Annotated in this window: 52 protein-coding genes and 5 pseudogenes (1 of these 57 only partly in view); 27 read left to right on the top strand and 30 right to left on the bottom strand. The window is 73.6% G+C overall.

Annotated elements, in window-relative coordinates; genetic code table 11:
- Positions 1-749 (bottom strand): maltotransferase domain-containing protein (locus ACFC8N_RS12195; RefSeq protein WP_376288046.1); only part of this gene is annotated, 749 nt, incomplete at its 3' end.
- Positions 750-856: 107 nt separating this feature from the next.
- On the bottom strand, positions 857-1,156 hold the full coding sequence (locus ACFC8N_RS12200; protein WP_071376163.1) for a DUF5133 domain-containing protein: 300 nt from the start codon (positions 1,154-1,156) through the stop codon (positions 857-859).
- Positions 1,157-1,459: 303 nt separating this feature from the next.
- Between ACFC8N_RS12200 and ACFC8N_RS12205 the strand changes: the two genes are divergently transcribed.
- Both ACFC8N_RS12205 and glgX read left to right on the top strand, forming a co-directional pair.
- A complete protein-coding gene (locus tag ACFC8N_RS12205) occupies positions 1,460-1,972 on the top strand; it encodes a pep a2 (protein WP_376288047.1) in 513 nt (170 codons plus the stop codon).
- 29 nt (positions 1,973-2,001) lie between these two features.
- On the top strand, positions 2,002-4,122 hold the full coding sequence (gene glgX / locus ACFC8N_RS12210) for a glycogen debranching protein GlgX (protein WP_362822171.1): 2,121 nt from the start codon (positions 2,002-2,004) through the stop codon (positions 4,120-4,122).
- A gap of 5 nt (positions 4,123-4,127) precedes the next feature.
- Here the strand turns inward: glgX and ACFC8N_RS12215 are convergent, their stop codons facing one another.
- Positions 4,128-4,937 carry a VOC family protein gene (locus ACFC8N_RS12215; protein ID WP_356023783.1) on the bottom strand — a complete coding sequence of 270 codons (810 nt, stop codon included), beginning with the start codon at positions 4,935-4,937 and terminating at the stop codon, positions 4,128-4,130.
- 130 nt (positions 4,938-5,067) lie between these two features.
- Between ACFC8N_RS12215 and ACFC8N_RS12220 the strand changes: the two genes are divergently transcribed.
- The 4 genes from ACFC8N_RS12220 to ACFC8N_RS12235 all read left to right on the top strand — a co-directional run bounded on the left by ACFC8N_RS12220 (position 5,068) and on the right by ACFC8N_RS12235 (position 7,985).
- Entirely contained in the window at positions 5,068-5,541 is a 474-nt protein-coding gene (locus ACFC8N_RS12220; protein WP_376288048.1) for a MarR family winged helix-turn-helix transcriptional regulator, read from the top strand.
- Complete coding sequence (locus ACFC8N_RS12225; protein WP_376288049.1) at positions 5,538-6,443, top strand: ABC transporter ATP-binding protein; 906 nt, start codon at positions 5,538-5,540, stop codon at positions 6,441-6,443. The genes ACFC8N_RS12220 and ACFC8N_RS12225 overlap by 4 nt, the downstream gene beginning before the upstream one ends.
- Entirely contained in the window at positions 6,403-7,248 is an 846-nt protein-coding gene (locus ACFC8N_RS12230; RefSeq protein WP_356023789.1) for an ABC transporter permease, read from the top strand. The genes ACFC8N_RS12225 and ACFC8N_RS12230 overlap by 41 nt, the downstream gene beginning before the upstream one ends.
- Positions 7,249-7,460: 212 nt before the next feature.
- Positions 7,461-7,985: a hypothetical protein gene (locus ACFC8N_RS12235; protein ID WP_376288050.1), complete on the top strand. Its 525-nt coding sequence runs from the start codon at positions 7,461-7,463 to the stop codon at positions 7,983-7,985.
- A gap of 27 nt (positions 7,986-8,012) precedes the next feature.
- Here the strand turns inward: ACFC8N_RS12235 and hemC are convergent, their stop codons facing one another.
- The 3 genes and pseudogenes from hemC to ACFC8N_RS12250 form a co-directional block, all read right to left on the bottom strand.
- Positions 8,013-8,954 carry a hydroxymethylbilane synthase gene (gene hemC / locus ACFC8N_RS12240; protein WP_376288051.1) on the bottom strand — a complete coding sequence of 314 codons (942 nt, stop codon included), beginning with the start codon at positions 8,952-8,954 and terminating at the stop codon, positions 8,013-8,015.
- 18 nt (positions 8,955-8,972) lie between these two features.
- Positions 8,973-9,926: an ATP-dependent DNA ligase gene (locus ACFC8N_RS12245; RefSeq protein WP_362822172.1), complete on the bottom strand. Its 954-nt coding sequence runs from the start codon at positions 9,924-9,926 to the stop codon at positions 8,973-8,975.
- Positions 9,927-10,070: 144 nt separating this feature from the next.
- A pseudogene (locus tag ACFC8N_RS12250) lies at positions 10,071-10,709 on the bottom strand (LuxR C-terminal-related transcriptional regulator); the annotation flags it as partial.
- A 545-nt stretch (positions 10,710-11,254) separates the two neighbouring features.
- Between ACFC8N_RS12250 and ACFC8N_RS12255 the strand changes: the two are divergent.
- Together ACFC8N_RS12255 and ACFC8N_RS12260 are read left to right on the top strand one after the other, a co-directional pair.
- A complete protein-coding gene (locus tag ACFC8N_RS12255) occupies positions 11,255-11,908 on the top strand; it encodes a TetR/AcrR family transcriptional regulator (protein WP_376288052.1) in 654 nt (217 codons plus the stop codon).
- A gap of 160 nt (positions 11,909-12,068) precedes the next feature.
- Positions 12,069-12,270: pseudogene (locus ACFC8N_RS12260) on the top strand (NAD(P)/FAD-dependent oxidoreductase); the annotation flags it as partial.
- A 17-nt stretch (positions 12,271-12,287) separates the two neighbouring features.
- Here the strand turns inward: ACFC8N_RS12260 and ACFC8N_RS12265 are convergent.
- Entirely contained in the window at positions 12,288-13,097 is an 810-nt protein-coding gene (locus ACFC8N_RS12265; RefSeq protein ID WP_376288288.1) for a DMT family transporter, read from the bottom strand.
- Between the two features lie 152 nt (positions 13,098-13,249).
- Between ACFC8N_RS12265 and ACFC8N_RS12270 the strand changes: the two genes are divergently transcribed.
- The gene (locus ACFC8N_RS12270; protein ID WP_376288053.1) at positions 13,250-14,107 is read left to right on the top strand and encodes a LysR family transcriptional regulator; all 858 of its coding nucleotides are present in this window, start codon (positions 13,250-13,252) and stop codon (positions 14,105-14,107) included.
- A 46-nt stretch (positions 14,108-14,153) separates the two neighbouring features.
- Positions 14,154-14,261, top strand: a pseudogene (locus ACFC8N_RS12275) (GntR family transcriptional regulator); the annotation flags it as partial.
- 292 nt (positions 14,262-14,553) lie between these two features.
- Here the strand turns inward: ACFC8N_RS12275 and ACFC8N_RS12280 are convergent.
- The 3 genes from ACFC8N_RS12280 to ACFC8N_RS12290 form a co-directional block, all read right to left on the bottom strand.
- Entirely contained in the window at positions 14,554-15,336 is a 783-nt protein-coding gene (locus ACFC8N_RS12280; protein WP_356023803.1) for an XRE family transcriptional regulator, read from the bottom strand.
- Positions 15,337-15,593: 257 nt separating this feature from the next.
- Positions 15,594-16,019 carry an SH3 domain-containing protein gene (locus ACFC8N_RS12285; protein WP_356023805.1) on the bottom strand — a complete coding sequence of 142 codons (426 nt, stop codon included), beginning with the start codon at positions 16,017-16,019 and terminating at the stop codon, positions 15,594-15,596.
- Positions 16,020-16,260: 241 nt separating this feature from the next.
- On the bottom strand, positions 16,261-16,548 hold the full coding sequence (locus tag ACFC8N_RS12290; RefSeq protein ID WP_356023807.1) for a putative quinol monooxygenase: 288 nt from the start codon (positions 16,546-16,548) through the stop codon (positions 16,261-16,263).
- A gap of 165 nt (positions 16,549-16,713) precedes the next feature.
- Between ACFC8N_RS12290 and ACFC8N_RS12295 the strand changes: the two genes are divergently transcribed.
- The 3 genes from ACFC8N_RS12295 to ACFC8N_RS12305 all read left to right on the top strand — a co-directional run bounded on the left by ACFC8N_RS12295 (position 16,714) and on the right by ACFC8N_RS12305 (position 20,254).
- Positions 16,714-17,241, top strand: a complete 528-nt coding sequence (locus tag ACFC8N_RS12295; protein WP_376288054.1) for a MarR family winged helix-turn-helix transcriptional regulator — start codon at positions 16,714-16,716, stop codon at positions 17,239-17,241.
- 146 nt (positions 17,242-17,387) lie between these two features.
- A complete protein-coding gene (locus tag ACFC8N_RS12300) occupies positions 17,388-17,855 on the top strand; it encodes a peroxiredoxin (RefSeq protein ID WP_376288055.1) in 468 nt (155 codons plus the stop codon).
- Between the two features lie 56 nt (positions 17,856-17,911).
- Complete coding sequence (locus ACFC8N_RS12305) at positions 17,912-20,254, top strand: SpoIIE family protein phosphatase (protein WP_376288056.1); 2,343 nt, start codon at positions 17,912-17,914, stop codon at positions 20,252-20,254.
- Positions 20,255-20,278: 24 nt separating this feature from the next.
- On the opposite strand, the gene ACFC8N_RS12310 is transcribed toward ACFC8N_RS12305, so the two are convergent.
- On the bottom strand, positions 20,279-21,409 hold the full coding sequence (locus tag ACFC8N_RS12310) for a diaminopropionate ammonia-lyase (protein WP_376288289.1): 1,131 nt from the start codon (positions 21,407-21,409) through the stop codon (positions 20,279-20,281).
- A gap of 75 nt (positions 21,410-21,484) precedes the next feature.
- On the opposite strand from ACFC8N_RS12310, the pseudogene ACFC8N_RS12315 reads away from it, so the two are divergent.
- A pseudogene (locus tag ACFC8N_RS12315) lies at positions 21,485-22,039 on the top strand (LysR substrate-binding domain-containing protein); the annotation flags it as partial.
- A gap of 156 nt (positions 22,040-22,195) precedes the next feature.
- Here the strand turns inward: ACFC8N_RS12315 and ACFC8N_RS12320 are convergent.
- Positions 22,196-23,059, bottom strand: a complete 864-nt coding sequence (locus tag ACFC8N_RS12320; RefSeq protein ID WP_376288057.1) for an oxidoreductase — start codon at positions 23,057-23,059, stop codon at positions 22,196-22,198.
- A 169-nt stretch (positions 23,060-23,228) separates the two neighbouring features.
- Between ACFC8N_RS12320 and ACFC8N_RS12325 the strand changes: the two genes are divergently transcribed.
- Together ACFC8N_RS12325 and ACFC8N_RS12330 are read left to right on the top strand one after the other, a co-directional pair.
- Positions 23,229-24,092, top strand: coding sequence for a helix-turn-helix domain-containing protein (locus ACFC8N_RS12325; RefSeq protein ID WP_376288058.1), 864 nt, complete (start codon positions 23,229-23,231; stop codon positions 24,090-24,092).
- Between the two features lie 117 nt (positions 24,093-24,209).
- Positions 24,210-25,184, top strand: coding sequence for a TauD/TfdA dioxygenase family protein (locus ACFC8N_RS12330; RefSeq protein ID WP_376288059.1), 975 nt, complete (start codon positions 24,210-24,212; stop codon positions 25,182-25,184).
- Between the two features lie 12 nt (positions 25,185-25,196).
- Here the strand turns inward: ACFC8N_RS12330 and ACFC8N_RS12335 are convergent, their stop codons facing one another.
- The 3 genes from ACFC8N_RS12335 to ACFC8N_RS12345 form a co-directional block, all read right to left on the bottom strand.
- Positions 25,197-26,225, bottom strand: coding sequence for an LLM class flavin-dependent oxidoreductase (locus tag ACFC8N_RS12335; RefSeq protein ID WP_362822117.1), 1,029 nt, complete (start codon positions 26,223-26,225; stop codon positions 25,197-25,199).
- Between the two features lie 67 nt (positions 26,226-26,292).
- On the bottom strand, positions 26,293-27,795 hold the full coding sequence (locus ACFC8N_RS12340; protein WP_376288060.1) for a metallophosphoesterase family protein: 1,503 nt from the start codon (positions 27,793-27,795) through the stop codon (positions 26,293-26,295).
- A gap of 111 nt (positions 27,796-27,906) precedes the next feature.
- Positions 27,907-28,647: an SDR family oxidoreductase gene (locus ACFC8N_RS12345; protein ID WP_356023824.1), complete on the bottom strand. Its 741-nt coding sequence runs from the start codon at positions 28,645-28,647 to the stop codon at positions 27,907-27,909.
- Positions 28,648-28,864: 217 nt separating this feature from the next.
- Between ACFC8N_RS12345 and ACFC8N_RS12350 the strand changes: the two genes are divergently transcribed.
- A complete protein-coding gene (locus ACFC8N_RS12350; protein ID WP_376288061.1) occupies positions 28,865-31,282 on the top strand; it encodes a M4 family metallopeptidase in 2,418 nt (805 codons plus the stop codon).
- A gap of 47 nt (positions 31,283-31,329) precedes the next feature.
- On the opposite strand, the gene ACFC8N_RS12355 is transcribed toward ACFC8N_RS12350, so the two are convergent.
- The 3 genes from ACFC8N_RS12355 to ACFC8N_RS12365 form a co-directional block, all read right to left on the bottom strand.
- Positions 31,330-32,529 carry a glycoside hydrolase family 64 protein gene (locus ACFC8N_RS12355; RefSeq protein WP_376288062.1) on the bottom strand — a complete coding sequence of 400 codons (1,200 nt, stop codon included), beginning with the start codon at positions 32,527-32,529 and terminating at the stop codon, positions 31,330-31,332.
- Between the two features lie 179 nt (positions 32,530-32,708).
- Positions 32,709-33,464, bottom strand: a complete 756-nt coding sequence (locus ACFC8N_RS12360) for a dienelactone hydrolase family protein (protein ID WP_356023830.1) — start codon at positions 33,462-33,464, stop codon at positions 32,709-32,711.
- Between the two features lie 123 nt (positions 33,465-33,587).
- The gene (locus ACFC8N_RS12365; RefSeq protein ID WP_356023832.1) at positions 33,588-34,208 is read right to left on the bottom strand and encodes an L-threonylcarbamoyladenylate synthase; all 621 of its coding nucleotides are present in this window, start codon (positions 34,206-34,208) and stop codon (positions 33,588-33,590) included.
- A gap of 387 nt (positions 34,209-34,595) precedes the next feature.
- On the opposite strand from ACFC8N_RS12365, the gene ACFC8N_RS12370 reads away from it, so the two are divergent.
- Positions 34,596-36,137: a helix-turn-helix domain-containing protein gene (locus tag ACFC8N_RS12370; RefSeq protein ID WP_356023834.1), complete on the top strand. Its 1,542-nt coding sequence runs from the start codon at positions 34,596-34,598 to the stop codon at positions 36,135-36,137.
- A gap of 123 nt (positions 36,138-36,260) precedes the next feature.
- On the opposite strand, the gene ACFC8N_RS12375 is transcribed toward ACFC8N_RS12370, so the two are convergent.
- Positions 36,261-36,383 carry a hypothetical protein gene (locus ACFC8N_RS12375; RefSeq protein ID WP_376288063.1) on the bottom strand — a complete coding sequence of 41 codons (123 nt, stop codon included), beginning with the start codon at positions 36,381-36,383 and terminating at the stop codon, positions 36,261-36,263.
- 274 nt (positions 36,384-36,657) lie between these two features.
- Here ACFC8N_RS12375 and ACFC8N_RS12380 point away from each other — a divergent pair, with 274 nt between their 5' ends.
- On the top strand, positions 36,658-36,921 hold the full coding sequence (locus ACFC8N_RS12380) for a hypothetical protein (protein WP_356023838.1): 264 nt from the start codon (positions 36,658-36,660) through the stop codon (positions 36,919-36,921).
- 4 nt (positions 36,922-36,925) lie between these two features.
- Here the strand turns inward: ACFC8N_RS12380 and ACFC8N_RS12385 are convergent, their stop codons facing one another.
- The 5 genes from ACFC8N_RS12385 to tgmA all read right to left on the bottom strand — a co-directional run bounded on the left by ACFC8N_RS12385 (position 36,926) and on the right by tgmA (position 40,997).
- Positions 36,926-37,393, bottom strand: coding sequence for a hypothetical protein (locus ACFC8N_RS12385; protein ID WP_376288064.1), 468 nt, complete (start codon positions 37,391-37,393; stop codon positions 36,926-36,928).
- 207 nt (positions 37,394-37,600) lie between these two features.
- Positions 37,601-38,758 carry a PP2C family protein-serine/threonine phosphatase gene (locus ACFC8N_RS12390; protein ID WP_376288065.1) on the bottom strand — a complete coding sequence of 386 codons (1,158 nt, stop codon included), beginning with the start codon at positions 38,756-38,758 and terminating at the stop codon, positions 37,601-37,603.
- Between the two features lie 120 nt (positions 38,759-38,878).
- The gene (locus tag ACFC8N_RS12395) at positions 38,879-39,766 is read right to left on the bottom strand and encodes a Gfo/Idh/MocA family oxidoreductase (RefSeq protein WP_356023844.1); all 888 of its coding nucleotides are present in this window, start codon (positions 39,764-39,766) and stop codon (positions 38,879-38,881) included.
- A gap of 38 nt (positions 39,767-39,804) precedes the next feature.
- A complete protein-coding gene (gene tgmB / locus ACFC8N_RS12400) occupies positions 39,805-40,788 on the bottom strand; it encodes an ATP-grasp ribosomal peptide maturase (protein WP_376288066.1) in 984 nt (327 codons plus the stop codon).
- A gap of 17 nt (positions 40,789-40,805) precedes the next feature.
- Positions 40,806-40,997, bottom strand: a complete 192-nt coding sequence (gene tgmA, locus ACFC8N_RS12405) for a putative ATP-grasp-modified RiPP (RefSeq protein WP_071376133.1) — start codon at positions 40,995-40,997, stop codon at positions 40,806-40,808.
- A 467-nt stretch (positions 40,998-41,464) separates the two neighbouring features.
- Here tgmA and tap point away from each other — a divergent pair, with 467 nt between their 5' ends.
- On the top strand, positions 41,465-43,939 hold the full coding sequence (gene tap / locus ACFC8N_RS12410; protein WP_376288067.1) for a telomere-associated protein Tap: 2,475 nt from the start codon (positions 41,465-41,467) through the stop codon (positions 43,937-43,939).
- Positions 43,940-43,972: 33 nt separating this feature from the next.
- Here tap and ACFC8N_RS12415 read toward each other — a convergent pair whose 3' ends face one another.
- Positions 43,973-44,848, bottom strand: coding sequence for a fructosamine kinase family protein (locus tag ACFC8N_RS12415; protein WP_376288068.1), 876 nt, complete (start codon positions 44,846-44,848; stop codon positions 43,973-43,975).
- A gap of 188 nt (positions 44,849-45,036) precedes the next feature.
- Here ACFC8N_RS12415 and ACFC8N_RS12420 point away from each other — a divergent pair, with 188 nt between their 5' ends.
- The gene (locus ACFC8N_RS12420; protein ID WP_356023852.1) at positions 45,037-45,747 is read left to right on the top strand and encodes a tRNA-dependent cyclodipeptide synthase; all 711 of its coding nucleotides are present in this window, start codon (positions 45,037-45,039) and stop codon (positions 45,745-45,747) included.
- Positions 45,744-46,964 (top strand): cytochrome P450, encoded by a 1,221-nt coding sequence (locus ACFC8N_RS12425; protein ID WP_356023854.1) that lies wholly within the window; start codon positions 45,744-45,746, stop codon positions 46,962-46,964. The genes ACFC8N_RS12420 and ACFC8N_RS12425 overlap by 4 nt, the downstream gene beginning before the upstream one ends.
- A 130-nt stretch (positions 46,965-47,094) precedes the next feature.
- Here the strand turns inward: ACFC8N_RS12425 and ACFC8N_RS12430 are convergent, their stop codons facing one another.
- Positions 47,095-47,958: a hypothetical protein gene (locus ACFC8N_RS12430; protein WP_376288069.1), complete on the bottom strand. Its 864-nt coding sequence runs from the start codon at positions 47,956-47,958 to the stop codon at positions 47,095-47,097.
- Between the two features lie 301 nt (positions 47,959-48,259).
- Positions 48,260-49,330 (bottom strand): hypothetical protein, encoded by a 1,071-nt coding sequence (locus ACFC8N_RS12435; protein WP_376288070.1) that lies wholly within the window; start codon positions 49,328-49,330, stop codon positions 48,260-48,262.
- On the opposite strand from ACFC8N_RS12435, the gene ACFC8N_RS12440 reads away from it, so the two are divergent.
- Both ACFC8N_RS12440 and ACFC8N_RS12445 read left to right on the top strand, forming a co-directional pair.
- Positions 49,325-49,447, top strand: coding sequence for a hypothetical protein (locus tag ACFC8N_RS12440; RefSeq protein ID WP_356023860.1), 123 nt, complete (start codon positions 49,325-49,327; stop codon positions 49,445-49,447). The genes ACFC8N_RS12435 and ACFC8N_RS12440 overlap by 6 nt on opposite strands.
- 166 nt (positions 49,448-49,613) lie before the next feature.
- Complete coding sequence (locus ACFC8N_RS12445) at positions 49,614-50,360, top strand: class F sortase (protein ID WP_376288071.1); 747 nt, start codon at positions 49,614-49,616, stop codon at positions 50,358-50,360.
- A 55-nt stretch (positions 50,361-50,415) separates the two neighbouring features.
- On the opposite strand, the gene ACFC8N_RS12450 is transcribed toward ACFC8N_RS12445, so the two are convergent.
- The 3 genes from ACFC8N_RS12450 to ACFC8N_RS12460 form a co-directional block, all read right to left on the bottom strand.
- Entirely contained in the window at positions 50,416-51,582 is a 1,167-nt protein-coding gene (locus tag ACFC8N_RS12450; protein ID WP_376288072.1) for a GDSL-type esterase/lipase family protein, read from the bottom strand.
- Between the two features lie 61 nt (positions 51,583-51,643).
- Positions 51,644-52,213 (bottom strand): WHG domain-containing protein, encoded by a 570-nt coding sequence (locus ACFC8N_RS12455; RefSeq protein WP_356023866.1) that lies wholly within the window; start codon positions 52,211-52,213, stop codon positions 51,644-51,646.
- Between the two features lie 126 nt (positions 52,214-52,339).
- The gene (locus ACFC8N_RS12460) at positions 52,340-52,681 is read right to left on the bottom strand and encodes a substrate-binding domain-containing protein (RefSeq protein ID WP_376288290.1); all 342 of its coding nucleotides are present in this window, start codon (positions 52,679-52,681) and stop codon (positions 52,340-52,342) included.
- A 2-nt stretch (positions 52,682-52,683) separates the two neighbouring features.
- Between ACFC8N_RS12460 and ACFC8N_RS12465 the strand changes: the two are divergent.
- From ACFC8N_RS12465 to ACFC8N_RS12475, 3 genes and pseudogenes are all read left to right on the top strand, one after another.
- Positions 52,684-53,748 (top strand): annotated as a pseudogene (locus ACFC8N_RS12465) (His/Gly/Thr/Pro-type tRNA ligase C-terminal domain-containing protein); the annotation flags it as partial.
- A 162-nt stretch (positions 53,749-53,910) separates the two neighbouring features.
- The gene (locus tag ACFC8N_RS12470; protein ID WP_356023870.1) at positions 53,911-54,864 is read left to right on the top strand and encodes a LysR family transcriptional regulator; all 954 of its coding nucleotides are present in this window, start codon (positions 53,911-53,913) and stop codon (positions 54,862-54,864) included.
- A 147-nt stretch (positions 54,865-55,011) separates the two neighbouring features.
- A protein-coding gene (locus tag ACFC8N_RS12475; RefSeq protein WP_376288073.1) for a collagenase crosses the window boundary here: on the top strand, positions 55,012-55,791 show its 5' end (the start). It continues 1,179 nt past the right edge of the window; only the first 780 of its 1,959 coding nucleotides appear in the window; it begins with the start codon at positions 55,012-55,014; its stop codon lies beyond the right edge, outside the window.

A 55,791-nucleotide genomic window follows, 5' to 3' on the forward strand; every position in this document is an offset into this window, starting at 1 on the left:
GTCGTCCCGATGGGATGGACCGGCGGGAGGTACACCACGTCGAAGCCCATCGCGGCGATCGCCTCCAGCCGGCGGGCCGCCGTACGGAACGTGCCGTGGGGCTGCTCGGCGGTGCCCTCCGACCGCGGGAAGAACTCGTACCACGACCCGAACAGCGCCCGCTCCCGCTCCACCAGCAGCGGCATCGCCTCGGACGCCGTGACCAGCTCCCGCAGCGGATGCCGCTCCAGCACCGCCGCCACCTGCGCGGACAGCGCCGGCGCCAACCGGTCCCCCACCGACAAGGAGTCGTCACCGAGCGTGCGTGCGGCGGCCCGGACGAGGTCGCGCTCCGCACCCTTCGGCGCTCCGGCGGCCGCCCGCTCGAACAGTTCGGCGCCCTCCTCCAGCACCAGCCCGACGTCGACACCGGCCGGGATCTTGACGCTCGCGTGGTGCCGCCAGGTGGCCAGCGGGTCGGACCAGGCCTCCACCCGGTAGGTCCAGCGGCCGGTCGCGTCCGGGGTGATCTCCGCGCCCCAGCGGTCACTGCCGGGGGACAGCTCCCGCATCGGTGTCCACGGGCCGCGCCGGCCCTTCGGATCGCGCAGGACCACATTGGCACCGACGGCATCGTGCCCTTCGCGGAACACGGTGGCCGTGACCTGGAAGGTCTCCCCGGCCACCGCCTTCGCCGGGCGCCTGCCGCACTCCACGGCCGGCCGGACGTCACGTACCGGTACACGGCCGATGACCGGGGTCCTGCGCATGTATCTCACCTCCGCCGTGCGCGAAGCCGGGCACTTGGCCCGGCTTCGCGATCCGATACGGGCCGACTCACGTCGGTCCCGGGGGGAACGCCTTGTACGGTGCCAGCTCAGGGGCTGGACGCCGTGGAACGCCGCTCCGGTGGCGGCGCGCTTCGCGCCGAACGGCGGCGCTTCGGCCGCCCGTTCTGCTCACGCAGGTAGGTGACCAGGTTCGTGCGCAGATAGCGCTCGGCCGCGTCCGCCGCCTCGCGGGCGCAGCGTTTGCCCATCAGCACGCACAGCGTGTAACCCGAGTCCTCGAAGGTGGCCCGGACCGCGCGGTCGTGGGGCGAGGCGAGCATCACGCGCTCCCACGCCCGGTAACGCCGCAACTGCCGGGCCACTTCGGCCTTGGCGGGGAGCAGCATCGCCGTCTTCACCTTTCACGCTCTCGACTGGGCGCGTTCCCGACGGTCGGGTGGCGTCCGCGCGCGGAAGGGCACGGCACCGTTACGGCGATCGAGGCTTTCACTTATGGTGCACGCACGACGACGCAGCGTCTTGTTGGAGCTTCAACCATGCGTGGTGTGTCGGGTGCTCGTGTTGCACGAATGGCGTAGTGCCCGCACCGTGGAGGTGACTCAGAAGCCATCGGCGCTCACGCTGTGTGTCCTGGAGCCTCCCGGACAGGCGAGGGGCGCACGAGCTTCGCCGGTGAGGAGCAAGCGACGATGGAGACCGCAGTGCCCTGCTACTACCACCTCGACGTGGAAGTCAGCCCGGAACGGGTGGGACAGGTCAGCCGCATCCTGGCCGCCCATTTGCGCTACTGGGACCTCGACAACCTCGCGGACCCCGTCCGCCGCGGCGCCGAACTGCTGCTGCGGGCGATCCACCAGCACGCCTCCAACAGGCACACGTCGATCGAGATGTGGTGGAACGGCCAGCACCTGATCACCGCCTTCGGCGACGACGACCCCGATCTGCGCCCCGACCAGGACCTGCGCTCCTGCCTCGCGGACATCGCCGCCATGAGCGACGGCTGGGGCTGCTGCACCTCGGACCGCGGCAGCACCATCATCTGGTTCACCCAGCGGGCCCGCTCCGGCGAGCGCGTCCCGCGGGTGCCCCTCACGCCCGCGCCGACCCTGCGCCAGGGCCTCCCGTTGCCGCGCCCACTGCCGGTCGCGCGGCTGGCCGCCCCGGCGGGCGCCCCGGACGACACCCTGGAGGGCAGCCGGTGACGTCCCGCACCTCCGGATCCCGGCACGGGCTGCCCGCGTGGAGCGGGCAGCCCTATCCGTTGGGCGCCACCTTCGACGGACAGGGCACCAACTTCGCACTGTTCAGCGAGGTCGCCGAGCGCGTGGACCTGATCCTGCTGGACGACGCGGGCACGCAGACCCCCGTCCGGCTGCACGAGGTCGACGGATTCGTCTGGCACGGCTACCTGCCCGGGATCGCGCCCGGCCGGCGCTACGGGTACCGGGTGCACGGACCCTGGCAGCCGTCCCTGGGCCACCGGTGCAACCCGGCGAAGCTGCTGCTCGACCCCTACGCCATGGCCGTGGACGGCCAGATCGACAACCACCCCTCGCTGTACGAGCGCGCCCCCGACGGCCCGGCGCCCGCCGACAGCGCCGGGCACTCCATGCTGGGCGTGGTGGCCGATCCGTACTTCGACTGGGGCGACGACCGCCCGCCCCGCACGCCCTATGCCGACTCGGTCATCTACGAGGCCCACGTACGCGGCCTCACCCGCACCCACCCGGACGTCCCGGAACGGTTGCGCGGCACCTACGCCGGCCTCGCGCACCCCGCGGTCATCGAGCACCTGACCTCGCTCGGGGTGACGGCGGTGGAGCTGATGCCGGTGCACCAGTTCGTGCAGGACGGCGTCCTCCAGGACCGGGGCCTGGCCAACCACTGGGGCTACAACACCATCGGCTTCTTCGCCCCGCACAACGCCTACGCCGCCTTCGGCACCCGGGGTCAGCAGGTCAACGAGTTCAAGGCGATGGTGAAGGCGCTGCACGCGGCCGGCCTCGAAGTGATCCTCGACGTCGTCTACAACCACACCGCCGAGGGCGACGAGCGGGGCCCGACCCTCTCCTTCCGGGGCATCGACAACGCCTCCTACTACCGGCTGGTCGACGGCGACTGGGCGCACTACTACGACACCACCGGCACCGGCAACAGCCTGCTGATGCGGCACCCGTACGTCCTCCAGCTCATCATGGACTCGCTGCGGTACTGGGTCACCGAGATGCGCGTCGACGGCTTCCGCTTCGACCTCGCGGCCACGCTGGCCCGGCAGTTCCACGAGGTGGACCGGCTCTCGGCGTTCTTCGACCTGATCCAGCAGGACCCGGTGATCAGCCGCGTCAAGCTGATCGCCGAGCCGTGGGACGTGGGCGAGGGCGGCTACCAGGTGGGCAACTTCCCGCCGCTGTGGTCCGAGTGGAACGGCAAGTACCGGGACGCCGTACGGGACTTCTGGCGCGCCGAGCGCGGCTCGCTCGGCGAGTTCGCCTCCCGGCTGACCGGCTCCTCCGACCTCTACCAGCACAGCCGGCGCCGGCCCCGCGCGAGCGTCAACTTCGTCACCGCGCACGACGGTTTCACGCTGCGCGACCTCGTGTCGTACAACGACAAGCACAACGAGGCCAACGGCGAGGACAACCGGGACGGCGAGAGCCACAACCGCTCGTGGAACTGCGGGGCGGAGGGCGACACCGACGACCCGGGCATCCTCGAACTGCGCGCCCGCCAGCAGCGCAACCTGCTGGCGACGCTGCTGCTCTCGCAGGGCATCCCGATGCTCTCCCACGGCGACGAACTCGGCCGCACCCAGCGGGGCAACAACAACGCCTACTGCCAGGACAACGAGATCTCCTGGGTCGACTGGGAACTCGACCGCGAACAGCGGTCGTTGACGGCGTTCACCCGGCACCTGATCGCCCTGCGCGCCGCCCACCCCGTGCTGCGCCGGAGCCGGTTCTTCCGCGGCGAGACCGCGACCAACGCCGACCAGCCGCTGCCCGACCTGATGTGGCTGCGGCCCGACGCCCGCGAGATGACCGACCGGGACTGGCAGCGCGGCGACGCCCACTCGGTGACGGTCTTCCTCAACGGCGACGCCATCGCCGAACGCGACTCCTACGGGCGCCGGATGACCGACGACTCCTTCCTGCTGCTCGTCAACGGCTACTGGGAACCGGTCGTCTTCCGGCTGCCCGGCCCCGCGTTCGCCGAACGCTGGACCACCCTGATCGACACGGCCGACGCGGACGGCATCCCGGACGAGCGGGAACACAAGGCGGGCACGAGGCTGCGGACGGAGGCACGCAGCCTGGTCGTACTGTCCAGGCCGTCACGCGTCACCGCCGGGTGACGACCCTAGCGCTGCCGGTGCGAGGTCACCGTGAACTGGGCCCCGTCCGGGTCCCGCAGGATCGCCTCGTCCTCCGCCTCGCTCAGCACACTGCCGCCGTGCTTCTCCGCCGTGCGGGCGCAGCCCAGGACGTCCGCGACGGCGAAGTGGATCTGCCAGTGCGGTCGCACGGACGGATCCGGCGCCGACCCCACCGCGCCCGAGTCGATCCGGGCCACGATGTCGCCCTGGCTGCGCAGCACCACCTCGCCGCCCTCGTACTCCACCTCGCAGCAGCCCGGCTTCCCGGACGCCCAGTCGAGGATCTCGCCGTAGAACAGTGCGGCGTCGAAGGCGTCGCGCGTGTGCAGCCGGATGAAGGTCGGCGACGCCCGGCGCCAGGCCTCCCAGTTGCCGACCAGTTCCCCCTGCCAGATCCCGAACGTCGCCCCGTCCCGGTCGGCGAGCAGCGCGGCCCGGCCCGGCGGGAAGGACAGCGGTCCGACGGCCGCCGTACCGCCGCGCTCGCGGGCCCGGGCCACGGCCGTGTCGGCGTCCGGCACCGCGAAGTACGGCGTCCAGGCCACCGCCATCTGCCACATCGCGGCGACGGCCGCGATCCCCGCCACCGGCACCCCGTCGGCCAGCGCGATGCGGAAGTGCTCGCCCAGTTTCACGCCGCGCCAGCGCCAGCCCAGGACGGCCGTGTAGAACTCCTGGGTGGCCGCGAGGTCGCGGCTGGTCAGGCTCACCCAGCAGGGGGCGCCGAAGACGGAGTGCGTGGAGACGACGTCCCGTCTGCGCGGTCCGCCGTCGGCGGGGGGCTTGTGGTTCATGGCGGTCGCGTCCTGGGGTCGGGGACGGTCTGGCACCAGTGTCCACTGTGCGGCCCGGTTCGCGCTCCTCGGCCTCTTCTTCGACCGCCGTCCGGGGGAAATATCTCTGTAGCAGAGGTAATCTTCGAGTGTGGAACACGAGAGCTACCCGGAGGAGCTGGCGGACACGCTGGTGCGCATCCAGCGGCTGATCCGGCGCCGCCTGCGCGGCGGGCTCGCCCGGCCCCGGCTGCGCGGCGCCGAGGTGGAGCTGCTGCGGCTGGTCGAGTCCCGGCCCGGCATCGGCATCTCGGACGCCGCCAGGGCGCTGCACCTGGCGGGCAATTCCGTGTCGACCCTGGTCAACCAGCTGGTCAAGGGCGGCTATCTGGTCCGCGAGACCGACCCGGCCGACCGCCGGGCCGCCCGTCTGCTGCTCACCGGGGCCGCCGAGAAGAGGCTCGCCGACTGGCAGCGCCGCCGGGCCGAGCTGGTGTCCCGGCACGTCTCACGGCTCGACGAGGCCGACCGGGAGGCCCTCCGCGCGGCCCTTCCGGCGCTGCGCAGGCTGGCCGTCACCCTGCACGAGGAACACGAGGAGCACGAGGAGACAGCGAAGCCATGACGCAGCCCGAGGAACGGGACGTGAGTCCGGGCACGACGACGAGCGAGAGCACCGGTGTGGCCGACGGAGGAGCCGAGGGCCTCGCCGACGCCGTCTCCTGTACCTCCCTGGTCTACGCGTTCGGCGACACGAGGGCCGTCGACGGACTGGACCTCGCCGTCCGTGAGGGCGAGGTGTTCGGACTGCTCGGCCCCAACGGCGCAGGCAAGACCACCGCCATCCGCTGCGTCACCACGCTGCTGCCCGTCCCCGCCGGCAAGGTCCGGGTCTTCGGCCACGACGCGGCGAAGGAACGCATGGCGGTACGCCGGCTCCTCGGCTACGTCCCGCAGCAGCTCTCCGCCGACCAGGGGCTCACCGGCCGGGAGAACGTCGCCCTGTTCGCCCGGGTCTTCGACGTGCCCCGGCGCGAGCGCGCCGCCCGCGTCGCCCAGGCTCTCGCCGCCGTCGGCCTCGCCGACGCCGCCGACCGGCTCGCCGGCACCTACTCCGGCGGCATGATCCGCCGCCTCGAACTCGCCCAGGCCCTGGTCAGCGCGCCCCGGCTGCTGATCCTGGACGAGCCGACCATCGGGCTGGACCCGATCGCCCGCACCGGCGTGTGGGAGCACATCAACGCCGTCCGCGCCGCGACCGCCATGACCGTGCTCGTCACCACCCACTACATGGACGAGGCCGACCACTACTGCGACCGGGTCGGCCTCATGCACCGCGGCCGGATCCGCGCCCTCGGCACCCCGGCCGAACTGCGCCAGGGGCTCGCCGAACGCCAGGGCACCGACACCCTGCCCACCCTGGAGGACGTCTTTCGCGCCATCGCCGGCAGCGGCCTCGACGACACGTCCAAAGGAGGTTTCCGCGATGTCCGCAGCACCCGCCGCACCGCGCACCGAGTCGGCTGACCACACGGATCTTCTGCTCACCCCGCCCGTGCCCCGCGCCGGCTGGCGGCTGCTGCCCGCCCGGGTCGTCGCCATGTGCGCCGTCGAACTGCAGAAGCTGCGCCACGACCGCACCGAGCTGTACACCCGCGCCGTCCAGCCCGCCCTGTGGCTGCTGATATTCGGCCAGACCTTCACCCGCATCCGGGCGATACCCACCGGCGGCATCCCCTACATCGACTTCATGGCGCCCGGCATCATCGCCCAGTCGGCGATGTTCATCGCGATCTTCTACGGCATCCAGATCATCTGGGAGCGCGACGCCGGCATCCTGAACAAGCTGCTCGTCACCCCGACCCCGCGCTCGGCACTCATCACCGGCAAGGCGTTCGCGGCCGGTGTGAAGTCGCTGATCCAGGCCGTCGTCGTCATCGTCATCGCGGCGATCCTCGGCGTGGCGCTGACCTGGAACCCGCTCAAGCTGCTCGGCGTCGCCGCGGCCGTCGTGCTCGCGTCCGCCTTCTTCTCCTGTCTGTCGATGACCATCGCGGGCATCGTGATCAGCCGCGACCGCCTGATGGGCATCGGCCAGGCGATCACCATGCCGCTGTTCTTCGGCTCCAACGCCCTCTACCCCGTTTCGGTGATGCCGGGCTGGCTCCAGGCCGTCAGCAAGGTCAACCCGCTGAGCTATCAAGTCGATGCGCTGCGCGGGCTGCTGCTCGGCACACCGTCGCATCTCGGCGCCGACTTCGCGGTGCTGGCGGTGGCCGCCGCGCTCGGCATCGCGGCCGCCTCCTCGTTGCTCGGTCGCCTGGCCCGGTGATCGCGCTCGCGCGGCCTGCCGATCTTGTGCGAACGTGATGTGCGGCACGCGCGCGTACCGCCGGAGAAGGGACCGTGAACGGATTCTTCCTGGGCAGCGCTTGATCAGCGATCAAAGCGGGCGAACCCGCTGGCCACGGCGCATTCTGCCCATTTGACAGTGCGCTGAGCGCACAGATAGACAGCAGCTCTCGATAGGTCGAGAGGGGCACTGTGTACGAGCCGAACGTGGTCGGTGACTGGCACGAGTACGACGAGCATGCCGGTCTGCGGGTCCGCGTCCACCGCCTGGAGGCCGCGGAGCCGCCGCGCGGACGCGACGACGCCGCCGTGGGGCTGACGTACTTCAGTGTCCGGGTGACCGTCGAGAACCGCGGTGCGCGGCACTACGGCATCCATCTGGAGGACGGTCAGATCGACGTCCGCGTCGGCCAGGACGGCGAGGCCGCGTTCATGGACTGGCGCAACTCCCAGTTCATCGAGGGCTTCGACGTCTATCCGCTGCGCCGGGCCACCGCCGTGCTCTACGCCGCCGCCCCCGAGGCCGCCCTGACCCACGTGGACGTACAGGTGCAGCTGCGGGTGGAGGAGGAGTGGACCGAGCGCAGGCTGTGGGCCGGCGGCATCGGTGTCCAGGAGGCGCCCGCCGCGGCCGCCCCGGCGGGCAGCCACCAGGGCGGCCTCGCCCACCAGGTCAGCGCCTTCCTGCGGGACCAGACGGAGCCGGGCTCCGCCTGACGCCGTCGGCCCGCGCGTCGTACGACGTCAGTGCGGGATGCCGTCGATGATCTCCCGGGCGCCCTGCCGGAGCAGCGCCACGGCGACCGAGGTGCCCAGCGTGGCCGGATCGAGCCGTCCGGCCCACTCGTGGGCGTTCAGCCGGGTCTTGCCGTCGGGCGTGAACACGCAGGCGCGCAGGGAGAGTTCCCCGCTGCGGTCCACGCGCGCGTACCCGGCGATGGGGCTGTTGCAGTGGCCCTGGAGCACATGCAGGAACATCCGCTCGGCCATCGCCTCCCGGTGCGTGTCCGGGTCGCCGAGCCCGCTGACCGCGTCGATGACGCCGGTGTCGTCCTCCCGGCACTGCAGGGCGAGGATGCCCGCGCCGATCGGCGGCATCATCGTCTCCGTGGACAGCACCTCGCTGATCACGTCGGTCCGGCCGATCCGCTCCAGCCCGGCCACCGCGAGCAGCAGCGCGTCCGCCTCGCCTTCGGCGAGCTTCGCCAGCCGGCGGTTGTCGTTGCCGCGGAACGGCACGCACTCCAGATGCGGGTGCGTGGCGGCCAGTTGGGCGATCCGGCGCACCGAGGAGGTACCGATCCGGGTGCCGGCGGGCAGCTCGTCCAGGGTGAGCCCGTCCGGGTGGACCAGCGCGTCCCGGATGTCGTCCCGCTTCAGGAACGCGGCGAACACCGTCCCGGCGGGCAGCGGCCGGTCGGCGGGCACGTCCTTCACACAGTGCACCGCGAGGTCGGCCTTCCCGGCCAGCAGGGCCGCGTCGACCTCCTTGGTGAACGCCCCCTTGCCCTCGACCTGGGACAGGTCGCCGAGCCACTTGTCACCGGTGGTCTTCACCGGGACGACCTCGGTGCGCAGCTCCGGGTGCAGGGCGGCCAACTCGGCCCGGACCCGGTCGACCTGGGCCAGGGCCATGGGCGAGTCGCGGGAGACGATACGGATCAATTCGGGAACCGGCATGGGCACACGATAGACCTTCGGCGGTCACCGAAGGTCTTCGGGCAGGTCGGCCGCCGACTCCTCGGGCGCAAGGTCCGGGCGCAGCCGCAGCCAGACCGGCTGGCGCAGCAGCCCGTCCCGGGTGCGGGTGCTGTAGGAGACCTCGCCGACCAGCCGCGGCAGCACCCAGTGGGCGCCCGCGATCCGCGGCACCGGGTCGAAGGGACACCGCCCGCTCGCGGCGGCATCGAGCAGCCGGGCCAGCTCCAGGCGCTCCGCCTCGCTCCAGCCGGTGCCGACCCCGCCGGCGTACCGCAGCCGCCCGCCCGAGCGCTGGCCGACCAGCAGCGCCCCGGGCAGTCCCGTCAGCCGCCCCTTCCCGGGCAGCCAGCCACCGACGATCACGTCCTCGGCCCGCATGTTCCGGATCTTGATCCAGGCGCGGGAGCGCACCCCGGGCTCGTACACCGAGTCCAGCCGCTTGCACACCAGCCCCTCCAGACCGTGCTCCCTGGTCGCCGCGAGCGCCTCCGCGCCGTGCCCGACGACCGCGCCCGGCACCGACCAGTACGGCCCCGCCAGCTCCAGCTCCGCCAACCGCGCCCGCCGCCGGACGTACGACTGCCGGACCAGGGACTCGCCCAGATGGGGAACGTCGAAGAGCACCAGGTGGACCGGCGTCTCGGCGGCCCTGCGCGCCGCCCGCGCGGGGGAGTGGGCGAGCCCCATCCGGCCCTGCAGCAGCTGGAAGTCGGCCCGGCCGTGCTCGTCCAGGGCCAGCACCTCACCGTCCAGCACGGCGGGCGTGGCGCCCAGGGCGGCGCCGAGCGGCCGGAGTTCGGGATAGGCCGTCGTGATGTCCTCGCCCGAGCGGGCACGCAGGAGGACACTGCCGTCGCCGGGCAGGTACACCATCGCCCGCTGGCCGTCCTGCTTGGTCTCGTACGCCCAGCGCGCGTCCTGGGCGGCGGGCGGCAGTCCGCCGGGCGTGGCGAGCATCGGCGCGATGAGGGGCAGCGGCGGGGGCGGGGGGACGGCGGTCACGGCTGAAGTCCTCGACCGCTTCCGCCGGCCGCACGCGCCTTCGCCCGCCGGTTCCCCCGAACGGGTCCCGCAGCGTACGCGGGATCCGGCGTGCCGGGTGTGCCGCAGATGGGCGGGCACCGCCAGTACCCTGCGGTGCCCGCTGTCGCTCGGCGGCAGGCCCAGCTTCAGGAAGACGTTGCCGATGTGCTTGCTGACTGAGCGCTCGGTGATGACGAGCGTCCGGGCGATCGGGGTGTTGTCGTGCCCCTCGGCCATCAGCCGCAGCACCTCCCGCTCGCGCGGGGTGAGCGCGTCCAGGGGCGAGTCCGCGTGGCGGGTCATCAACTCCGTCACCGCCTCGGGGTCGAGGGCGGTGCCGCCGCGCGCGACCCGGTCCAGCGCGTCGAGGAACTCGTCCACACAGCCCACCCGGTCCTTGAGCAGGTAACCCACCCCACGCGCCCCACCGCTCAGCAACTCGGCCGCGTACGACTCCTCGACGTACTGCGAGAGCACCAGGACCGGCAGTCCGGGCAGCCGCTCACGCGCGGCCAGTGCCGCGCGCAGTCCCTCGTCACGGAAGCGCGGCGGCATCCGTACGTCCAGGACGGCGATGTCGGGGCGCTGGGCGAGCAGCGCCGGCAGGACCTCCGGCCCGCTGCCCACGACGGCGGCCACCTCGTGCCCGGCCGACGCCGGCAACAGCACCAGGCCCTCCCGGAGCAGGGCGTTGTCCTCGGCGATCACGATGCGCACGGCGGTTCCTTCGTCTCTCTTCGTTCCGGGACGGACCGATGGCCGCCGGGGTCGGCCGGGGCCGGCCCGGCTCCGGCGGGCTTCGGCCGGAGGCTCCCGCACCGGGGCCGAGCCCGCCGTCCCCGCTCGACCGAGCCCACCGTCCCGCTCGTACGCCTCAGCACGCCGCTCGCTGGGGCCCGGTCACCGTCCCCGGAGGTCCGGCTCAGGCCACCGCTTCGGCCGAGGGCTCGGCGGCGGTCGGTGCCGGGGCCGGGTCGGCCGGACGGTGGCGGGGGAGGTCGGTCATGAGGAGAAACCTTCCGGAGGGCAAGGGGTGGGAATCGGCGGGCGACGGGTGAGAATGGCGGGTAATACTGATTAAGTCAACTGCTTGACTTACTTTAGCGAGCCGAAAAGGCGCCGCACACGTGGCCTGTCCGTGGTGGCGCGGGCGCGCATCGTAGGCTTCTCGGGCTGGACCTCGCCGCCCCGGTCGAGGACCCGGGGTGGCGTGAGGGACTGGCCGCCCCAGGGCGCTGCGCAGTCCCGGAGCGGTGGTGAGCATGGCGCGCAGGACGGCGCGGGCCGAGCAGGTGAGCGCGACCCGGGAGGCGATCCTGACCGCGGCGGAGCGACTGTTCGCCGAGCACGGCGTGTACGCCGTCTCCAACCGCCAGGTCAGCGAGGCCGCCGGCCAGGGCAACAACGCCGCGGTCGGCTACCACTTCGGCACCAAGGCCGACCTGGTCCGCGCGGTGGCCCGCCGGCACGCCGAGCGCATCGAGACGCTCCGCGAGCGGGCGCTGGAGGCGGCCGGCGACTCCACGGACGTACGCGACTGGGTCGACTGTCTGGTGCGCCCGGTCACCGAGCACCTGGCCGGGCTCGGCAGCCCCACCTGGTACGCCCGGTTCTGCGCGCAGGTGATGACCGACCCGGCGCTGCACGAGATCATGGTCGAGGAGTCCATGACCTCACCCGCGCTGCGCCGCGCGATCGAGGCGCTGAACCGCGTCCTGCCCGAGCTGCCGCCCGAGGTCCGCGCCGAACGCGGCCAGATGGTCCGGCAGTTGATCCTGCACACCTGCGCCGAGCGGGAACGTGCCCTCGCCGAGGGCACCCCGACCCCGCGCGCCACCTGGGCGGGCGCGGCCGACGGGCTCGCCGACGCGATCGTCGGCCTGTGGCTGGCCCCGGTGGCGCGCGGCGCGCGCTGAACCCCGCGGACCCGGCCCCCGGCTCCGGCGCCGTCCACGCCCGGACCTCGCTCACCCGGAGCCGCCGCACCCGGCGTTCACGCACCGGCTCACGCATCGAAGGTCACCACGACCTTCTCCGCCGCGCCCGGCGTCTACGGCGCCCGCTGTCCGGGGCGGGATCCGGATCGAGCACCGCACCCACGCCGCCGAACAGGGCATGGCCGCGGGCCGCAACCTGCGCGACCCCGAGCCGCGCAAGCCGTTCGCGCCGGTACCGTACTTCTGGTCCGACCAGTACGAGCTGGATGCCGCCTAAGGCCATCCGGGCGTGGCGCCAGGTCGTCGCGGCGGGATCCGCCTGGCGGGACGCGGTGGGGTAGCGGCACCGTCGGGGCGCTCACCCCTTGGCCGCGAGGCTCACCGCGTTCGCCGCCACCACCGCCCCGATCCCCGCCCACTCCGCCGTGCCCAGGCCCGGGCCGAGCACGACCTGGCCGACCAGCGCCGCCAGCACCGGGTTGACGCTCATGAACAGGCCGAAGGTCTGCGCAGGGACACGGCGCAGGGTCAGCAGGTCGGCCAGGTAGGGCACCGCGGAGGACAGGACGCCTGCCGTCACCGCGCACAGGACGGCCCCGGCCGTCGGCGGATGGCGCAGGACGACCACGATGCCGGCCGGGACGAAGGCCAGCGCCGAGACCGACGCGGCCGCCGCGGCGCCCTGCGCGCCCGGTATGCGCCGGCCGACGACGCGGTTGAGCAGGATGTACGACGCCCAGCAGCACGCGGCGACCAGGCCGAGGGCCATCCCGGCGTAGTCGGCGGAGGGCCGCGGGCGCATCAGGACGATCACCCCGGCCGCGGCCAGCACCGCGCACCCGGAGTCCAGCCGGCGCCGCGTCGCGGCCAGGGCGATGGTCAGCGGTCCGAGGAACTCCAGGGTCACGGCGAGCCCCAGACCGATCCGGTCGACGGCGCTGTACAGGCTGAGGTTCATCGCGCCGAACACCACGGCCAGCAGCAGCACCGGCCACCACTGCCGCCAGGTGAAGGCGCGCAGCCTGGGCCGGCCGACGGCGAGCAGGACGAGCGCGGCGACGTACTGCCGTACCGCGACCACACCGAGCGGACCGAGCACGGGGAAGGCCAGCGCCCCGACGGCGGCGCCGGTCTGGTTGGAGAGCCCGCTGCCGAACATGGTGGCCACACCGGCCAGGGGCCCGGACCGCGCCGGGGACGGGGTCACGGCCGTGGCAGCGGCCACGGCCGGGCGGTGGAGAGCGCGTCGCATACCGGGATCGTGTGTCACCCGCACTCTTGCGCAAAATGCATGCCTCGGCCGATCTATACGCTGAGCGTATGCACGACATCGAGCTGCGCCAGCTGCGCTGCCTCGTGGCGATCGTCGACGAGGGCACCTTCACGGACGCGGCGATCGCCCTCGGCGTCTCCCAGGCCGCCGTCTCCCGGACCCTCGCCTCCCTCGAACGCGCCCTGGGCGTACGGCTGTTGCGCCGCACCTCGCGCGAGGTGATCCCCACCGCGACCGGACTGCGCGTGGTGGCCCAGGCCCGCCGGGTGCTCGCGGACGTCTCCGGCCTGGTCCGGGAGGCGTCCTCGGGACACACCCGGCTGCGGGTCGGTTACGCCTGGTCTGCGGTGGGCCGGCACACGGTCGCCTTCCAGCGGCGCTGGAACGCGGCGCACGGCGACGTCGACCTGCATCTCGTGCGCGTCAACTCGCCCGCCGCCGGGCTCGCCGAGGGCGCCTGCGATCTCGCCGTCGTCCGCAGACCGCTGGAGGACCGGCGGTTCGACACCGCGATCGTCGGCCTGGAGCGCCGGCTGTGCGCGCTCGCCGCCGACGACCGTCTCGCCCGGCGCCGTTCGGTCCGGCTGGCCGAACTGACCGACCGCACCCTGCTCGTGGACCGCCGTACCGGCACGGCCACCGTCGACCTGTGGCCGCCGGACGCCCGTCCGGCCGTCTGGGAGATCCACGACGTCGACGACTGGCTCACCGAGATCGCCGCCGGACGCGGCATCGGCGTCACCGCGGAGTCGACCGCCCACCAGTACCCGCGGCCCGGCATCGTCTACCGGCCGGTGCGCGACGCCGAACCCGTCGCCGTACGGCTCGCCTGGTGGCGCGACGACCCGCACCCGGCCCGGCAGGCGGTGGTCGAGCTGCTCACCGAGCTGTACCGGTCGGCCTGAGACGGGGCGACCGGACAAAGCGGCCGAACAGCATGCGCTCGCGCGGCTGCGGCAGGCGATCCTCCGCGGTGCGACGGCACCGGCCCAGCGGCAGATGGAGACCGAACTCGCCGAGCAGTTCGGTGCGACGCGGGCCGGTATCCGGTTGGCGCTCCGGCCGGGATGGCTCCAGCAGTCCCGCCCATGCCCGAGCCGCTGAGCTTCCTGGTCGCCGAGGGCCGTACCACCGAGGCCCGCGCACTCGCCGCCCGCTACGGGGCCGAACTCCGCGCGGCGAGGGCGACAACCTCGGCTCCGCCCTGACGTTCGTGGTGCTGTTCGACCTCGGCGGCATCGTGGGCATGCTCCTCGCCGGCCGCGCCTCCGACGTGTTCGGTGCCCCGCGCGTCCGCGCGATCCGGTTCGCGCTCACCGCGGCGGGCGCAGCGGCAGCGGGCGGCGACTCGTCACCCCAGGTCGGCCGGCGTCACCTCCCGTCCCGTGCACGCCAGTTCCCCGTCCACCTCGGCACACGCCTCCACGCCGCGGGGCGAGGACACCGACAGCATCGGACTGCTGTCGCCGGCGGAGTCGTCCGCCGGATAACTCGCCGACAGCACGTCCTCCCCCTTCCGCACCGACACCTCGTGGGCCCGCGCCGAGCGCAGCCGGACCTGGGACCAGGCGGTGCCGCAGGCCGCCGACCAACGCAGCCGGACCGTATAGGCGCTGTCGGTGACCGAGCTCGTGGTCCGCGCGTCCCGGGCGCACACCGAGGCGTCGGGCAACTCGCCCTGGCACGAGCGGGCGTGGCAGCGCGGCACCGCCGGCAGGGTCTGCGCGGCGGGCGCGGTGCCCGGGCGGACGGCCAGGATCACGGTGGCGGCCACCGCCGTGACCGCACCGAACACGGCGAACGCCGACAGCGGCAGCCAGGAGGGGCGACGGGACGAGCGCCGTGACCGGAGCCGGCCCCGCGGTCGAAGCCGGCCGGACTCCTCGGCCGGGTCCGCGCCCGGCGCGTCCGGTGCCGGCGGGGGCCCGTCGCCCGCGTCGGCCGGATCCCACCGGGCGAGCACGGCGTCGGGATCGGCGCCGGCGAGCCGGCACAGCGCCTCCACGGCGGGCCGGGGCGGCGGCGTGCTGCCGGACAGATAGCGGTGCCACGCGGACTTGCTGTACGGAGTGCGTGCGGCGAGCGCCGCCAGGCTCAGTCCCGTGCGGTCCTTCAGGGCGCGCAGTATCGCCACCAATGGCTCGTCCGGCGTGGTCGATGTCGATGCTGTCGATGCCTGAGGGTGCCGCATCGTGCGTCCTCGACTCCCTTTTCCGCTATGGGCTCCCCTATGAGAGGTTTCGCCCCTGTTGTCGGAATGGCTTCCCGGGACTGCGGCGAGCGCAACACGCGGTGAGGTATGAGGAAGGTGAGGCGTGGACGTACCGAAGGCCCGTTCGGGGGTCGTCGAACGGGCCTTCGGTGTGAGGGTGATGCGGCGGTGAGGGACCGTCAGCACCAGGGCAGGGCGCGGCGGGTGCGGACGTAGTGCGCCGTGACGTAGCCCCGGTGGTGCGCGAGCCGGTACCAGGTGCGGTTGCCGTGGACCCACGAGCCGCGCGTCCGGCAGGTGAGGTGCAGGTACTGGCCCGCGTGCCGGTGGCCGATCACCCGGTAGCCGGTACCGGGGCCGGAGCGGACGTTGAGCCGTGCGTAGCCGGTGGTGACACGGCCGTAGGTGCGGTACGTGTGGTGCCGGTGCAGGCGGTACGGGGCGTGGTGGATGTGGTGGATGTGGTGGGCGTGGTACTGGCTGATCGCGGCGGGTACCGGGTACGGGGTGGCGGCGTCGACGGGTGCGGCCCCGGCCGCCGTGGGCAGGAATGCGAGGACCGCGACCGTGGCCAGCAGACCGCTCTTGAGGGTCTGTCGGATCATGGCAACCTCCGGCTGTCGTTCTCGTGACCACGAGCCGTGATCACGACAGCCAGCGTTTCCGCGGCGGGCCGCCGCGATGCCGTTCCGGCGTCCCCGGGGACACCCGGGACGTCCCCCGGGACGGATCCCCGCGCCGCGGCCCCGCCCGCCTGCGCCGGGGCGGACCGGCGTTCCGCCGTGCCGCCCGTCTCCGCGCCGGTCCGGGTGACGCGTCCCGGGTGGGTGTTCGGGGGTGTCCGCGTCAGACGGTCTCGGCGAAGGTGATGGTCCGCTCCTTCAGCAGCGGGAACACCGTGCCCCGGATCAGCTCCGCGAAGTGGGCCGTCCGCTTGTGCGCCTCGAAGCCGTCGCGGTCGGTGTACCGCTCGTACAGCAGGAACGCCCCCGGCTGGTCCACCACCTCGTGCGCCTCGTAGGCGAGGTTCGCGGGCTCGGACGCGACCAGCTCGCGCATGGCGCGGAGCGCGTCACGCACGGTGTCCACGTCGGCGGGCGCGCACTGGTACTGGGCGACGACGGCGAAGGCCATGGGTTCCTCCGGGGTTCTTCGGGGGTGGGTCGTGGTTCTGCCGATTGCAGCACGCGGGTGGCGGGGGGCGGCCCGCACGACACGCGTCCGGTGGTGTCGGCCGGAGCCGCCTGAGGGTGCGCGGAAGTTACTTGACTTACGCAACGATCCGGTAAACTGGCGGGTGTGCCCACGGAATCGCTGTCCGGCCTGCCCGTCGCCTCCCCGGAGGTCGTCGAGATCGAGCGCGCTCTGACGCGCGTCACCTATCTCAGCACGCGATCCCGGCAGCACGAGCGGCTGATGGGGCTGGCCGGTGTGCCGCTGGACCGGGCCGCGGTGGCGCTGCTGCGGCAGATCGCCGACTCCGAGCCGCTGCGGCCGGGCGAGCTGGCGCAGCGCCTGGGCGTGGAGGCCTCGCACGTGACACGGACCGTCCAGCAGCTCCAGCGGGCCGGCTATGTCAGCCGCGTCCCGGACCCCGACGACCGGCGGGCCCAGCGGATCCAGCTGACCGACGCCGGGCGGGAGGCCGTCGGACGGATCCGGGAGGCCGGTGCCCGGGGCATGCAGCTCGCCCTCGCCGGCTGGCGTCCCGAGGAGCTGCGGCAGATGGCCACGCTCTTCCACCGCATGGTCGACGACTTCCTCGCGTACACGGTCGAGGAGGACTCCGGCCGGGAGGCCGACGCCGCCTCGCCGGTGACGGGCTGACGGGCTGACGGGCGTCGCCGTACGGGGACGGCGGTGCGGGCGCCGCCTCTACCGTCCAGTAATATCCGGCCGCAGGCCGGCGAGCCGGAACACGGTGTGGCCGGCACAGCGGGGCGCGCAGTCGCCCGAAACGAGGAGGGACGGTCGTGACCGAACGCATCGAGGTCGGGAGCAAGGTCGAGGACTTCGCTCTGCCCGACGAGACGGGCACCACCCGCAGGCTCACCGAGCTGCTGGCCGGCGGGCCCGTGGTCCTCTTCTTCTATCCCGCCGCCATGACCCCCGGCTGCACCGCCGAGGCCTGCCACTTCCGTGATCTCGCCGCCGAGTTCGCCGCCGCCGGCGCCCGGCCCGTCGGCATCAGCGGCGACACGGTCGACAAGCAGCAGGAGTTCTCGGGCGCCCACGGCCTCGGCATGCCGCTGCTCTCCGACGTCGACGGCACCGTGCGCGAGCGGTTCGGCGTCAAGCGCGGTTTCTCCCTCGCCCCCACCAAACGTGTCACCTATGTCATCGCCCAGGACCGCACCGTGCTGGAGGTCGTCCGCAGCGAGCTGCGCATGAACACCCACGCCGACCGGGCCCTCGCGGCGCTGCGCGCCCACCAGGGCTGAACCCGGCGCCACCGGCGCGCTTGATGCTCCGGAACAATCGGAACATCCTTGGGCGTATGAAGCATGTCGCCGCAGTGGCGATCATCGATGCCGTCGGCACCGTGACCGGGTGGAGCGACGGCGCGCGGCAGCTCACGGGCCACCCGGCCGCGGACGTCGTGGGCCGGCCGGCGGCCGGCCTGCTCGCCGAGGACATCCCCGGCGAGATCCTCGCCGCCCGCACCGGCACCGTCGTCCTGCGGCACCGTGACGGCCACCGCGTCCCGCTGGCCCTGACCGCGCTCCCCGTGGCCGGCGCCGGCGGCGAGCCCGCCGGTTTCGTCGTGACGGCCCACCCGCCCGCCACGGCCCTGGCCGCCCAGGCCTTCGAGCAGGCCTCCATGTCCATGTCGGTCTTCGACCTCAAGCAGCACTACCTGCGCGTCAACGACGCCGCCGGGCAGGTCCTGGGCGTCCCCGAGGAAGCGCTGATCGGCCGGCACTTCCTGGAGACCGTCGAGGACATGGAGCACAGCCGCGGCTTTCTCGCCCATCTGCGCCAGGTCGCCGAGACCGGCCGGGCGCTGCGCTACGAGAGCTTCACCGGCGCCCCCGCCCTCAACCGGGAGCACGCCTGGACCACCGAGATGTGGCCCCTGCACGACGAGTCCGGCACCCTGACCGCGGTCGCCCTCGCCGCCCTCGACAGCAGCGAACAGTACTGGGCCCAGGCACGCCTCGTCCTGCTCAACGAGGCCGCGGCCGCCATCGGCACCACCCTCGACGTGGTCCGCACCGCCGAGGAAGTGGTCGAACTGCTCGTGCCGCGCTACGCCGACTTCGCCAGCGTGAACCTCCTCGACTGGGTGCTCGGCACGGAGGAGCCGCCGATGATCCCGGACGGCCCCGTCACACTCCGGCGCGTCGCCCACGGCTCCACCCGCGAGGGCAACCCCGGCGCGGCCGTGCACCTCGGCGAGGCCGACGCCTACGAACCCTCCTCACCGCTCGCCAGTGCCCTGCGCGAAGGCCACTCCGTCCTCAGCCAGGCCGGTGAGCCGGAGTTCGTGAAGTGGCTGGAGGAGCGCAACCTCCGCTCGCCCGAGGGCCGCGCCTTCCGCGAGGGCGCCCACTCCGTGCTCGCGATGCCGCTGCGCGCCCGCGGCACCACGCTCGGCGTCGCGGTCTGCGTCCGCATGGCCCACCCCGACGCGTACGGCCCCGACGACGCGGTCTTCGCCGAGGAACTCGGCAGCCGCGCCGCCGTCTGCATCGACAACGCCCGCCGCTTCGCCCTGGAGCGCAGCACCGCCCTCGCCCTCCAGCACAGCCTGCTCCCGCGCGGCCTGTCCGGACAGGTCGCGCTCGACGTCGCCCACCGCTACCTGCCGTGCGGCTCCCTGGCCGGCGTCGGCGGCGACTGGTTCGACGTCATCCCGCTCTCCGGCGGTCGGGTCGCCCTGGTCGTGGGCGACGTGGTGGGCCACGGCATCCAGTCCTCGGCCACCATGGGCCGGCTGCGCACGGCCGTACGCACCCTCGCCGACGTCGACCTGCCGCCGGACGAACTCCTCACCCACCTCGACGACCTGGTTCTCCTGCTCGCCGCCGAGGACAGCGGCGACGACATCCGCGAGGAGGTCGCCGAACTCGGCGCCACCTGCCTGTACGCCGTCTACGACCCCGTCTCGCGCCGGCTCAGCCTGGCCGCCGCCGGCCACCCGGCCCCGGCCGTCGTCCTGCCCGGCGGCACCGCGGAGACCGTCCCCATGACCGCCGGGCCGCCGCTCGGCGTGGGCGGGCTGCCGTTCGAGGCGACGGAACTGGACCTGCCCGAGGGGTCCGTCGTCGCGCTCTACACCGACGGCCTGCTCGAAGACCGCGACCGGGACTTCGACGGCGCCACCGACGCCCTGTGCCGGGCCCTGACCACACCCGCCGACTCCCTCGACGCCCTGTGCGACAGCGTCCTGAAGGCGGTCCTGCCCCACCAGCCCGGCGACGACGTCGCCCTGCTCCTCGTCCGCACCCGCGCCCTCGGCGCCGACCGGGTCGCCACCTGGGACGTGCCGCCCGACCCCGCCGAGGTCGCCACCTTCCGCCAGGCGGTCGGTGAGCAACTCGGCGCCTGGGGGCTGGACGAGGCCGCCTTCGTCACCGAACTCGTCGTCAGCGAACTCGTCACCAACGCCATCCGCTACGGCGAACCGCCCATCCAGCTCCGCCTGATCCGCGACCGCGCCCTCATCTGCGAGGTCTCCGACGCCAGTTCCACCTCCCCGCACCTGCGCCGGGCCAACGACTACGACGAGGGCGGCCGCGGACTGCTCCTGGTCGCCCAGCTCACCCAGCGCTGGGGCAGCCGGCAGACCGGCCGCGGCAAGACCATCTGGGCCGAACAGGCGCTGCCCGAGGCCTGATCACCGCCCCCTCCCGGCCGGCGGTCAGGAACCGTTGAGGGCGGTGCCCGGGTTGGCCGCCGCGCCCTCGGTGCTGAGCAGGACGACCACCGAGGCCGGCCCGAGCCCGAGTGCCGTACGGCGTTGCGCGGCACCCGCGCCGGTCAGTGCCGCGCGCAGTCCGGCGAGCGCCGCCGCCCCGCAGGGGCCCGAGGAGACGCCGAGGGCGGCGAGATCGGCCACCGCGCGGGCGCTGCCGGCGTCGGTGACGGCGACCGCGGCGTCCAGCCCGTCACGCAGATACGGCCAGGCGAGGCTGGACGGCGTGCCGCAGTTCAGCCCGGCCATGATGGTGTCGCCGGTCGGGACGCCGACGAGGGCGCCGCGGGTGAGGCTCAGAAGGACACAGGCCGCGGTCTCCGGCTCCACGGACAGCAGCGCCGCCGCCCGCCCGGACGGCCGGCTGCGGTAGTGCGTCACCACGGCCTGGGCCAGCGAGCCGACGCCCACCGGTACGCAGACGAGACCGGGCCCGTCGGGAACTCCCGCGGCCGCCAGCTGGTCGTCGACCTCCGCGCACAGGGTGGAGTAGCCCTCCACGATCCAGGCGGGGACCTGCTCGTAACCCCGCCAGGCGGTGTCCTGCACCAGGACGGCGTCCGGCGCGGTGGCCGCCTCCGCCGCCCGGCGCACGGCCTCGTCGTACGGCCCCGGGACCTCGGTGACCCGCGCCCGTTCGGCGGCGATGGCCGCCACCGCCTGCGGATGCACACCCTGCGGGACGAAGACGTGGGCGCGCTGCCCGAGGCGCCGCGCCGTACGGGCCACCGCGCGGCCGTGGTTGCCGTCCGTGGCCGTGACCAGGGTGACCGGGTCCCGGCCCTGACCTTGCGGGCCGGGGGCGTCGGCGGCGCGCGCGGCGAGGACGCGGTGCACGGCCCAGGACGCACCCAGCGCCTTGAACGCGGGCAGCCCCAGCCGGTCCGACTCGTCCTTGACGAAGACCCGTCCGATCCCCAACTCATCGGCGAGGGAGGGGAGTTCGGTCAGAGGGGTGGGTGTGTGGCCGGGCAGCGCGGCGTGGAACTCCCGCACCTGGGCCGGTGCGGGCGCGCAGCGCCAGGCACGGGCGCCGGGCCGCGCGTGCCACGGCGGGGTGCGATCCTCGTCGCCCACACCGAGGCGGTCCTCGAACGCCTGGAGCGCGCGGAGGCCGACATCGCCTCCTCGCTCACCGAGCTGACGGGTACCGTGCGCCTCGCCTCCTTCCAGACCGCCGCGCTCACCCTGGTCCCCGCCGCGCTCGGCCTCCTCCGTGAGCGCCACCCGCACCTGCGCGTCCACCTCACCCAGCTGGAACCGGAAACGGCCCTGCCCGCGCTCCAGGCCCGCGACTTCGACCTGGTCCTCGCCGAGGAGTACCCCGGCAACCCCAACCCGCGGCTCGCCGGACTCGAACAGGAAGACCTCCTGGAGGACGCCCTCCGCCTCGCGCTGCCGACACCGGCCGCCGCCCCCGACGGCGGCGGTCCGACCGCGGCGCTGCGCTCGCTGGCCGACCACCCCTGGGTGATGGAGCCCGAAGGCACCGCCGCGCGCCACTGGGCGACGACCCTGTGCCGGACCGCCGGCTTCGAACCCGACGTACGCTTCGAGACCACCGACGTGCTGCTGCACCGCCGCCTCGTCGAGCAGCGGCGCGCGGCCGCCCTCCTCCCCGACCTGGTGCGGAGCGGACAGCCCCCGACGGTGCCGCTGCGGCGGCTCCCGCGCGTCCGGCGCACCCGACGGATCTTCACCGTGGTCCGCGGGGGCCGCGGCAGGCATCCCGCCGTCCTCGCATGCCGGGACGCCCTGCGCCACGCGGTGACCCTCCACCCGGGCCAGGCCTGGGCGGGCCGCCAGCAGACGGACCTCCTCCGGGGGGCCGCATCCCGCGCCCCGTGGATCCGGCGGTCCGCGTCAGCCCCCGATGCCGTCCAGCTCGGCCAGCGCGTCCGCCGGCAGTTCCAGGCTCGCGGCGGCGATGTTCTCCCGCAGATGCTCCGGGGACGACGTGCCGGGGATCAGCGCGATGTTCGGGGAACGCCGCAGCAGCCAGGCCAGCGCCACCTGCTGCGGCGAGGCCTCCAGCCGGGCGGCGACCTTGGCGAGCGTCTCGGACTGGAGCGGGGTGAAACCGCCGAGCGGGAAGTACGGCACGAACGCGATGTCCAGCGCCGCCGTACGCGCCAGCAGCGCGTCGTCCTGCCGGTTGGCCAGGTTGTACAGGTTCTGCACGGTGACCACGGGCGCGATGGCCCGGGCCTCGTCCAGCTGCGCCGTGGAGACGGCGCTCAGCCCCAGATGCCGGATCAGCCCCCGCTCGCGCAGCTCGGCCAGCGCGCCGAACTGGTCGGCGACGGAGTCCTCGTTCGGGGTGTCCATGTCGCCCAGCCGCAGATTGACCACGTCCAGGGTCTCCACCCCGAGGTTGCGCAGGTTGTCGTGGACCTGCGCCTTCAGGTCCTCCGGGTGCCGCGACACCATCCAGCTGCCATCGGCACCCCGGCGGGCGCCGACCTTGGTGACGAGGTGCAGGCTCTCGGGGTAGGGGTGCAGTGCCTCGCGGATGATCTCGTTGACGACGACCGGGCCGTAGAAGTCGGCGGTGTCGATGTGCGTGACACCGGCCTCCACCGCGGCGCGCAGGACCGCCACCGCCCGGGCGCGGTCCTTCGGCGGGCCGAAGACGTGCGGCCCGGCCAGCTGCATGGCGCCGTAGCCGACGCGGGTCAGCGTCAGGCCCTCCGCCGGGGTGATGGTGCCGCCGAGCTGTGCAGTCATGTCGTACCTCTCAGAATGCGCGGTGTCCGTGGTGACTCCGGGCCGCCGGTCGCTCCGGTGGCCTCGTCGTCCACCCTGCGCCGGAGGCGGGCGGCGGTGGCAGTACCCCCGCGTTCCTGGGAGTGGCAGGGACAGTCACCGCCGCCCGTCCGGCCGTACGGTGGGTGCCATGGACGGTTCGAACGCGCTCGGTGAGTTCCTGCGCGCCCGCCGGGCGCTGGTGCGGCCCGAGGACGTGGGGCTGCCCGGCGGCGGGCTGCGCCGGGTGCCGGGGCTGCGCCGCGAGGAGGTCGCGATGCTCGCCGGCATCAGCTCCGACTACTACCTGCGGCTGGAGCAGGGCCGGGACCGCAACCCGTCCGTCCAGGTCCTGGAGGCCATCGCGCGCGTGCTGCGGCTGGACGCCGACGCCACCACCCACCTCGTCTCGCTCGCCCAGGACCGGCCCGCCGCCGCGGTACGGCCCGGGCGCCGCTCGCAGCAGGTCCCGCCGAGCCTCCTCCAGCTGATCGACGGCTGGCCCCGCAACCCCGCCTATGTGCAGAACCGCTATGCCGACTGCCTGGCCGCCAACGCCCTCGCCACCGCGCTCACCCCGAACTACCGGCCCGGCGTCAACGTCCTGCGGGCCGTCTTCCTCGACCCCGCCGAGCGCGAGCTGCGCCGGGACTGGGAGGCCCTCACCGAGGAGGGCGTGGCCGTGCTGCGGTCCGAGGCCGGCGCGGACGCCGCCGACCCCCGGCTGCGCGACCTGGTCGGCGAGCTGTCCCTGCGCAGCGAACGCTTCCGCACGCTGTGGGCCCGGCACGAGGTACGGCCCCGGCGCGGCCGCACCAGCCACCTCACCCATCCGCAGGTCGGCGACCTCGAACTGCACTCCCACAAGCTGTCCGTGGACGGCACCGACGGACTCACCCTGGTCGTCTTCCACGCGGAGCCCGGCAGCCGCAGCGCCGAACTCCTCGACATCCTCGGCAGCCTCAGCGCGCCGGCGGGGGATGCCGCCGCGTCGGAGCGTGTCGAGGAGCAGTAGGGGAGGGCCGGCAGGGGAGGACCGGTGGACGGCGGTCGTACGGGAGTTCGCCGTGTGCGGGCGGTAAAGGTGTCACGATCGGTTCCGGAGCCGGTACCGACGAGCATCGGAGCGCGCATGACGACGCACAGGGCCACCGACCGGGCGACGGAGCACGTCGAGGGCGTGGAGGTGAGGCCGGTCGCCGGACACATCGGCGCCGAGATCACCGGCGTCGACCTCGCAGGACCGCTCGACAATGCCGTGACGGCCCTGATCCGGGAGGCGTTGCTGCGCTGGAAGGTGGTGTTCTTCCGCGGTCAGGAGCTGGACCACGCCGGGCATGTCGCCTTCGCCCGCCGCTTCGGCGAACCGGTCGTCCTCGGCCGCCGCGGCAGCGCCTCCCCGGCCGCGTTCCCCGAGGTGGAGACCACCGCGGACCGCCTGGAACTGGGGGGCCGGTTCGGCATGGAGCACGAGGAGTGGCTGCACCGGCGCCGGCACACCCTGCTGCGCGGCTGGCACTGCGACCACGGTGCCCGGATCGACCCGCCGGCCGCGACGATCCTGCGCGCCGAGACCGTACCGCCCTACGGCGGCGACACCACCTGGGCGAGTCTGACCGCCGCCTACGCCGGTCTGTCGGCGCCGGTGCGCGCCTTCGTGGACGGGCTGCGCGCCGAGCACCGGCTCGGCGTCGGCTATCAGCCCCGGCCCGGCGACGACGCGTACCTCCGGCACCTCCTGGACCATCAGGTGGCCTCCGTCCATCCGCTGGTGCGGGTGCATCCGGAGACCGGGGAGCGGGTGCTGTTCGTCAACGGCTACTACCTGGAGCAGATCGCCGGCGTCTCCCGTCCGGAGAGCGCGGCGCTGCTGGAGATGCTGCTGGAGCAGGCCGTGCGCCCCGAGTACACGGTCCGCTTCCGCTGGGAGCCCGGCAGCGTGGCCTTCTGGGACAACCGGGCCACCATCCACCTCGCCCCCGGCGACAACGCCCACCTGGGCTTTCCCCGGATCATGCACCGGGTGATGCTCGCCGGGGAGGTGCCGGTCGGCGTGGACGGCAGGCCTTCGGAGCCGGTCACCGGTACCCGGGCGGGACGCTGGTGAAGCGGGCGCCGGTCAGCTCGCGGGGTGCCAGCCCAGGGCGGGGCCCAGCTCGGTCGCCATGTCGGTGAGGATCTGGACGTAGTCCTCGTGCGCGAAGGTGAACGGCAGCGCGAACGCGACCTCGTCGACCTCGCGGAACGCGGCGTGCGCGTGCAGCCGTTCGGCGATCTGCGCCGAGGTGCCCACCAGGTCCGGCGCGAACAGCAGCCGTCCGGGGCCCTGCGGGGACGCCGTGCGGGGCAGTCGCGCGGCCGCGTACGCCTCGTACCGGGCACGCTGCTCCGGGCTCGCGGAGTCGGTGGGGATCACCACCAGACCCTGCGAGACCCGGGCGGCCTCGCCGTCGGGGTGGTGGGCGCGGAACTCCCGGATCAGGGCCAGCTGGAGCGCGGCGAAGTCCGGTTCCCCGTGCGGGTCTTCGGCCTTGACGACGCTGCTGGTCAGGAAGTTCATCCCGTGCTCACCGGCCCAGCGTGCCGAGCCGAGGCTGCCGCCGCCGTACCAGAGCCGCCGGCCGAGGCCGGGGGAGTGCGGCTGGACCGTGTCCGCGAACACCTCGAAGCCCTCGACCCCGCTGAAGTCGCTGGCGGGCTTGCCGCGCACGAAGTCCAGCAGCCGCCGGACGCGCTCGTAGGAGAAGTCCTCCGCGCCGGCGGTGTCCGGGTGGAGCGCCCCCTTGATCTGCTCGTAGTGCATCGGCGGGCCGACGCTCACGCCCGGGTTCAGCCGGCCGCCGGACAGCAGGTCCACGGTCGCCAGGTCCTCGGCGAGGCGCAGCGGGTTCTCCCAGCCCAGCGGGATCACCGCCGTGCCCAGCTCGATGCGCCGGGTGCGCTGGGAGGCCGCCGCCAGGACCGCCACCGGGGAGGAGATGCCGTACTGGAGGTGGCGGTGGCGGACCCAGGCACTGTCGAAGCCCAGCCGCTCGCCCAACTCGATGATCTCCAGCGTGGACTCGTGGCCCCGCGCCGGATCCGCCGCGTCGAACAGGCCGATCGTGAGAAAGCCCAGCTTGCGCAGCGGGCGTGGGGTGGACGGCACGGGCTCCTCCAACGGTCGTACGCCGACTCCGTCCCGATTCTGGCAGGTCAATGTGACAACCGTGTGATCACTTCAGCGGGATGACGACCTCGTCCTCGACCGGCGGATCGAGCTCCTGCGCACGGTTGCCGGTCGCGGCGAAGCAGCGCAGCCGGACCTCCTCCGGGGCGACGTCGAGTCGCAGGAAGCACTTGAAGAACGGCGGGCTGTAGGTGGCCGAGCCGGGTGAGAACAGCGAGGTGTACGCCTTGCGCACGGGCAGCCGGAACCGGGACGTGCGGTCCGGGCGGCCGCCCGTGCCGAGCAGGCTCGCCACCAGCCGGGTGCGCCGGGTCACCCGGGCGTCCGGACCGGGCGCGCGGCCCGGCTCGATGCCGAGCCGCTCTGTGACGACGGCCGTGGCCTCGGACTCGGTGAGGGTGAGGAAGCGGGGCAGACGCAGCCGGCGGCCGTACAGGCGGCTGTAGAAGGCCAGCGAGTCGCCGCGCAGCGGGTAGCAGCGGAAGTCCCGCTCGGTGACACCGCCGACGGACACACGCGCAATGGTGTGCGTGGCGTGCATGAACGCACCGCCACCGCCGCACACCACGTACTGGACGGTGCGGCCGTCCACGTCGACCGGATAGCGCTGGTAGTTGTGGATGTCACCGCCGATCGCGGCCACGTAGTGGTGCTCCGGGTCCCGGACGACGTCGTCCACGGTGCCGCCGCCCTCGATGGCGCACGGGTGGTGCTCGCCGTCGACGTACAGCGGTGAGCCGGTGACGAGGATCTTCGGCTTCGGCCCGCGGGACACCGCGCGCAGCCAGGCGCCCTGTTCGGCGTCGATCGTGCCCAGCAGCCCGGTGTCGATGCCGACGATCCGCACGGGTCCCGCGTCGATCGCCCAGTACGGCCCCGGCTGCTCGGCTCGTTGACCGGGCTTCGCACGCAACTCCCGGGCGGCGGCGAGGCGTTGCTCGTCGGTCGGGGCGGGCCGGTGCCACAGCAGGGCGCGCCACCAGCCGGCGGTGAGCGGGCGGGGCCGGGGCTCGGGGGCGAGCGGCGGGGTGTCGGCGCAGAAGACGCGCATGAACGCGCCGAGGTCCTCGTACCAGTCGTGGTTGCCGAGTATCGCGTAGATCGGCGCGGGATAGTCCTGGTACGGGCGGAAGAACTTGTCGTGGTAGTCGTCGGCGGTGCCGACCGGGTAGATCACGTCGCTCGTGACCACCGTGAAGTCGGTGTCCTGACTCGCCTTCAGAAAGCCGGGCACGACGGCGTACTGAGGATCGTCGCCCTCGCCGGTGTCCCCGATGACCATGAAGGAGAAGACGTCGGGGACCTCACGCCGGATCACCTTGTCCGCGGGCGCCCCCGCCGCCTCCCGGCGGGCGACCCAGCGGCTGCGGGTGCGGCCCGTCGGATCGCCGAACCAGGACGCCAGCACGCCGTTGCGGGCGGCCCACAGGGTCCGTGGATCGAGCCACGAGACCTTCTGGACGTGGCCCGGCATCAGCTGTTTGTAGGCACCGGGCTCGGCCGAGCCCCAGCCGGCGCCCTGTGGGGTATCACGTGAGGAGTCAGACACGCCTGCACCGTAACAACGCGCCGGTCAGCGGCGGTTGGCGGGGCGGCCGGGGTGACGGTCGCCATGACGGCGCAGACGCGAAGCCGGGACTGTGGGGGGGGTGACGGTCCGTCAGGTCAGGTTCAGGCCGCCGTCGAGCAGGATGACCTCGCCGGTCAGGTACGTGTTGGCGAGCACCGACGCGACCAGGCCGGCCACGTCGGCGGGCCGGGCCGGGCGGCGCATGGGGGCGCGCTCGCGCCACAGTGCGTGCGCCTGCGTCCAGTCCTTCGTCATCGGCGTGTCCACCAGACCCGGGGCGACCGCGTTCACCCGCACGTCCGGTGCGAGCGCGGCGGCGAGCAGCCGGGTCACGTGGTTCAGCGCCGCCTTGCTCGCCGCGTACGGCACCGACGAACCCTTGGGCCGCACCCCTGCGTGGCTGGTGATGTTCACGATGCTTCCGCCGCCGGGGGCCGTGCGCAGCGCCGGAAGTGCCGCGGTGCACAGGACCCAGGGCGCGATGAGGTTGACCTCCAGCAGCCGCCGCCAGTCCGCCGGTGTCGCGGCGGCCAGGTCGGTGTGCGGGATCGGCCAGCTGATGCCGGCGTTGTTCACCAGCACGTCCAGCCGCCCGTACCGGCCGAGCGCCGCCTCGACCAGCCCGCGCGTCTCGTCCTCCGCCTCCAGGTCGGCGCGTACGTAAGCGCCGTCCAGCTCGGCCGCCAGGGCCTCTCCGGCCCGCACGCTGCCGCGCGAGTGCACGACCACCCGCATGCCGTCGGCCGCCAGCCGCCGCGCCACGGCCTCCCCGATCCCCGACGTGGACCCGGTGACCAGGGCGACGGGCCGCTCGCTCTGTTCGCTGCTCATGATCGACGATCCTGTCACGTCAGCCACCGGCATAGGGAAAACCCTCTGATGGTCCCCGCGTGACTGACATGTGCGGGTCAAAAGTGGCATCCTTCCCCAGCACATCGCACCTCCTCGCTGTGCGCGGATCCCGCACAGCTCAGCTCGCCCGGGCAGCAGACCCGTCTGCCCGTCTGTCACCGGCCGCGACCCGGCGGCCGCAGCAGGAGGAGTACGAGTGAGACCCCACAGATCCGTTCCCCACAGAGGTCGCAGACGCGCCACGGTCGGCGCCGCCCTGATCTCCACCGCGGCCTTGCTCGCCGTCGGCGTCCAGGCCACCCCGGCGGCAGCCAAGCCCGCCGCCCCCCACCCCGGCCCGCTGCGCGCGGGCGGCCTGGAGGCCCGGCTCAGCCCGGCCCAGCACCGGGCGCTGATGACCAGCGCCCGCCGGCAGACCGCCGCCACCGCCCGCACCCTCGGGCTCGGCGCGCAGGAGAAGCTGGTCGTCAAGGACGTCGTCAAGGACAACGACGGCACCGTGCACACCCGCTACGAGCGCACGTACGCGGGCCTGCCCGTCCTCGGCGGCGACCTCGTCGTGCACACCCCGCCCGCCTCGCTGGCGAAGGGGACGGTGACCACCACCTACAACAACCAGCAGAAGATCAAGGTCGCCTCCACCACCGCGACCGTCACCAGGTCCGCCGCCGAGAGCACCGCTCTGAAGGCCGCGAAGTCCCTCGCCGCCCAGAAGCCGACCGCCGACGGCGCCCGCAAGGTGATCTGGGCCGGCAGCGGTACCCCGAGGCTCGCCTGGGAGACGGTGATCGGCGGTTTCCAGGACGACGGCACGCCCAGCCGGCTGCACGTCGTCACCGACGCCGGCACCGGCAAGGAGCTGTACCGGTACCAGGCGATCGATACCGGCGTCGGCAACACCCACTACAGCGGCCAGGTCGGGCTGACGACGACCCAGTCGGGTTCGACGTACACGCTGACCGACGGGGCGCGCGGCGGCCACAGGACGTACAACCTCAACCACGGTTCCTCGGGCACCGGGACGCTGTTCTCGCAGAACAACGACACCTGGGGCGACGGCACCAACACCAACGCCGCCACCGCGGGCGCGGACGCCCACTACGGCGCGCAGGAGACCTGGGACTTCTACAAGAACACCTTCGGCCGCAGCGGCATCAAGAACGACGGCGTCGGCGCCTACTCCCGCGTCCACTACGGCAACGCGTACGTGAACGCGTTCTGGGACGACAGCTGCTTCTGCATGACCTACGGCGACGGCTCCGGGAACAACGACCCGCTGACCTCCCTCGACGTGGCCGGCCACGAGATGAGCCACGGCGTCACCTCCAACACCGCCGGCCTCGACTACACCGGAGAGTCCGGCGGGTTGAACGAGGCGACCTCCGATATCTTCGGCACGGGCGTGGAGTTCTACGCCAACAACAGCTCCGACCCCGGTGACTACCTCATCGGCGAGAAGATCAACATCAACGGCGACGGCACGCCGCTGCGTTACATGGACAAGCCGAGCAAGGACGGCGGGTCCGCGGACAGCTGGTACTCGGGCGTCGGCAACCTCGACGTGCACTACTCCTCGGGCCCGGCGAACCACATGTTCTACCTGCTGTCCGAGGGCAGCGGCACCAAGGTCATCAACGGCGTGACCTACAACAGCCCGACCTCGGACGGCGTCGCCGTCACCGGCATCGGCCGGGCCGCAGCGCTGCAGATCTGGTACAAGGCGCTGACGACGTACATGACGTCGAGCACGAACTACGCCGCCGCCCGTACCGCCGCCCTGAACGCGGCCGCCGCCCTCTACGGCACCAACTCCACGCAGTACGCGGGCGTCGGCAACGCCTTCGCCGGCATCAACGTCGGCAGCCACGTCACCCCGCCGAGCAGCGGCGTGACGGTCACCAGCCCGGGCAGCCAGACCTCGACCGTGGGGACGGCCGTGAGCCTCCAGGTCCAGGCGAGCAGCACCAACAGCGGCGCGCTGGCCTACAGCGCCTCCGGCCTGCCCGCGGGCCTGTCGATCAACAGCTCGACCGGCCTGATCACCGGCACACCCACCACCGCGGGCACCTCCAGCGCCACGGTGACGGTGACCGACTCCACCGGCGCCAGTGGCACCGCGACCTTCAACTGGACGGTCAACCCCGGTGGCGGGGGCGGCGGTTGCACCTCGACCCAGCTGCTGGCCAACCCCGGCTTCGAGTCCGGCGGCACCGGCTGGACCGCGACCAGCGGCGTGATCACCACCGACTCCGGCCAGGCCGCCCACGGCGGCTCGTACAAGGCGTGGCTGGACGGGTACGGCACCTCGCACACCGACACCCTGTCCCAGTCGGTGACGATCCCCGCGGGCTGCAAGGCGACGCTGACCTTCTACCTGCACATCGACACCGCCGAGACCACCGGCAGCACGGCGTACGACAAGCTGACGGTCAGCGCCGGTTCCGGCACCCTGGCGTCGTACTCGAACCTCGACGCCGCTTCCGGGTACACGCAGAAGACCTTCGACCTGTCCGCGCTGGCGGGCCGGACGGTCACCCTGCAGTTCAACGGAGTCGAGGACACCTCCCTCCAGACCAGCTTCGTCGTGGACGACACCGCCCTGACGACCGGCTGAGCCACCCGTCGCGGCCCCGCACCCGGGCGGTGCGGGGCCGTGGCACGTCAGCTCAGCGGGTCCAGCGTGAGGTAGGCCTGCTGCGGATCGCCGTCGTTCACCAGTGACTCCTGGTTGCCGACGTCGTCGAAGGCGAACGCGTAGGCCTTGCCGTCGGCCATCTGGCCGTGGACCGCGCGGGCGTACTGGTTGGTCACCGCGTCCTGGTAGAAGTCGGCCGGGGTGGTGTCCGGCTGGTCCGAACTCACCAGCAGTGTCGAACGGTTGAAACCGGCGCACAGCGTGCGGGAGATGGGGCCGCGGACGGTGTCGTTCGGCGCGTCGAGCAGCTTGTGACAGCCGAAGACGCTGTCCGCGTCCGGCTTCCGGAAGCTGGTGACGACCGTGCCCGAGGCGTCCGTGAAGTTCATGACGTCCCCGGAGACCCGCCCGAAGTACTTGGTGTTCGGCTGGTCCGCGAACGGCGTCACGGTCAGCGTGCCGGTCGCGTACTTCTGCCAGACCCGGTTGACGTAGTCGTCCATCACGTTCGCCGGCAGGGCACCCGTCTCCACACCGTAGAGCGGGGACAGCGCACGCAGCACGGTCCCGTCGGAGCGGGTCTGGACCAGGCCGGACCAGCCGCCGGACTGTGCGCGCAGGGCGTTGAAAAAGCCCGTGTAGCCACCGGACTTGAGATGGCCGGTGGTGCTCACGCTGCCGTCGGCCCGCTTCACCCCGACCGCGTACGGTGCCGAGAACATGTCCACCTGGGTGCTGTTGAGCCACAGCCCCGAGTCGTTCAGCGTGTACTCGGACCAGTTGAAGAGGATGTTCCGGTTCGGGTCGGACGGGTTCTGCACGGCCGGCTGGACGAGGCCGCCGGTGGTGAGCCGGAAGTCCAGCTTCTGGCCGTAGGAGAAGTAGATCCGGCCGGAGAACTTCGGTATCCGGATGGTGGTCGACCGGCCGGGTGCCGGACCCGCGATCGACGCGTCCGGCGCGGGCGTCGGCGGGTTGCCGCCCGCGGGCCAGGCGTGGAAGGCGCCGTTCGCGTCGGCCCAGCCCTGCTGTCCGGAGGAGAGCTGGGTGCCGAGGTCGTAGACGTAGACCGGTTCGGAGCGGCCCGAGTTGTTGGTGATCGTCAGCGCGAGGGTGTCCGGGACGGCGGCGCCGGCGCGGTCCGGGGCACCGAGGGCGAGCACTCCGCCGACCAGGGCCGCCGCGGCCGCCAAGGGCAGCGCGGGGCGGGTGAGTTGATGCGCCACTCTCCATACCTCCGTGTGGGGTCGGGGTGGTGCGGATGTTGGTCCGTACCAGTTCTGAGAGCGCTCTCAGACTCGTGGTGCAACCGCGTGCATGTCAATGCGTGGAACGAGATCGGCTCCCGGCGCCCGCTGTGCGGCAGGCCCCGGGAGCCGATCGGTGACCGACGGGTGACCCGGTGTCAGAAAGTGCGCTCCAGCAGACCGAGCAGGGCCGCCCAGTGCCGCTCGGAGGCCTCCTCGTCGTACGCGGTGGTGTCCTCCTGCGTGTAGCCGTGCTGGGCGCCTGTGTAGACCTCGCAGGTGTGCCGTACCCCGGCGTCGGTCAGGGCCTTCTCGAAGCGCTCGATCTGCTCCGGCGGCAGCGAGGGGTCGTTGTCGGCGTGCCCGAGGTACAGCTCCGCCTTGATGCGCGGGGCGCCCAGGTGCGGGCTGGCCGGGTCGTCGGTGGCGAGGGCCGCGCCGTGGAACCCGGCCGCGGCCGCCACCCGGTCCGGATGCGCCGCGGCCGTCCACAGGGCGAGCCGGGCGCCCATGCAGTACCCGGTGACCCCGACCGGCCCGTCGGCGACCAGCGGGCTGTCGGCCATCCAGCGCAGATAGGCGGCGGAGTCCCGCTCGATCATCTCCGGGTTCAGGGCGAACACGATCGGGCCGAGCTTCTCCCAGATGGTCGGATCGGCGGCCGGATCCTTGAAGTCGGGCAGCTCGACCACCGGGGCCCGGCCGATGCGGTAGGTCACGTTGGGCACCAGCACCGTGTATCCGGCGGCGGCCAGCCGGTCGGCCATCTTCTTCAGGTGCGGACGCAGGCCGTAGGCGTCCTGGTAGAGCAGTACACCCGGGCGGGGTCGCCCGTCCGCGGGGTGGACGAGGTAGGCGTCAGCGACGCCGTCCTCGGTCGGGATGTCGAGGTCGGTTCGCTGGAGATCGGTCATGGTGAGCAAGCCTCCCTGGGGAATGGGGCGCCGGGCGGCGTTCGCCCCCCGGCGCCGGCTACGGCCCATGCTGCCATGCAAGATCGGCGGCGCCGCGCCGGGTGTGCCGTGCGGCCGCCGCGGTCACTCGAAGCGGACGGTGTCCCCGGCGCCCCGCCGCACGATCTCCGCCTCGCCGCCGGAGAAGTCCACGACCGTCGTCGGCTCGGTGCCGCACTCGCCGGAGTCCACCACCGCGTCCACCACGTGGTCGAGCCGGTCCTTGATCTCCCAGCCCTGGGTCAGCGGCGCCTCCTCGTCCGGCAGCAGCAGCGTGCTGGACAGCAGCGGCTCGCCCAGCTCGGCCAGCAGTGCCTGGGTGACCACGTGGTCGGGGATGCGCACCCCCACCGTCTTCTTCTTGGGGTGCAGCAGCTTGCGCGGCACCTCGCGGGTGGCCGGGAGGATGAAGGTGTAGCTGCCGGGGGTGGACGCCTTCACGGCCCGGAAGACGTCGTTGTCCACGCGTACGAACTGGCCGAGCTGCGCGAAGTCCCGGCACATCAGGGTGAAGTGGTGCCGGTCGTCCAGATGGCGGATGGAGCGGATCCGGTCCATGCCGTCCTTGCTGCCCAGCCGGCAGCCCAGCGCGTAACAGGAGTCGGTCGGGTATGCGATGAGCGCGTCGGAACGCACCGCCTCCGCGATCTGGGCGATGCTGCGCGGCTGCGGGTTGTCAGGGTGCACGTCGAAGTACTTCGCCACCCGTCGAGCTTATGCCGCCTCACGCGTCCCGCGCGCACCGGCCGGTCTCCGGTGCCCTGTGCCTGGTCCCGGTCCCGGCCACGGCCGGGATGCGTGCGGGAACGGGGCGGGCCGCGGCCGGGTCGGATCCGTGCGCCCCGCCCGCCCCGAAAGTCTCGCGAGGACACGCGCGTACGCCCGGGATTCCGGGGCATCCGCTCTCAGAGTCGTCCAGGGCCACCCCCCCGGCCCCGTGCGCCTCGACTCCGCCGACGGCCCGCCCCCCCAGGCCGTCGGCGGAGTCATGTCCGGGCTGCCTGCCGGCAGGGGACGCGGGCGGGCCCCTTCGGGTAACGTGCCCGATGCGTATGCGCAGGTCAACGCCGGGACGAGGAGGGGTGGAAGCACGTGGCCGGCCCACCGGAAGAGAGTGCGCCGCCTGTGCGGCCGAACGGCGGCGACGGCGCCTGGGCGCAGCAACTGCTGGACCATCTGCGGCCCGCAGGCCGCGATCTCGGCCGCCTCGTCGCCTGGCTCGCCCGCAGCACCGGGGCGATCGTCTGCCTCCTGGACGCCCACGGCCGCCTGCTCGCCGGTGAGCCGCTGCCGCTCGACACCACCGTGGTCGCCGACGTCTGCACCGGCCGGGTCGCCGCCGCCGCGCTGGAGGACGGCGTACGACACGTTCGGCTGGTCGGGATACGGCATCCGGGACCCGGCCCGGCGGCGGGCGCGGTGCTGGCGCTCGCCCGCCCGGCGCCCTTCGACCGGCACACCGCGGAGATCCTCAATCACACCGCAGGAGTACTGGAACTGCTGCTCAGGGAGCGCGAGTTGGCGGACTCGGGGCGGCGGCTGCGGCGGGCGACGGCCGACCTGCGGCTCGCGATCCTGCAACTGCTGATGGTGGAGGACACCGTCTCCGCCCGCCGTGTCGCCGCCGGACTCTGGCCCGGACTGCTGGAGGAGGACACCGCCCGCGTGTACGTCGTCGAGACCACCGCCGCCGAACGGGACCGGCTCGCCGACGCCTGCGCCGACGCCACCGGCGGGCGGGCGCTCGTCGTGCGCTGCCCCGCGATGGACGGACACGTCATCGTCGTCGGCCCGTCGAGCGAGGTCGGGGAGCGGCTGCGGTCCCTCGTCTCCGGCCGCCCCGGCACCTTCCTCGGCGGCAGCCCCCGCCAGCGCCTCGCGCTGACCGCCACCGCCTACGGCCAGGCCGTCACCGCCCTCGCCGTGGCCCACTTCCGGCCGGAACGGTCCGCGGTCTACGCCGCCCGCACCCGCCCCGCCCAGCTCATGGACCCGGCCGGGCTGCGCGCCTGGGCCGGCGCGGTGCTGCGCCCGCTGGACGCGCTGCCGCACCACGTGCGCGCCGAACTCCTCGCCACCACCGGGCTGGGCCTGGAGTTCACCGCCGTCAGCGCGGCCAAGGTGCTCGGCGTCAGCCGGAACACGGTCCGCGCCCGGATGGACCGGGTCGCCGGGCTGCTCGGCGCCGACTTCTCCCGGCTGGCCGTCCGCGCCGTCGCCCACGTCGCGCTCAACACCGAGGCGGCGCACGGCCCGTACGACCCCGGCGGCCCGGCGGCCGGACCTGCGGACCGGGGCGGGCTCGCGGAGTTGTTCGGCACGCGCGCGCTGCGCGCCTGGGCCGAGGGCCTCCTCGGCCGGCTCGACGAGGACGGCCGGGACCTGCGCGGCACCCTGCGCGCCTGGCTCGCCGCGGACGCGCACGCCGAACGTGCGGCGCAGTCGCTCGGCGTCCACGCCCAGACGGTACGCGAGCGCGTCCGCTCGGCCGAGCCGGTCCTGGAGCGCCGGTTGACGGCCGGTGGCACCGATCTGTACGAGACCGTCCTCGCCCATCTGGTCGTCGGTGAGCTGCCCGTACCCGAACTCGGTACGACGAAGCGGGACCAACCGGACTCACCTGTGCACGGGTGAGTGCCGGGCGGGCCCCGCCGGGCACCGGTGCACTACCCCGACCCGCCGCTCGCACGTAAGTTCAGTGTGCCGCGGGGCACGACCGGAACGGGGGACCGGTCGGGGCCCCGCGGCCTCGTCCTCTCAACCCGTGGGCGTGCGCGGCAGGTTGTAGACGTGTGCGGGGGAGAGGATCGACGTGATCGCCCTGCCCACCAGCGTGCTGGGCTCCTGCCCCTGGTACGCGGTGCCGGTGTTGAGGAGCACGACGAGCGTCGTCCGCGTCGGCGGCGGCGCCCTTGATCGTGTCGGTCTGCGGGGTGATCAGCCGCTGCTTCTGGGTGGCGGCACTGATCATCCGCTTGCCGTAGCACAGGAGAGCCCGCGTCGCACCCCCCGCCGGGCCGGACGGGTGCCGAGGGGGTGCCGACGGGATGCTTGTACGACGGTTACGGTGCCTCGTTCGAGCGACGAGCTCACCCGACCCGGTGAGCCGGCGCGGCCGGGCGTACCGACGGCGGCTCCGGCGCGTTGCCCCGGCATGGACCGCTTGGACGGCTCGGGCCGCGTGAACCCGGCGTACCGCTCGAACCCGGCGTACCGCCTGGACCGGATGGACCGGCTGGAGCAGCTGCGCCGGGCGGACCGGTCCGAGCAGCCGGACCGGGCCCGCGAGCCGATCTACGCCCGGCTCGTCGCCGAGTGGCGGGCGCACGGGCGGGCCGTGCCCGCGGAACCGGACGTGCTCTTCGCCGTCGTGCGCGGATTCGCCCCGCGGGCCCGGCCCGTGGCCGAGCGCACCTGACCGGTCACCGCCCGCCCAGCGGCGCCAGCACGGCGAGCGTGCCGTTGGCCTGCCGCAGCGCCTCTTCGAGGGCGGCGGGCGCGTGCAGCGTGCCGGTGCCGTCGGGCGGGACGAGCCACTCCACGAAGCGCGAGGGCCGGTACGGCGGCGGTACGGCGACCCAGGCCCCCTTGGTCGCGTACCGCAGTCCCGCGCCCACCCAGCCCCCGGACGGGTCCGGCGGCAGGAAGAACCCCACCCGGCCCGCCGCCGTGTCGACCAGCGTCGGGCCCGGCGCGGCCGCCCCGGGCCGCCACAGCAGGTCCAGGGCGAGCAGGCCGAGCTGGTCGGGAACGCTCAGCACGTCCCAGAAGCGACCGACCTCCAGCAGCGCGATGCCCTCCCCGTGATCCCACTCCCACTTGCAGGAGCGGGGGTCCGCCGCCGCGGCGGCCAGCCACTCCACTCCCCGCGTCCACATCGTGTTCGTCATGCACTGCTCCGGATGTCCTCGCCCGCCTGCCTCGGTGCAGGGGACGGCCATGGCCGGGCACGTCGTGCGTCCGCACGGCGACCCGGCATATGCATGCTCGTAGATATTTCTACATGGCGGAAGGGGTGGCGCAGCGTGGCGTTTGAGCTGGTTCGTTCGAACTCCGGCCGCCGGTTCGCCAGTTGGGGGAAAGGCGGAGGCGGGGTGTCACCCTTTCGGGGACGGATCCCGGCGCGGAGCGGGCCCGCCGGGTGGCGGGTCGGGGGCGAGCACCAGCATGGTGACGTCGTCCCGGACCTCGTAGCTCAGCCGATCGAGGTCCTGCCAGACCAGTCCGGGCAGCTCGGCCCACGCGGAGCCGGGCCCGCAGGACAGGGCGGCCAGCCGGGCAGGCAGCGGATAGAAGGCGTCACCGCCGTCCCGTGCCCGCGCCTCCCACACCCCGTCGGAGGCCAGGAACAGCAGGTCGCCCGGGCCGAGCGCCACGGTGACCTCCTTCGGCGGTTCGACGCCGACCAGTGCCAGCCCCAGCGGCGGTCCCGGCGCGACGGTCACCTCCAGGGCGCGTTCCCCGTCCAGCAGCACGGGTGCCGGATGACCGCAGGCCACCACACGCACCGCACGGCCGTCGGCGGAGAACTCCAGCAGCACCCCGGTGGCGAACAGCTCCCCGTTCGGCACGCCGGCCGCGTCCACCGCCAGCCTGCGGTCCATCCGCGCCGCCACGTACTCCAGGTCCGGCTGGTCCAGCACAGCCTCCCGGAAGGCGCCGAGCAGCGACACCACGGTCGCGACGGCCGACAGCCCGTGCCCCCGCACGTCCCCCATCACCGCGCGCACCCCGTACGGTCCGGCGCGTACGTCGAAGAAGTCGCCGCCCACCAGGGTCCCGTCCTGCGCGGCCCGGTAGAAACCCGTGCACCCGACGTTCCCGACCCGCGCCGGAAGCGGCGGCATCACGGCGCGCTGCACCGCCTCGCCGATCTCCCGCTCCGCGTCCAGCTGGGCGTCGCGGTGACTGCGCACGTACGACACGAACACGCTCAGCGCGGCCACGAACACGATGGTGAGCAGATCGGTGTTGCCCGGGCGGTTCAGATGCGTGGCCGGGACGTTCAGCGCCACGACCACGCCGACGCCGAGGGCGCCGGTGGCCAGCGGGCCGTACGACAGCACCGACAGCGGCGGAATGGCGCCCAGCAGAAAGCCGAGGTCGCGGGCGTGGGGGGTGACCACCGTCGCAACGCTGACGGCGACGAGCAGTGCGACGGGCAGCACCCTGACCCAGAACGGCGGCGGCGCCCCGCGCAGCCAGCCGCGACCTTTCAGCTCCCCACGCGCCGACCAGCCGCGCACCGATCTCACACCCTCAACCTACGCCGCACCCGCGGCCCGGGCCTCCCGCCGGGGGAGGGCAGGGGCGGCGGGCCGGGGGCACCGAGGCGGCGGCGTGTGGAGTGAGCGGCCGGAGCCCCCCGGGGCGGGCTACTCCTCGCTGTCGGACAGGCGGGCCTCCGCGGCCGAGAGGATTTCGGTGACGCGCAGGCCGAAGGCCGCGTCGCAGGCGTGGGGGCGGCCGGTGCGGACGGCGGCCAGGAGGGCGTCCGCGGCCCGTGCGAGGGCGGGGACCGCGCCCTCCGAGCTGCCGGGCAGCTGGGTCGTGCCCGCCTCGCCCCGCAGCTCCACGTCGGCCCCGGCCGCCGCCGGCGGCGCCGTCAGGCTCAGGGTCAGGGTGCTGGAGGCGCCGGTGGCATGGTCGAGGACCAGGTGCACGGTGTCCGCCGGACCGTGCGCCGCCGCCCGCACCTGCCGTACGTCGCCGAGGACGGGGAGCAGGACGGACAGCGCGTGGGGGCCCACGTCCCAGAGGGCTCCCTTCTCGCGTCGCCACGGTGAGGCCGCGAACGGGCTGTCGGACGTGAACACGGCCCCCAGCCACTGCGCCCGCGCCGTGAACCAGCCCGCCACGGCCGCCTGTTCCTCGATCCAGGCCTCCGGTTCCTTCTGGAAGCGCGCGGTGAAGAACACCACGGACGCCACCCCGGCCCGCTCCGCCGCCGCCACGACGGCCCGGCCCTCGGCGACCGACACCGCGAGCGGCTTGTCCAGCAGCAGATGACGGCCCGCCCGCGCCGCCCGTACCGCCAACCCGGCCTGCACGGACGGCGGCACGGCTACCGCCACCGCGTCCACGTCGGCCAGCAGCGCGTCCACGTCGTCGTACGCCGGGACGTCGTACCGCTGCGCCAGTTCCCCGGCCGCCTCCGGCCGGCGCCCCCACACCCCCGCGAACCGGAGGGCGGTGTGCCCGGCGAGCGCGGGGGCGTAGGCCGCCCTGGCCCACGGGCCTGTTCCCAGCAGTCCGATGCGCATGCAGCGTTCCCTTCTCCGAGCCGATGCTCCCCGCACCCTCAAGATGCTGCGCTCCGGCCGCCCTCCGCACACCGGCGTTCCGAACCGCCTTCCCCCGCGAGCCAGTTGGCGATCGTCGCGGCGATGGGCTGACCTGTGTCCATCTCGACGAACCCGAACTGACCCGACTGGTTGCACTCCAGGAACCACCAGATCCCGTCCGCGTCCTCGGCGAAGTCGAATGCGCCGTACGCCAGTTGCGCGCTCTTCATGTACCGCCGTACGCCCTCCGCGACGCTCGCCGGCACGTCGGCGGGCAGCCAGGGGGAGACCGACGGGGCGAAGCGGACGTCCACGTCGTCCGGATGGGCGTCGGGGGCGGTGGGCTTGCGCGCGGCCAGCAGGGTGTCGCCGACGACGGTGAGCCGGATGTCGGCCCGCTTGGCGATCCGCCGCTGGAGCAGCGTCGGGCCGAACGCGACCGCCGAGAAGTCCGTGTCCGGCGCGACCCGGCTGGTCGGCACCGCACGCGGCGGCTCCTGCGGATGCGCCCCGGAGACCGGCTTGACCACCAGGTCCGGAAAGCGCTCCGCGAACTCCCGCGCGGCCTGCGGGAACGTCGTGATGAGCGTGGCCGGGACGGGCAGGCTTGCGTGCTGGGCCAGATGCAGCTGCCACGGCTTGTACCGGGCGCGCCGGGCCGCGTCCGGATGGTTCATCCAGCGCGTTTCGCCGCACCGCAGCATGCCGTACAGCGCCTGCGTGGACTCCTCCGTCAGCCAGGCCGACGGGTGAGCGGCGCGCGCGGCCGCGGCACCGGGCCTGCGTACCCAGACGGAGCGCAGGCCGTTCATGCTCACGAGGCGCCCGCCGACGGACAGATGGCCGTCGTAGGCGCCCTGCACGTACTCGCCCGACAGTGCCACCCCGTTGGTCAGATCGGCGGGGTCGAGCCGGACGACGGGCACGCCGGCCTCGCCCAGCCGGAGGACCACCATGTCCGCCGTCACGTCCTCTTCACTGGTCAGGATGAGTACGGTCATGTTCTCGGGTCCGTGGTTCAGTCGTCGAAGTGCGTCTTGGAGCCCGCGGTGGACGTCGTGGTCCCCAGGGCCCTGAGCGTGGCGTGGTCGGTGGCGGCGGCGCGCCCGTCCGGGAGGACGTTCAATTGCAGTCCGGAGTCGTACGCATACGGAGTGGTGACGTCCAACTGCACAGCGGGCCGCGCGTAGTTGAGCGTGAACGGTTGCATGGTCTCTCCCTGGTTCGGCTTTTCACGTCCTTATACGAATCGAACGAGTGGATGGTTTCCTTACGCTGCGTAATCGCAGGTCGGAGTGGGTCCCGTGAGGGCGACCCGCACGGAAACCACACTTCGTCGGCCCGTTCCGAGGGCCGGATAGCATGCCCTCATGGCACATGACGCCGACGATGTCCACGACGTTCACACCGCAGGCCGGTCGAGACCCACCGCCCTCGGGACCGGCGCCGGGGCCGACGGCACCACCCGTGCACCGGGTCGCCCAGGACGCTGCGTTGCCCGGCCGGTTGCTCACAGCGACGACGTCACGGCCGGCCACATCGGCGCCGCCCTCGGCCTCGTCGACGGCCTGCGTCGTCAACTGGACGGCTGGGAAAGCCACGTGGTGACGGCGTCAGCCAGTAGGCGTCAGGTGGTCAGGTGGGAAGAGGGCGTCAGGTAGAAAGACGGATGTGGAAATGACGGACCAGCCCGACGAGCTGTTCTCGGCGGTGGACTCGCTGCTCGCCGCCGTGGACGACGGCACCGTGCTGCCCGCCCCGGCGGAGCGGACACGGCTGCGCGAGGCGGCCGGCCTGACCGAGGCCGCGGTCGCGCAGGCCCTCGGTGTCCGCGTGCCCAGCATCCAGGCCTGGGAGGCGGGCCGCGCCGAACCGAAGGGCGACCGCCTGGAGGCCTACCGCCGCCTCCTCGACGGCCTGTCCCGGCGCTACCCTGCCCCGGCCACCGCGCCGGGGACCGCGGCGGACGCGCTGTCCGGCTCGTCCGGTCCGGATGCCCCGTCGCCCCGACCCGCGGTTCCGGCCACCGAGTCGGCCCAGCCGCCCACGCCCACCGTCCCGTCGGCCGCAGTGGCGTCCTCCGGTCCGGGCACCGGGGCCGCCGCACTGGGCCGGCCGCCGCATCCGACGGCGCCTGCGCACCCGACCGCTCCAGCCACCGCCGCCGGTCAGCCCGCCCCTGCGACCCCTGCCACCGCTGCGGGAGACACGCCTGCGCCGACCCCGGAATTCCATGGTCCGGCGCACGCCCTCCCCGGACAGGCGGCCGATTCCGACGCGCCCGCAGCCGCCGTCCACCCCGGGCCGGCACCCGGCACGCCCGGCTCCGCCGCCACCCGGCAGGCGCCCGGACCGGCCCCGCGCCCGGCGGCCCGCCGCCCCGCCGCCCGCAAGGCCGCCCCCGGCACGTCCCGTACCCCCTCCCGCTCCGCCTCGGCCGCCGCGGCTCCCTCCACCGCGCCCGGCCCCGTCGACCCCCGCTTCGCGCACGGTCCCCTCGCCGTGCTGGACGCCGATGACGACGGCCGGGTGAGCGCGTACTGCGTCGGCGGGCTCGTGCTCGACGTGCCCGCGGCCTCGCTGCCCGACCTGGTGGAGTGGACCCTCACCGAGGCGCGGCTCGGCCAGCCCCGGCTGCACCGGTCCGGGAAGGACGCCGATCCGCTCGTCGTCCTCACCGAGTCGGCGTGCGTGCGCTACGGACTGCCGCCGAAGCTGACCGACGAGGAGCGGCTCGCCGGCCGGATCCCCGACACGCACAAGGCGGTCCGGCAGCTGCTCAAGGCCGACTGGCTGCTCACCCGGCGCGGATTCGGCCCCTGGGCCTGGGTCTACCGCCCCGCCGAGGGCAGCCGGCGCCACAGCGTCCACTTCTGCCTGCCGTCCTGGAACGCGCTGGACAGCCGGTACTGGGGCGGCGCGGCCGACCTGCCCCCCGCGGAACTCGCCCACGTCCTCGGCACGTACGCCACGCGCGTCCTCACCCCGTGCGGTTCCACGGCCGTGACGGGCCTGGAGCTGATGACCGCGCTGCACCCGCCGACCCGCGCGGTGCGGGGCGAGCACGGCCAGTGGGTGTCCGCCCCGAACCCGGGCGCCCTGACCGAGGCCGTCGACTGCGCGCCCTGCGAGGCCCCGGACGGGCACCCGCTCCTCGCCCACCTGCCCCGCTTCCACGAGCGCACCCCGGCCGAGATGCTCCGCGAGGAGGCCTACGACTGGGCCCGGCCGCTGACCGACGAGGAGTGCATGCGTCCGTACCTCGTCGGCATCGACGTCAACATGGCGTTCGCCGCGGCGGCCAACCGTACCGTCGTCGGCCTCGGCGCCCCGGCGCACGTGCACAACCCGGAGTTCGACCCGGCGCTGCCCGGCTCCTGGCTGGTCGACCTCTCCCACGTACGGCTCGACGAGCGCCTGCCGAACCCCTTCACCCCGGACGGCGAGCCGCCCGAGGGGCCCGCCTGGTACGCGACACCGACGGTGGCGTACGCCCTCGAACTCGGTTACGAGGTCGCACCGTTGGAGGCGTACGTCCGCCCCGGGCACGGCCCGTACCTGGACGCCTGGTACACCAGGCTGCGCGACGCGTACGTCGCCACGATGGCCGACCTCGGCGTCACCACCGGCATGGCGCCCGAGGAGTACCTCGCCGCGATGGAGCGGCACAGGAGCCGCGACCCGCAGCTCGCCCTCGTGCTCTCGGCGATCAAGGCCACGGTCAAGGGCGGCATCGGCAAGCTGCGCGAGCGCGGCCGCTCCGGCTGGCGGCCGGGGGAGCGGTGGCCGGCGCTGGACCGGCCGACCTGGCGCCCGGACATCCGCGCCGCGGTCATCTCCAAGGCCCGGGTCAACATGCACCGCAAGATGCTGGCCACCGCGCGCGCCACCGGCCAGTATCCGATCGCGGTCCTGTCCGACTGCGCGGTCTACGCCTCCGCCGGCCCGAGCCCGCTCGACTTCCTGCCCTACCGGGACGGCAAGCCGCTGCCCGGCGGCTTCCGGGTCGGGGTGAGCCCGGGCATGGTCAAGCACGAGGGCACCCAGAGCGTGCTGTGGGCGGAGGGCCTGCGCGAGGAGTACGGCGACGGGCTGAACCTCGCCCGCTACATCAAGTCCGGCGAGATCACCGCCCCGGACGCGGGGGAGTAGCACCGGCCCCCGCCCGCCCCCCGCGGTCCTGCCTCACCGCGCGAGCGCGCTCCGCGCCACCGCCAGCGCCTGTTCCGCGTAACCGCGCCCGAACAGTACGGCGTGCACCAGCAGCGGGAACAGCTGGTGCACGCCCACCCGCTCACGCCAGCCGTCGGCGAGCGGTGCCGTCGCGTCGTACCCGGCGAGCACCCGGTCCAGGTGCGGGCAGCCGAACAGCGCGAGCATCGCGAGATCGGTCTCGCGATGCCCGCCGTGCGCGGCCGGGTCGATGAGCCGGACCTCGCCGTCGGCGCCCCACAGCACGTTGCCGTTCCACAGGTCCCCGTGCAGCCGGGCGGGCGGCTCGGCGGGCCCGGCCAGCTCCGGCAGCCGCGCGCAGACCCGCTCGAACACGCTCGCCTCGCCCGGCCGGAGCGTGCCGCGGCCGACCGCGCCGCGCACGTACGGCAGTACGCGGTGCTCGGCGTACCAGCGGGGCCAGTCGGCGCCGGGTGTGTTGCGCATGGGGGCGAGGCCGATGAACGCCTCCTCGGGGCCGTCGGGCGGCGGCGCCCCGAAATCCGAAGCACCCGCGGCATGCAGGGCCGCCAGGGCCTGGCCGAAACGCAGCGCCGCCTGGGGGTCCGGATGTCCGGTGTGCACCCGCTCCGTCACCATCCAGCGCTCGTCGTGCCCGAGCACCGCCGGCACCCGGACCGTGCCCGCCGCGGCCAGCCAGCGCAGCCCGGCCACCTCGGCCCGTACGGCCCCGGGCGCGTCGCCGCGCTTGACCATCACCCGGGTGCCGCCGTCCAGCGTGACCTCGGCGGGCGAGCCGGACCCCGCCCGCGCGCCGGCGACCGGGCGACCGGTGAGCCGGGACGCCGCCCGGCCCGGATCCTCGTGAGCCTCGTCTCGGTTGACCACGGCCCCAGAGTACGGCGCTCAACAGTTGCACGGGACACGGAACTTCGAGCATTGCTACGACTGTTTCCGGCCAAAACCAGGCAGTAACTGCACGTGCTGATTCCGTACGACTAGCGTGAGGGCGCCGCGCAGCCACACCGGGGGCACCGGGCCCCGCAGGGACTAGCGCGCGGCGGAGGATTCCCTCTGTGACCACAGCATCCGTGCTGCTGGCCGACCTCTTCGAAGTCCAGCCGTACACCTCGCACTGTGAGGTCATCCTGGGCGAGGGCGCGCACGCGGTGATCGGTGTCTCCCCGGGCAACAGCTACTTCTCGGCGCGCCGCCTGCATGCCCTCGCCCGCTGGGGGCTGGACCACTTCGACCGGGTCGACTTCGTCTACACCGACCTGTACGTCGCCGAGATGTACGAGGCGTCGGGCTATCCGCCGGACGAGGCCCGGCGCAAGGCGGTGAAGAACCTGCGCGGTGTGCGCGCCAAGGTGCGGGACGCGGTGAACGAGGCGGACCCGGGTGGCGCGCGGCTGGACTGGCACCCGATGTCGGAGTTCCGCACCAACCCCGCCTATCAGGAGATCCACCGGCAGCTGGCGGCGCGGCTGGGCACCGACGGCGCTTTCCGGGCCGTCTGCGACGCCCTGGTGAATCGTTTCCTCACCGCGCGCGGCGAGGAAACGACCGAGCGGCTGCGGGCCGTGTGCCTGGAGTACGTGTGCGCCGAGGCCCCGCTGTTCCTGGACACGCCCGCGATCCTCGATGTGCCCTCCTCGCTCAACTGCTACCACCAACTGCTTCCGATGGCCGAGCTGTTGTACTCCCGAGGCGCCGGTCTGCGCGCCTCCCGCAACCAGGGCCACGCCGTCGTCACCCCCGCCGCCTTCGAAGGAACCGCCGCATGACCACCGCCACCGGCACCCGCGCCGGCCACCCGCCCCTGCCCGACTTCCCGTTCTCCTGGAACGGCACCCAGGTCCCCGCCGAGGTCGAGGAGATACGCGCCGCCACCCCCGTACGCCGGGTGCGGACCATCGCCGGTGACGAGGCCTGGCTCGTGACGTCGTACGAACTGTGCGCGCAGGTGCTGAAGGACGACCGGTTCTCCCTGAAGGACACCTCCGCTCCCGGAGTGCCCCGGCAGTACGCGCTCACGATCCCGCCCGAGGTCGTGAACAACATGGGCAACATCACCGGCGCCGGACTGCGCCGCGCCGTGCTGAAGGCGCTCAACCCGAAGTCACCGGGCCTGCTGGAGTGGCTGCGCGAGGAGGCGCACCGGCTGGTGGACCGGCTGCTGGCCGACGGCCCCACGGCCGATCTGCGCGGCGCGTTCTGTGAGCCGTACTCGGCGGGCATGCACTGCCTTATCCTCGGCATCCCGCAGACCGAGGCCCCGGCCTTCTCGCGCAGCCTCGACATCGCCTTCATGAACGCGCCCTGCCCGATCACCGGCGCGCGGATCAACTGGGACCGGGACATCGCCCGGATGACGGCCCTGCTCGACGACGCGGCGACGCACGCACCGACCGGCCTGATGGGCGAGCTCGCCGCCCTGCGCGACGACCCCGACTACGCGCACCTCACCGACGAGATGCTGGCCACGGTCGGCGTCACCCTGTTCGGCGCCGGGGTGATCTCCACCTCCGGCTTCCTCACGATGGCCCTGGTCCACCTGCTCACCCACCCCATCGCCCGCGACCTCCTGCGGGACCGCCCGGACCTGATCGGCCCCGGCGTCGAGGAACTGCTGCGCGTCAACCTCTCCATCGGCGACGCCCTGCCGCGCCTGGCCCTGGCGGACGTCCGGCTCGGCGACGTCGGCATCCGCGCGGGCGAACTCGTCCTGGTGCTGGTCGAGGGGGCCAACCTGGACCCCGACAAGTTCCCCGACCCGCACCGCTTCGACGTCCACCGCGACAACGCCGCCGACCACCTCTCCTTCGGCGGCGGCGCCCACTACTGCCCCGCGACCGCGCTCGGCCGCGCCCACGCCCGCATCGCCCTGGAGGTCCTCCTCGCCCGTCTTCCCGAGCTCGCCCTCGCCGTCCCGCCCGGCCAACTGGTCTGGCGCACGGGCTTCATGAAACGGATCCCCGAACGCCTGCCGGTCACCTGGTAGCGGGCGCCGCGCGTCCGCCCGCACGGCGCCTCCGGCCCGGAGTCCCGGGCCGGGGTGCCGGCGGGTGCCCCGGACCCGACCGGTGGCCGGCGAGCCGGCGTACCCGGAATCTCCATCCGCGGGCGGCGGGCTACGCCCCCCGGGGCAGGCCCACCGGGTTGCCCGGCGGCAGCAGGCCCGAGGCCATGACGGCGCCGGCCAGTGGGTCCAGCAGTGCGGCGAGGCGGGCGCTGCGGTCGGGGCCGAGCGCCGTCCAGGGACCCTCGGCGGCCGCGTCGGTCAGCGCCTCGACCTCCGTGCGCAGCGCCGCCCCGGCCAGGGTGAGCGACCCGTCCGCCGCGAGCAGACCCCGCCCGCGCAGCCGGGCCCCGGCCGACTCCCAGTCGGCCCGCTCCCACCTGCGCGTCTCGCGCAGGAACTCCCCGTCCGACTCACCCTCCGCGGCCTTGAGCACCATCGCCTCGACCGGCCCGAGCCCCTGGCTCACCAGCACCGCGACATGCGAGTCGCCCCGGTGCTCGCGCAGCGTCGTCAGGCCCTGCCACAGCCGCGCGGCCGGGCGCCTGGGGCGCTCCAGCGTCTGGTTGGCGGCGGCCAGCACCCGGCCCGTCGTGTCCGCCGCCGCGGCGGCCTCCCAGGCCAGGTCGGCCGCCTCGGCGAACTCGGCCGAGCCGACGGTGTCCGCGCCGAACAGGCCGGTCATCGCCGCGTCCAGGGCGTCCAGACGGGCAGCCAGCACCTCGGCCGGGGCCGCGTACCCCCAGGCGTCCGGCAGGGCCCGGGCCACGCGCGCGGGGTGGAAGACGTAGAAACAACTCGTCACCACGGACGGGGACACGGCGCCGAGCGGCGCGGCGCGCAGCGCGAAGTACCCCATCCAGTACCCCCGCAGCCCGAGTGCGTCCGCCGCCCCGCGCACCTCCGGCGCGAAGTACACGAGATCGTGCACCGGCTCGTACCGCTCCCACAGGGCCCGCGCCATCCCGTCCGCCACTGTCGTCTCCCGCCGCCTCGACCTGCCGCACCTGTCACATCCGTTGGCACCAGCCTGCGTTATGACGACAGTCATAACAAGGGGTCCGGGGAAGTCCACGGAGATTCGGCGGGCGCCGCGCAGGACCAGGAGGGGAGGAGTGCCGCGCGGTGGTGGCGCCACGCCGTGGCATTCCCCCGGACGGCCGCTCGAAGAAGGTGATCGCTGGGTCAGACGGGTGGCTCGATGACTCCATTGGGCGGCTCAGATGGTGCGAGTCCGGGCCCTCGCTGACGGTGGTTCATGTCGAGGCCGGGTCTGTTCAGCTGATGAGGTATCCGCTGCCTGGCCGCGACGGAAGGACATCGCTATGCGTTCTGCCCGCAGGCTTCTGGCCACGGCGGCCGTCACGGCCGCCCTCGCCTTCGCCACGCCCGGCGCCGCTCTCGCGGTCGCCCACCTGGGCGACGACGGTGGCCGCGACGACTCTTCCTACAGCCGCGACAACGGTCGCGGCGACGACCGAGGCCGTGACAACGGCCGCGACAACGGCCGGGGCAACGGCCGAGGCAACGACAACGGCCGCGATCACGACAATGATCGCGGAGGCGACCGCGACAACGGTCGCGGACACGACGACCCGCACGGTGGAATTCACACGGGCGGCGGAGCACTCGCCCTGGTGCGCGGCGACAGCCACGGCGGTGACCGTGGCGGCGACGAGGGTGGCGACCGGGGCCGTGGTGGCGACGAGGGTGGCGACCGGGGCCGCGGTGGCAACGACCGTGGCGGGGAGAACGACCGGGGCCGTGGTGAGGACCGGGGTCGCGGCGAGCCGCATGGCGGCGTGCACACCGGTGGCGGTGCGCTGGCCATGGTGAGCGGTAACGGTCAGGGCGGGGACCGTGACCGTGGTGGCGACGAGGGTGGCGACCGTGACCGTGGTGGCGACGAGGGTGGCGACCGGGGCCGTGGCGGCAACGACCGTGGCGGGGAGAACGACCGGGGCCGTGGTGAGGACCGGGGTCGCGGCGAGCCGCACGGCGGCGTGCACACCGGTGGCGGCGCGCTGGCCATGCTGACCAGTGACGACCAGGGCGGGGACCGTGGTGGCGACGACGGTGGCAGCAGTGACCGGAGCGGTAGCGACCGAGGCAGTAGCGACCGAGGCAGTAGCGACCGAGGTGGCAGCGACCGAGGTAGTAGCGACCGTGGTGGCAGTGACCGTGGTGGCAGTGACCGTGGTGGCAGCGACCGAGGTGGTAGCGACCGAGGTAGTAGCGACCGTGGTGGCAGTGACCGTGGTGGCAGCGACCGAGGTGGTAGCGACCGGGGTGGCAGCGACCGTGGTGGCAGTGACCGGGGCGGTGAGGAGCCGCGTGGTGGCATGCACACCGGTGGCGGGGCGCTCGCCGATTCGAGCGTGACCGCGGGTGGTCTGGCCGTACTGGCCCTGGGCGCGGGCGCCATGTACGTGGTGCGCCGCAGGAAGGCCGGTCAGGAGTCCTGATCCGGCGGCTCGTTTCCTGAGGCAGCGGCCGCCGCCGACGTTCCCCTCGCGTCGGCGGCCCGCCGCCCGGGGACGTTCCCCGCGTCCCCTCCCTGTGCGCCGGGCTTCGGCACCGGCGCCCTTGTTCTGATTCCTGTGCTGCCGTATCCGAGCGAGGTGGTGTCCGATGGCAGCAAATCCCTCCTCCCCGTCACCTGCGGACGGGCGGGGTTCCGGTCGTGGTGGGCGGCTGACGCTGTGGTTGGTGGCGATCGTCGTCCTCTTCACCAGCGTGTTCGGCGGCCACCACAAGACCGGTGACTCCTCGCAGACCTCCCGGGCCTCCGGCGCGGGCGCCTCCTCGACCGCCGACCGCGGCGACTCCTCGAACACCGACCGTGGCGCCTCCTCGGCCACCGGCAAGGACGCCCCCGCGACCGCCGATCCGCAGCGGCCCCGTCCGCAGCCGACCGGCCCGTCACTGCCCCGGTCCGCACCGACCCGCCTGATCATCCCGAAGATCGACGTGGACGCCCCCTTCACCACCCTGACCATCGGCGCCGACGGCAAGCTCCAGCCGCCGCCGGCCGACGACACCAATCTGGTCGGCTGGTACTCCAAGGGCGTCGCGCCCGGTGAGCGGGGCACCGCGATCATCGCCGGGCACCTCGACACCACGACCTCCCCGGCCGTCTTCGCCGGTCTCGACGAACTGGAGCCCGGTGACGAGTTCACCGTGGAGCGTGCCGACGGACAGGACGCGGACTTCGTCGTGGACGACGCCAAGACCTTCGCCAAGAACGAATTCCCCAGCGAGCGCGTGTACGGCGACGTGCCGCGCGCCGAGGCCCGGCTCATCACCTGCACCGGGCCGTACGACCACGCGGCGAAGGACTACACCGACAACCTGGTGGTCTTCGCCCACCTGGTGTGACGCGTCCGCTACGGGCGGCCCGTACGAGGGCGGCCCGTACGGTCGGGCGGTGTGGTCAGAGGGCGCCGTCCCCGAAGGGGCCGCCCGTCGTGAACGCCCGCGCCGCGAAGCGCTCGCCGATCCGGCGGTGCGCGGCGGCGTCCGGGTGCAGGTCGTCGGGCAGCGGCAGTTCGCCGAAGTCGGCCTCGCCGTACAGGTCACGGCCGTCCAGGTAGTGCAGGTTCCGGTCCTCGGCCGCGCGCTCGCGCACGATCCGGTCCAGCTCCGTACGGATGACGTTCAGCGTGAGCTTTCCGCTCGCCGTCTCCGCCGGGTCCCCGACGGCCCGGAACCGCAGCCGGCCCTCGCTCAGGGCGGAGAAGTCCGGGGCGCTGGGACCTGGCGTGTCCTCGTGGATCGGGCACAGGAGGGGCGAGACGACGAGCAGCGGCGTGTCGGGGTGGCCCTCGCGGACGGTGTCGAGGAAGCCGTGCACGGCCGGGCCGAACGCGCGCAGCCGCATCAGGTCGGCGTTCACCACGTTGATGCCGAGCTTGACGCTGATCAGGTCGGCGGGGGTGTCGCGCAGCGTGCGCGCGGTGAACGGGTCGAGCAGGGCGCTGCCGCCGAGCCCCAGGTTGATCAGCTCGACCCCGCCGAGGGCCGCGGCGAGTGCCGGCCAGGTGGTCGTGGGGCTCGCGGCGTCGGAGCCGTGGCTGATCGAACTGCCGTGGTGCAGCCACACCGCGCGGCCCCGGTCCGGCACCGGCTCGACGGGCGCGTCGGCCCGCAGCGCGACGAGCTCGGTCGTCTCGTTGTGCGGCAGCCAGATCTCCACGTCCTTGACCGTGTCGGGCAGGCCCGTGAAGCGGACGGTGCCGACCGGGCCCGGCCGGTGCTCGACGTCGCCGGTCGTCATGTCGATCGTGAGCGTGTCGCCGCCCTCGACCCGGGCGCTGCCGGTGAGCCGTCCGTCGACGAGCAGGTCGTACACGCCGTCCGGGCGCGGCGGCGCGCCGACGTAGACCCGCTTGGTCGCCAGGGTGTCCAGCTCGACGACGGTCGCGCGGGTGCGCAGGGCCAGTCGTACGCCGGAGGGCTGGGACTCCACCATGGCGAGCTGCGGGTCGGCGCACTGGGCGCGGGCGCGGGCGGGCAGCCGGTGCGGCAGGAGTCCGAGCGCGGTGCGTTCCACGTCCAGCGCGCCGCGCAGGAGTTCGGGGGTCAGCGGGATGGAGTGCATGGTGTCGGCCTGCGTTTCGAAGATGTCGACGTGCTGAAGTGGGGTTCGGGGAGTCGGGGATTCAGGGGGAGGGCCAGTCGCGCAGCAGGGCGTCGAGGGCGTCCAGGATGCGCGTCCAGGACTCCTGCGAGTCGGGGGCGCTGTGACTGAATCCGCCGGCCAGCTCCAGGCTGACGTAGCCGTGGAAGACGCTGCCGAGGAGGCGGACCGCATGTGTCTCGTCGGGTTCGGTCAGGTCGTAGCCCCGCAGGATCGCCCGGGTCATCCGGGCGTGCCGGCCGCCCGCGCTCGCCGCCGCGGCTTCGGCGTCGAGCGGGTGGCGGGTCGCGGCGTAGCGGCCCGGGTGTGCGCGGGCGTAGTCGCGGTACACGTCGGCGAAGGCGGCCAGGGCGTCCTTGCCGGCCCGGCCGGCGAGCGCCTCGGCGGCGCGGTCGGCCAGCTCCTCCAGGGCGAGCAGCGCGATCCGGGTCTTGAGGTCCTGGGAGCTCTTCAGGTGCGAGTACAGGCTCGCGACCTTGACGTCGAACCGCCGGGCCAGCGCGGACACGGTCACCTGCTCGAAACCGACCTCGTCGGCCAGCTCGGCGCCCGCACGGACCAGACGCTCGGTGCTCAGACCTGCGCGAACCATGAACCTTCCCCTCTCTGCCGAAATTGATTATGAGCATGCCTAAAAGCTTAAGGCAAATGAGGGTGTGCTGCTGCAGCCCGGTCGAGGTGGAGAGAAAGCAGAGAAAGCGTGGGGCGAGAACCAGGGTCAGGGGGCGGTCGACTCGCGTGGCACCAGCGAGAAGGGGCTCACGAACTCCTCCTGGTCCGCGGGCGGCCCCGCGCTGTCCAGCCGGGCGACGAGCAGGGCGACGGCCCGCTCTGCCATCAGGTCGTGATCCGGATCCACCGTGGACAGCGACGGGACGAGGAAGGCGCTCTCGTCGACGTTGTCGAAACCGATCACCTTGACGGCTTGCGGCACCCGCACCCCGGCGTCCGCGAGCCCCCGCAGGACCCCCATCGCCACGGTGTCCGTCACACAGAACACGCCGTCGAAGTCCAGTCCGGCCGCCACCATCGCCCGCGCCCGCCGGGCCCCCTCCGCCATGGTCAGCGCCGGCACGCAAGTGGGTGCACAGCTCTCGCGATCTGCCCCTGCTCATCAACCAGTGGGCGAACGTGGTCCGTTGGGAGCTGCGCCCGCGCCTGTTCCTGCGGACGACGGAGTTCCTGTGGCAGGAGGGCCACACCGCGCACGCCACGTACGAGGAGGCCCGGGACTTCGCGGCACGCGTCCAGAGCGAGGTCTACGGCGACTTCCTGCGCGACGTCCTCGCCATGGACTTCGTCTCCGGACGCAAGACGGCCCGGGAGCGGTTCGCCGGCGCGATCAACACGCTCACGCTGGAGAGCATGATGGGCGACGGCAAGGCGCTCCAGATGGTCACCAGCCATGAGCTCGGCCAGAACTTCGCCAAGGCCTTCCACACGCGCTACGTGACGAAGGACGGGCGGCAGGAACACGTCTGGCAGACCTCCTGGGGCTCCACCACCCGCATGATCGGCGCGCTGGTGATGGCCCACGGCGACGACGGCGGGCTGCGCGTCCCGCCCCGGCCGGCCCCGGTGCAGGCGGTGGTCCTGGCGGTGAAGGGCGACGAGGAGGTGCTGTCCGCGGTCCGCGCGATCGGCGGCCGGCTGGCGGAGGCGGGCGTACGGGTCCACGTGGACGACCGCACGGACGTGCCGTTCGGCCGGCGCGCGGTCGACTGGGAGCTGAAGGGCGTCCCCGTACGGATCGAGGTGGGCCCGCGCGACCTGGGGAACGGCACCGCGATGCTGGTCCGCTGCATCCCGGGCACCAAGGAGCCGGTCGCCGCCGCGGCGCTGCCCGCACTGCTGCCCGGGGCGCTGGCGGACGACCAGGCGCTGCTGCTCGCGCAGTCCCGCCGGCGCCGTGCGGACCGCACGGCCGAGGTGACCGGGCCGGAGGAGGCCGCTGAGGCCGCGCGGACGGGCTGGGCCCGCATCCCCTGGGCCGCGCTCGGCCCCGACGGCGAGGCCCGGCTGGCCGAGCGGGGCGTGTCGGTACGGTGCCTGGTCGCGGCCGACGGTTCGGTGCCGGTGAGCGAGGACGAGCCGGGGGTCGTCGCGGTGGTGGGCCGGGCGTACTGAGGCGGCCGGGCGCCCCGACGGCCGCTCCGGCTCTGTCTCCCCCCTTCGCACGCCGTGGCACGACGTCGGCTGACCTGCGGCTTGTGCCCGGCAGGGCACAATGGAACGCTTCGTCCGCCGGGTGTGAGCCGGGGCGGTGTGGCCGACACGAGGAGGGGCGAGATGGAGCTGGAGCTGCGGCATCTGCGGGTGCTGTGCGCGATTGCCGACGCGGGCAGTGTGGGGCGCGCGGCGGCACAGCTCGGCTACTCGCAGCCCGCCGTGAGTACCCAGCTGCGCCGCATCGAGCGCCACTTCGGCGAGCCGCTCTTCGACCGCGGCACGAGCGGCGCGCGCCCGACCTCCTACGGCGCCGAGGTGGTGGCCCAGGCGCGTGACGTGCTGGCCCGCGCCGACGCGATCGGCCACCGTCCGACCCCCGCGCGGCCACGCCCTCCCCTGCGCATGGCCGCGACCAACTCGCCCATGCTGTCGGGCACGGTCTCCCGTGTCCGCACCCGGCTGCCCGGGCTGTCCCTCGCGGTGAACAGCGTCTACGCCTCCTCACGGATCGTGGAGCTGCTGGAGGATGGCGCGGTGGACGCCGCGATAGCCGCCGACTACCCGGGCATGGAACTGCGCCACTCGGACGCCGTGCGGCACCGCGGCATCGTCACCGAGCCCACGTTCGTCGCCCTGCCCGCCCGGCACCGGCTGCGCCAGTGCGCCCAGGTGCAGCTCGCGGACCTGGCCGAGGACGCGTGGTTCGTGACCCCGGACGACGGCGCCGGCTGGCCCGGGGTGTTCTACGACGCCTGCGCGGCAGCCGGATTCACCCCGGTCACCGTGCACGAGTTCCTCGGCGACCAGAGCCAGCTCCAGAGCATGATCGCCGACGGCCTCGGGGTGTCCCTGGTGCAGCCGACGCTGCGGCCGGGCCCGCACGTCGTGGTCAAGCCGCTCGTCGGCTCGCCCCTGTGGTGCCGCTATGTGCTCGCCTGGCGGCCCGACAGCGTCACCGACGAGGTCCTGGAGGCGCTGGCCCAGTCGGCCACGGCCGCCTACCGCGACCTCGTCGCCCAGGCACCGCACCTGCGGGCCTGGGCCTCGCGCACCTGGAGCGTCACCGGGGCGTAGCGGCACGTCAAAAGCGCCTCGCGATGTTATGAGCGGCTGGTGCCATGTGCTATGTCACACGGCATTGTCGCTCCACCGGCCCGCTGACACAGTGCCTCACACGCCTCAACCCCCCACCGAGGCGCACCACTTCGTGGAGGAACCTCGATGCACTATCGCTTCGCGCTGCCCGGACGCGGGCACGGGCGTGCCGTCGCACGCCTGACCGGTGCCGCCGCCGTCTGTGTCACCGTGGCTGGCCTGCTGACCGCACCGGCGCTGGCCGCGCCCCAGCCGCACCCCGGTACGGCGGTCACGCCCCGCGCCCGCACCTCCGTACCCTCGCCCGTCGGCGCCACCATCGCCGGCACCGAACGCCCGGCGAGCCCGACCCGACGGCTCAGCCCGGTCCAACTCCCCCCGCGACAACCCCTGTTGAGCCGCGCACCCAGAGCGACCGCCGGGGCGGCCTCCTGCACCCCGGGCGACTTCGGCAGCCGTGACGGAGCCGCCCTCGTCGCCTTCGTGAAGGCCTCGACGACGGACTGCGTGAACACCCTCTTCGCGGTCACCGGCCAGGACGCGCACGCCGTCTTCCGCGAGTCCCAGATGCTCACCGTGGCGGCCGCGTTCACCCGCACGGCCGCGCAGTACCGGGGCGACAACACCGGCAGCCTGGAGCAGCTGGTGCTGTTCCTGCGCGCCGGCTACTACGTACAGTTCAACGACGCCTCGGACACGGGCCCGTACACCTCACGGCTCACCACCGCCGTCACCGCCGGCCTGGACGCCTTCTTCGCCCGCCGGCACGCGTACGACGTCACGGCGGCCAACGGCGACATCCTCGGCGAGACCGTCGTCCTCACCGACAGCGCCGACCAGCAGGGCCGCTACCTCCCGGTCTACCAGAGGCTGTTGGAGGACTACGACAGCTCGTACGGCACGGTG

Origin of the sequence: Streptomyces sp. NPDC055966 (genome assembly GCF_042269865.1) — a bacterium.
Lineage (GTDB): Bacteria > Actinomycetota > Actinomycetes > Streptomycetales > Streptomycetaceae > Streptomyces.

What these genes read in the sequence shown, in the direction of transcription:
- ACFC8N_RS12255 (WP_376288052.1), top strand. Translation starts at nt 11,255, where the DNA reads ATGGCGCGCAGGACGGCGCGGGCCGAGCAGGTGAGCGCGACCCGGGAG.
- ACFC8N_RS12320 (WP_376288057.1), bottom strand. Translation starts at nt 23,059, where the DNA reads ATGACTGCACAGCTCGGCGGCACCATCACCCCGGCGGAGGGCCTGACG.
- ACFC8N_RS12440 (WP_356023860.1), top strand. Translation starts at nt 49,325, where the DNA reads ATGCACACCGGTGGCGGGGCGCTCGCCGATTCGAGCGTGACCGCGGGT.
- ACFC8N_RS12360 (WP_356023830.1), bottom strand. Translation starts at nt 33,464, where the DNA reads ATGACCGATCTCCAGCGAACCGACCTCGACATCCCGACCGAGGACGGC.
- ACFC8N_RS12325 (WP_376288058.1), top strand. Translation starts at nt 23,229, where the DNA reads ATGGACGGTTCGAACGCGCTCGGTGAGTTCCTGCGCGCCCGCCGGGCG.
- ACFC8N_RS12285 (WP_356023805.1), bottom strand. Translation starts at nt 16,019, where the DNA reads ATGATCCGACAGACCCTCAAGAGCGGTCTGCTGGCCACGGTCGCGGTC.
- ACFC8N_RS12380 (WP_356023838.1), top strand. Translation starts at nt 36,658, where the DNA reads ATGGACCGCTTGGACGGCTCGGGCCGCGTGAACCCGGCGTACCGCTCG.
- ACFC8N_RS12455 (WP_356023866.1), bottom strand. Translation starts at nt 52,213, where the DNA reads ATGGTTCGCGCAGGTCTGAGCACCGAGCGTCTGGTCCGTGCGGGCGCC.
- ACFC8N_RS12305 (WP_376288056.1), top strand. Translation starts at nt 17,912, where the DNA reads ATGAAGCATGTCGCCGCAGTGGCGATCATCGATGCCGTCGGCACCGTG.
- ACFC8N_RS12470 (WP_356023870.1), top strand. Translation starts at nt 53,911, where the DNA reads ATGGAGCTGGAGCTGCGGCATCTGCGGGTGCTGTGCGCGATTGCCGAC.
- ACFC8N_RS12345 (WP_356023824.1), bottom strand. Translation starts at nt 28,647, where the DNA reads ATGAGCAGCGAACAGAGCGAGCGGCCCGTCGCCCTGGTCACCGGGTCC.
- tgmB (WP_376288066.1), bottom strand. Translation starts at nt 40,788, where the DNA reads ATGACCGTACTCATCCTGACCAGTGAAGAGGACGTGACGGCGGACATG.
- ACFC8N_RS12395 (WP_356023844.1), bottom strand. Translation starts at nt 39,766, where the DNA reads ATGCGCATCGGACTGCTGGGAACAGGCCCGTGGGCCAGGGCGGCCTAC.
- ACFC8N_RS12245 (WP_362822172.1), bottom strand. Translation starts at nt 9,926, where the DNA reads ATGCTCGCCACGCCCGGCGGACTGCCGCCCGCCGCCCAGGACGCGCGC.
- ACFC8N_RS12460 (WP_376288290.1), bottom strand. Translation starts at nt 52,681, where the DNA reads ATGGCGGAGGGGGCCCGGCGGGCGCGGGCGATGGTGGCGGCCGGACTG.
- ACFC8N_RS12290 (WP_356023807.1), bottom strand. Translation starts at nt 16,548, where the DNA reads ATGGCCTTCGCCGTCGTCGCCCAGTACCAGTGCGCGCCCGCCGACGTG.
- ACFC8N_RS12330 (WP_376288059.1), top strand. Translation starts at nt 24,210, where the DNA reads ATGACGACGCACAGGGCCACCGACCGGGCGACGGAGCACGTCGAGGGC.
- ACFC8N_RS12230 (WP_356023789.1), top strand. Translation starts at nt 6,403, where the DNA reads ATGTCCGCAGCACCCGCCGCACCGCGCACCGAGTCGGCTGACCACACG.
- ACFC8N_RS12225 (WP_376288049.1), top strand. Translation starts at nt 5,538, where the DNA reads ATGACGCAGCCCGAGGAACGGGACGTGAGTCCGGGCACGACGACGAGC.
- ACFC8N_RS12425 (WP_356023854.1), top strand. Translation starts at nt 45,744, where the DNA reads ATGACCACCGCCACCGGCACCCGCGCCGGCCACCCGCCCCTGCCCGAC.
- tgmA (WP_071376133.1), bottom strand. Translation starts at nt 40,997, where the DNA reads ATGCAACCGTTCACGCTCAACTACGCGCGGCCCGCTGTGCAGTTGGAC.
- ACFC8N_RS12200 (WP_071376163.1), bottom strand. Translation starts at nt 1,156, where the DNA reads ATGCTGCTCCCCGCCAAGGCCGAAGTGGCCCGGCAGTTGCGGCGTTAC.
- ACFC8N_RS12450 (WP_376288072.1), bottom strand. Translation starts at nt 51,582, where the DNA reads ATGCACTCCATCCCGCTGACCCCCGAACTCCTGCGCGGCGCGCTGGAC.
- ACFC8N_RS12445 (WP_376288071.1), top strand. Translation starts at nt 49,614, where the DNA reads ATGGCAGCAAATCCCTCCTCCCCGTCACCTGCGGACGGGCGGGGTTCC.
- ACFC8N_RS12385 (WP_376288064.1), bottom strand. Translation starts at nt 37,393, where the DNA reads ATGACGAACACGATGTGGACGCGGGGAGTGGAGTGGCTGGCCGCCGCG.
- ACFC8N_RS12215 (WP_356023783.1), bottom strand. Translation starts at nt 4,937, where the DNA reads ATGAACCACAAGCCCCCCGCCGACGGCGGACCGCGCAGACGGGACGTC.
- ACFC8N_RS12205 (WP_376288047.1), top strand. Translation starts at nt 1,460, where the DNA reads ATGGAGACCGCAGTGCCCTGCTACTACCACCTCGACGTGGAAGTCAGC.
- tap (WP_376288067.1), top strand. Translation starts at nt 41,465, where the DNA reads ATGACGGACCAGCCCGACGAGCTGTTCTCGGCGGTGGACTCGCTGCTC.
- ACFC8N_RS12270 (WP_376288053.1), top strand. Translation starts at nt 13,250, where the DNA reads ATGCACGACATCGAGCTGCGCCAGCTGCGCTGCCTCGTGGCGATCGTC.